This window comes from Stenotrophomonas sp. YJH_SMC_119 (assembly GCF_059368315.1).
This window is the reverse complement of the sequence record NZ_JCAFRP010000021.1, coordinates 1-41,767: the sequence shown is the minus strand read 5'-3', so window position 1 is coordinate 41,767 and position 41,767 is coordinate 1. Positions and strand designations below refer to the sequence as shown.

Annotated in this window: 29 protein-coding genes; 22 read left to right on the top strand and 7 right to left on the bottom strand. The window is 68.4% G+C overall.

Features of this window, described 5'->3' with window-relative positions:
• Window positions 1-230: 230 nt before the first annotated feature.
• Entirely contained in the window at window positions 231-605 is a 375-nt protein-coding gene (locus tag AC5P6S_RS20270; RefSeq protein WP_495204734.1) for a DUF4124 domain-containing protein, read from the bottom strand.
• Between the two features lie 80 nt (window positions 606-685).
• On the opposite strand from AC5P6S_RS20270, the gene pssA reads away from it, so the two are divergent.
• Genes pssA through rimI form a run of 3 tightly spaced genes read left to right on the top strand, consistent with a single transcriptional unit; the run spans window position 686 to window position 2,462 of the window.
• Complete coding sequence (gene pssA / locus AC5P6S_RS20265) at window positions 686-1,462, top strand: CDP-diacylglycerol--serine O-phosphatidyltransferase (protein ID WP_012479098.1); 777 nt, start codon at window positions 686-688, stop codon at window positions 1,460-1,462.
• A complete protein-coding gene (locus AC5P6S_RS20260; protein ID WP_012479099.1) occupies window positions 1,459-1,968 on the top strand; it encodes a hypothetical protein in 510 nt (169 codons plus the stop codon). Before pssA ends, AC5P6S_RS20260 begins: the two co-directional genes overlap by 4 nt.
• Complete coding sequence (rimI, locus tag AC5P6S_RS20255; RefSeq protein ID WP_032964690.1) at window positions 1,965-2,462, top strand: ribosomal protein S18-alanine N-acetyltransferase; 498 nt, start codon at window positions 1,965-1,967, stop codon at window positions 2,460-2,462. The genes AC5P6S_RS20260 and rimI overlap by 4 nt, the downstream gene beginning before the upstream one ends.
• 104 nt (window positions 2,463-2,566) lie before the next feature.
• Here rimI and AC5P6S_RS20250 read toward each other — a convergent pair whose 3' ends face one another.
• From AC5P6S_RS20250 to AC5P6S_RS20235, 4 genes are all read right to left on the bottom strand, one after another.
• Window positions 2,567-3,388 carry an EamA family transporter gene (locus tag AC5P6S_RS20250; protein WP_012479101.1) on the bottom strand — a complete coding sequence of 274 codons (822 nt, stop codon included), beginning with the start codon at window positions 3,386-3,388 and terminating at the stop codon, window positions 2,567-2,569.
• Window positions 3,389-3,538: 150 nt separating this feature from the next.
• Window positions 3,539-6,367, bottom strand: a complete 2,829-nt coding sequence (locus tag AC5P6S_RS20245; protein ID WP_495204733.1) for a valine--tRNA ligase — start codon at window positions 6,365-6,367, stop codon at window positions 3,539-3,541.
• 72 nt (window positions 6,368-6,439) lie between these two features.
• Entirely contained in the window at window positions 6,440-6,865 is a 426-nt protein-coding gene (locus AC5P6S_RS20240; protein WP_049418512.1) for a DNA polymerase III subunit chi, read from the bottom strand.
• A gap of 82 nt (window positions 6,866-6,947) precedes the next feature.
• Window positions 6,948-8,426, bottom strand: coding sequence for a leucyl aminopeptidase (locus tag AC5P6S_RS20235; RefSeq protein ID WP_049418513.1), 1,479 nt, complete (start codon window positions 8,424-8,426; stop codon window positions 6,948-6,950).
• Window positions 8,427-8,530: 104 nt separating this feature from the next.
• Between AC5P6S_RS20235 and lptF the strand changes: the two genes are divergently transcribed.
• From lptF to AC5P6S_RS20220, 3 genes are read left to right on the top strand one after another with little or no spacing between them, the layout of a single operon-like run.
• A complete protein-coding gene (gene lptF / locus AC5P6S_RS20230; protein ID WP_005408014.1) occupies window positions 8,531-9,613 on the top strand; it encodes an LPS export ABC transporter permease LptF in 1,083 nt (360 codons plus the stop codon).
• Window positions 9,610-10,716 carry an LPS export ABC transporter permease LptG gene (gene lptG / locus AC5P6S_RS20225; RefSeq protein ID WP_065183703.1) on the top strand — a complete coding sequence of 369 codons (1,107 nt, stop codon included), beginning with the start codon at window positions 9,610-9,612 and terminating at the stop codon, window positions 10,714-10,716. The genes lptF and lptG overlap by 4 nt, the downstream gene beginning before the upstream one ends.
• 54 nt (window positions 10,717-10,770) lie before the next feature.
• A complete protein-coding gene (locus tag AC5P6S_RS20220) occupies window positions 10,771-11,643 on the top strand; it encodes a hypothetical protein (RefSeq protein WP_049418519.1) in 873 nt (290 codons plus the stop codon).
• Window positions 11,644-11,735: 92 nt separating this feature from the next.
• Here the strand turns inward: AC5P6S_RS20220 and AC5P6S_RS20215 are convergent, their stop codons facing one another.
• Window positions 11,736-12,227 carry an RDD family protein gene (locus AC5P6S_RS20215; RefSeq protein WP_005408017.1) on the bottom strand — a complete coding sequence of 164 codons (492 nt, stop codon included), beginning with the start codon at window positions 12,225-12,227 and terminating at the stop codon, window positions 11,736-11,738.
• Window positions 12,228-12,283: 56 nt separating this feature from the next.
• Here AC5P6S_RS20215 and xerD point away from each other — a divergent pair, with 56 nt between their 5' ends.
• Complete coding sequence (gene xerD, locus AC5P6S_RS20210; protein ID WP_005408018.1) at window positions 12,284-13,261, top strand: site-specific tyrosine recombinase XerD; 978 nt, start codon at window positions 12,284-12,286, stop codon at window positions 13,259-13,261.
• 100 nt (window positions 13,262-13,361) lie between these two features.
• Window positions 13,362-14,144: a DsbC family protein gene (locus tag AC5P6S_RS20205; RefSeq protein WP_005408019.1), complete on the top strand. Its 783-nt coding sequence runs from the start codon at window positions 13,362-13,364 to the stop codon at window positions 14,142-14,144.
• A gap of 58 nt (window positions 14,145-14,202) precedes the next feature.
• Here AC5P6S_RS20205 and AC5P6S_RS20200 read toward each other — a convergent pair whose 3' ends face one another.
• A complete protein-coding gene (locus tag AC5P6S_RS20200; protein ID WP_115875597.1) occupies window positions 14,203-16,302 on the bottom strand; it encodes a glycosyl hydrolase family 18 protein in 2,100 nt (699 codons plus the stop codon).
• Window positions 16,303-17,124: 822 nt separating this feature from the next.
• On the opposite strand from AC5P6S_RS20200, the gene purL reads away from it, so the two are divergent.
• From purL to gspD, 14 genes are all read left to right on the top strand, one after another.
• Window positions 17,125-21,009, top strand: a complete 3,885-nt coding sequence (gene purL / locus AC5P6S_RS20195; RefSeq protein WP_495204732.1) for a phosphoribosylformylglycinamidine synthase — start codon at window positions 17,125-17,127, stop codon at window positions 21,007-21,009.
• A gap of 439 nt (window positions 21,010-21,448) precedes the next feature.
• Window positions 21,449-28,630 (top strand): ESPR-type extended signal peptide-containing protein, encoded by a 7,182-nt coding sequence (locus tag AC5P6S_RS20190; protein WP_165710194.1) that lies wholly within the window; start codon window positions 21,449-21,451, stop codon window positions 28,628-28,630.
• Between the two features lie 157 nt (window positions 28,631-28,787).
• Complete coding sequence (locus AC5P6S_RS20185; protein ID WP_012479111.1) at window positions 28,788-30,680, top strand: S8 family serine peptidase; 1,893 nt, start codon at window positions 28,788-28,790, stop codon at window positions 30,678-30,680.
• A 137-nt stretch (window positions 30,681-30,817) separates the two neighbouring features.
• Window positions 30,818-32,539 (top strand): type II secretion system ATPase GspE, encoded by a 1,722-nt coding sequence (gene gspE / locus AC5P6S_RS20180; RefSeq protein WP_165710195.1) that lies wholly within the window; start codon window positions 30,818-30,820, stop codon window positions 32,537-32,539.
• A 24-nt stretch (window positions 32,540-32,563) separates the two neighbouring features.
• A complete protein-coding gene (xpsF, locus tag AC5P6S_RS20175; RefSeq protein ID WP_495204731.1) occupies window positions 32,564-33,784 on the top strand; it encodes a type II secretion system protein XpsF in 1,221 nt (406 codons plus the stop codon).
• Between the two features lie 49 nt (window positions 33,785-33,833).
• The gene (gene gspG, locus AC5P6S_RS20170) at window positions 33,834-34,277 is read left to right on the top strand and encodes a type II secretion system major pseudopilin GspG (RefSeq protein ID WP_004142831.1); all 444 of its coding nucleotides are present in this window, start codon (window positions 33,834-33,836) and stop codon (window positions 34,275-34,277) included.
• A 6-nt stretch (window positions 34,278-34,283) separates the two neighbouring features.
• On the top strand, window positions 34,284-34,778 hold the full coding sequence (gene xpsH / locus AC5P6S_RS20165) for a type II secretion system protein XpsH (RefSeq protein WP_099498153.1): 495 nt from the start codon (window positions 34,284-34,286) through the stop codon (window positions 34,776-34,778).
• Window positions 34,775-35,200 (top strand): type II secretion system protein XpsI, encoded by a 426-nt coding sequence (xpsI, locus tag AC5P6S_RS20160; protein ID WP_005408027.1) that lies wholly within the window; start codon window positions 34,775-34,777, stop codon window positions 35,198-35,200. The genes xpsH and xpsI overlap by 4 nt, the downstream gene beginning before the upstream one ends.
• The gene (locus AC5P6S_RS20155; protein ID WP_005412204.1) at window positions 35,197-35,829 is read left to right on the top strand and encodes a type II secretion system protein J; all 633 of its coding nucleotides are present in this window, start codon (window positions 35,197-35,199) and stop codon (window positions 35,827-35,829) included. Before xpsI ends, AC5P6S_RS20155 begins: the two co-directional genes overlap by 4 nt.
• On the top strand, window positions 35,826-36,689 hold the full coding sequence (locus tag AC5P6S_RS20150) for a type II secretion system minor pseudopilin (RefSeq protein WP_165710196.1): 864 nt from the start codon (window positions 35,826-35,828) through the stop codon (window positions 36,687-36,689). The genes AC5P6S_RS20155 and AC5P6S_RS20150 overlap by 4 nt, the downstream gene beginning before the upstream one ends.
• Complete coding sequence (locus tag AC5P6S_RS20145) at window positions 36,686-37,831, top strand: PilN domain-containing protein (RefSeq protein WP_012479115.1); 1,146 nt, start codon at window positions 36,686-36,688, stop codon at window positions 37,829-37,831. Before AC5P6S_RS20150 ends, AC5P6S_RS20145 begins: the two co-directional genes overlap by 4 nt.
• Window positions 37,806-38,519: a type II secretion system protein GspM gene (gspM, locus tag AC5P6S_RS20140; RefSeq protein WP_005408031.1), complete on the top strand. Its 714-nt coding sequence runs from the start codon at window positions 37,806-37,808 to the stop codon at window positions 38,517-38,519. Before AC5P6S_RS20145 ends, gspM begins: the two co-directional genes overlap by 26 nt.
• Window positions 38,509-39,303, top strand: coding sequence for a type II secretion system protein, XpsN-like (locus AC5P6S_RS20135; RefSeq protein WP_005408032.1), 795 nt, complete (start codon window positions 38,509-38,511; stop codon window positions 39,301-39,303). Before gspM ends, AC5P6S_RS20135 begins: the two co-directional genes overlap by 11 nt.
• A 9-nt stretch (window positions 39,304-39,312) precedes the next feature.
• The gene (gene gspD, locus AC5P6S_RS20130; protein ID WP_197596768.1) at window positions 39,313-41,514 is read left to right on the top strand and encodes a type II secretion system secretin GspD; all 2,202 of its coding nucleotides are present in this window, start codon (window positions 39,313-39,315) and stop codon (window positions 41,512-41,514) included.
• The last annotated feature ends 253 nt before the right edge of the window (window positions 41,515-41,767 follow it).

Genomic DNA, 41,767 nt, shown 5'->3' with positions numbered 1-41,767 from the left:
TGGCGCCATCGAGCCCCCAGGGGTGAGGGCGCTTTGCTTGCGAAGCACTGCTTCGCAAGCGCCCGAACGCACAGCCGCCAGCGGCTGGGCCGGACCCCGGAAGGGGGGTTTACGGCGTGTCCTGCCAGCCCACACCGCCCCGCCAAACCAGTAGAAAACCAGAGCCGCTTTGGCATTTGACGTTGCCGTTGCTTGAAGCAGGTGCAGGGCTGCAAGCCCTGCCGATACCCTCACTCCGCCGGGCAGTACGCCTTGATGGCCGCTTCAGCGAATCCTTTCTGCGCGCTGCGCTGTTCCGCGGTCAACGCGGTATCGGCCTTCCCGTCGCCATTGGTGTCCTGCATCACCTGGCCGGAGCCTTCCAGCAGGGCCAGGTTGGCACGGGCGGTGCTGCACTGCTCCGGCACCGGCGCGGCCGGGGTCTCGGCGCTGGCCGCGGCCTGCGGGGTGCGGGCCTGTTCGCGGGTCTCGAACTTCTTGCCCGCCGGCGGGGTCTCCGAATACTGGGTCACGCCATGGGAGTCCTTCCATTTATAGACCGGGCCGGCCACGGCGTTGGCACTGGCCAACAGCAGCAGGCATCCAAGGCAGGACAGGGCACGCATGGCAAACTCCGCGGAATGGGCGTAGAACGCCGATTGCAGCATTGGCGCCGAGCACTGGCAAGTCGATTAAACTGGATTCCATGGACCCGATCACACCGCCGCCGCGTTCGCGCACGATTTACCTGCTGCCCAACCTGTTCACCACCGCCGGCCTGTTCGCCGGCTTCTACGCGATCATCGCCGCGGCCAACGGGGATTTCGTCAATGCCAGCATCGCCGTGTTCGTGGCGGCGGTGATGGATGGCCTGGACGGGCGCGTGGCGCGCCTGACCGGTACCAGCAGCGAGTTCGGCGTCCAGTACGACTCGCTGGCCGACCTGGTCAGCTTCGGCATGGCCCCGGCGCTGGTGATGTACCACTGGTCGCTGTCGTGGCTGAAGTTCGATGACCCGCTGCTCGGCCGCGTCGGCTGGGCCGTGGCCTTCCTGTATGCCGCCTGCGCGGCGCTGCGCCTGGCCCGCTTCAACACCCAGGTCGCGGTGGTCGACAAGCGCTGGTTCGTCGGCCTGGCCAGCCCGGCCGCGGCCGGGCTGATGATGTCCTTCGTCTGGGCCTTCGCCGATGGCAACCTGGGCTGGGACGGCAACCAGCTGCGCTACGTGGCGCTGGCGGTGACGATCGTCGCGGCGCTGTTGATGGTCAGCCGTATCCGCTTCTGGAGCTTCAAGGGTGGCGGCGCCAAGGGCACCCGTTCCGACCGCGTGCCGTTCCTGGTGCTGGCCCTGGTGCCGGTCGCCATCGCCATCGCGGTCATTGATCTGCCGCGCGTGCTGTTCACGGTCGGCATCCTGTACGCCTTGTCCGGCCCGGTGATGTGGGCCGTGCAGCGCCTGCGCAAGAAGCCCGAGGCCGCGTGAGCCAGGAACTGCCCGTGCTGTGGTCACCGGCCCAGCAGGCCTGGCTGCAGGCCATGGGCTACACCGTCTATCACGACGGCCAGTTGGCTGCGGAGCTGGATGCCGCGCTGCAGTTGAGCGTGGCCGAAGCCGATGCGGCTGCCGCGCCAGCGGTGGAGCAGGTGCGGGCACCAATCGCACCCGCGCGCGAGCCTCCGGTTGAAGCCAAACCGGGTTCCCGCCAGGAACGCCCGGTGCCGCCGCGTCGCGAGACCCCGGTCAGCGCACCGGACACCGCGCCCGCCGCTGGCCGCCCGCTGCCGGGTGGCAATGCGCGGCAGCCGGTGGTGCGGCTCCCGGATCGCCTGCAGATCGCACTGCTGCGTGCCTCCGGCTGTAATCCCAACGACCCCGCCACGCAGGCGCTGATGGACAGCTGGCCGCTGGACCAGCTGCGTCAGGACCCGGCCGCCAAGCGCGCGTTGTGGCCGCAGTTGCGCGCCCTGCGCAAGCGGGGCGCACCATGAGTGCGGTCAGCCAGCCCGGCCCGGTCAGCCTGCGCGCATTGCGCGAGAGCGACCTCAATGCGGTGATGGCGATTGAAGTGCGTGGGTATCCGTTCCCATGGACCCGCGGCATCTTCGTTGATTGCCTGCGTGCCGGTTATCCCGGCCTGGCGATGGAGCGCGATGGCCAGCTGATCGGCTACGGCGTGCTCAGTATTGCCGCCGATGAGGCACATGTATTGAACATCTGCATCGATCCGCTGGCGCAGTCGCGTGGGCTGGGTCGCCAACTGCTGCGCGCACTGGTGCAGCTGGCAGGCAACCGCGGTGCGCAGCGTGTGTTCCTGGAAGTGCGTCCGTCCAACACGCCGGCGCTGGCGCTGTACCACAGCGAAGGCTTCAACGAGATCGGCCGCCGCCCGCGCTACTATCCGGCCGCACAGGGCCGCGAGGATGCGGTGGTGATGGCGATCGAACTGGTCGACGGCGACCTGCAGACGATGCCGCCGTTGTAACGGAGAAGGGTTGCCGGCCAGCGGCCGGCACTACCGGTGGATCTCCGCTGTCATCGACACGTCACCTGCCGTGGTAGGTGCCAACCTTGGTTGGCACGCTTTTCTCACGCCAGCCGCAGTGCCAACACACCGCCGACGATCAGCGCCGCCGCCAGCCAGCGCGCGCGCGGAATCCGCTCGCGCAGCAGGAACACCGAGATCAGCAACGCGAACAGGATCGACGATTCGCGCAGCGCCGAGACCATCGCCACCGGCGCCTGGGTCATGGCCCACAATGCCATCGCGTAGGACGCCGTGGTGCCGACGCCACCGGCCAGTCCCAGCGGCCAGTGCTGGCGCGCATAGTCCAGCACTGCGCTGCCGCGGGTGTACAACGCCCACAGCGGTAATGGGATGCCTGACAGCAGGAACAGCCACAGCGTATAGCTGAGCGCACTACCGGACTGGCGCGCGCCCTGCGCATCGACCAGGGTGTAGGTAGCGATCATCGCCGCGGTCAGCAGCGGCAGCCGCAGCTGGCCGCCACGTGCGCCCAGTGCCATGCACAGGATGCCGGTGCTCACCAGCACCACGCCCAGCCACGCCGCCGGGGGCAGTTGCTCGCCCAGCAGGGTGCCGGCCAGCGCAACCAGGATCGGCGCGCTGCCACGCATCAGCGGATAGGCCAGGCTCATGTCGACCTGCTGGTAGCAGCGTGCCACCAGTCCGTAGTAGGTCACCTGCAGCAGCACGGACGCAGCCAGCCAGGGCCAGCTGTGCGCGGCCGGGAACGGCAGGAAGGGCAGGGCGGCCGCCGACAGCAGCGCGGCGCTGCCGGTGACCAGCACGGTGCCGAGGAACTTGTCCGGCCCGCGTTTGACGATCGCATTCCAGCTGGCATGCAGGGCCGCAGCCGCGAGGACCAGCAGGAAGATGGAAAGAGGCATCGGGCGATGATGCCATGCCGGGGAAATGTTCCGGGTTTGGTGGGTGCCAACCTTGGTTGGCACATCGCTCAGTGCGGACCAAGGTCCGCACCCACCAGAGCGGGGCAGGGCAGGTGCCAACCCTGGTTGGCACGCACCAGAGCGCGGCGCTTAGAGCTTCGCGCGCTGCTCGCGCAGGCCGGCCAGCTGGGTGTTCCAGTCGGCCAGTCGCACGCGCTCCTGCTCGACCACGGCCGGCGGCACCTTGTCGGTGAACTTGGCCAGCTTGGTCTCGCTCTTTTCCTTCTCCGCTTCGACGCGGGCGATTTCCTTGTCCAGGCGCACGCGCTCGGCATCGAGATCGACCAGGCCTTCCAGCGGCACCAGCAGCTTCAGCTCGCCCACGATCGCGGCGGCGGCCGGCGGTGCGCTTTCGCCTTCGGCCAGCCACTGGATGCTGTCCAGCTTCAGCAGGAACGACAGCGAGGCGCTGAAGCGTTCGATGCGCACGCGGTCCTGCTCCAGCCCGGCCTGCAGGCGCAGCGGCACCAGCTTGGACGGCGCGACGTTCAGCTCACTTCGCACGCGGCGCACGGCACTGATCACCGCCTTCAGCCATTCCACGTCGGCCTCGGCCTGGGCGAAATCGCCTTCGAACTCGGCGGCGGTCGGGTACGGGCGCAGCGACAGCGTGGTTTCGGCCAGGCCCAGGCGCGGGGCCAGCTGCTGCCACAGCTGTTCGGTGATGAACGGCGTGAGCGGGTGCAGCAGGCGCAGCAGCGCTTCCAGCACGTACAGCAGGGTGTGGCGGGTGCTTTCGGCGTCGGCGGCGTCTGCACCGTTCAGTGCCGGCTTGCTCAGTTCCAGGAACCAGTCGCAGAACGCGTTCCAGGCGAACTCGTACAGGCACTGCGCCAGCAGGTCGAAGCGGTAGGCGGCGAAATGGCCCTGCGCTTCGGCGGTGGTGGCGGCCAGGCGCGCGAGGATCCAGCGCTCGGCATCGGTACGCGGCCTGGGAACGCCGGTGAACGCCGCGCCCTCGGTGTTCATCAGCGCGAAGCGGCTGGCATTCCACAGCTTGTTGCAGAAGTTCTTGTAGCCCTCGGCGCGGTTCATGTCGAACTTGATGTCGCGGCCGTGGGTGGCCAGCGCGGCGATGGTGAAGCGCAGCGCATCGGCACCGTGGGCGGCGATGCCGTCCGGGAATTCCTTGCGGGTGGCCTTCTCGATCTTCTCCACCATCTTCGGCTGCATCAGGCCGCCGGTGCGCTTGGCGACCAGGTCGTCGATGGTGATGCCGTCGATGATGTCCAGCGGGTCGAGCACGTTGCCCTTGCTCTTGGACATCTTCTGGCCCTGGCCGTCGCGGATCAGGCCGGTGAAGTAGACGTCCTTGAACGGGATTTTCCCGACCAGGTTGTCGGTGGCCATGATCATGCGCGCCACCCAGAAGAAGATGATGTCGAAGCCGGTGATCAGCACCGACGACGGCAGGTAGCGATCAAAGCCGCGCTCGGCCATGGCCTGCTCGTTGGGCCAGCCCAGGGTGGAGAACGGCCACAGCTGCGAGGAGAACCAGGTCTCCAGCACGTCGCTTTCCTGGTTCAGCACCACGTCGCTGCCCAGGTTGTGCTTCGCCCGCACTTCCTCTTCGCTGCGACCGACGTAGCAGCTGCCAGTGGCTTCGTCGAACCACGCCGGAATGCGGTGGCCCCACCACAGCTGGCGGCTGATGCACCAGTCCTGGATGTTGTTCATCCAGTGGCGGTAGGTGTTGATCCAGTTCGGCGGCACGAAGGAAATGCTTCCGTCCTCGACCAGTTCCAGGCCGCGCTTGGCCAGGTCGTCCATCTTCACGAACCACTGGTCGGTCAGGTACGGCTCGATCACCTGGCCGGTGCGGTCACCGCGCGGCACCTGCAGCTTGTGCGCCTTGGTCTCGACCAGGATGCCCAGGTCTTCCAGTTCGGCCAGCACGGCCTTGCGCGCGGCGTAGCGGTCCAGACCCTGGAAACGCTCCGGCGCGTTTTCGTTCAGCGCTGCCACCGGGGTGAACAGGTTGATCATCGGCAGGCTGTGGCGCACGCCCACTTCGTAGTCGTTGAAATCATGCGCTGGGGTGACCTTGACCACGCCGGTGCCGAACGCGCGGTCCACGTAGTCGTCGGCGATCAACGGCACGCGGCGGCCGGTCAGCGGCAGCACCACGCTCTTGCCGATCAGGTGCGCGTAGCGCTCGTCTTCCGGGTGCACCATCACCGCGGTATCGCCCAGCAGGGTTTCCGGGCGGGTGGTGGCCACCACCAGGTAGTCGCGGGTTTCGCGCAGGGTTTCCACGCCGTCGGCATCGCGCTCGACGTGTTCGTAGCTCAGGCCCTCATCCAGCGTGTAGGCGATCGACCACAGGAAGCCGTCTTCCTCGGCGCTCTCCACTTCCAGGTCGGAAATGGCGGTCTTCAGCACCGGGTCCCAGTTGACCAGGCGCTGGCCGCGGTAGATCAGGCCCTGTTCGTACCAGCGCACGAAGGCTTCGTTGACCGCCGCCGACGGTTGCGGGTCCATGGTGAAGGTGCTGCGCGACCAGTCGGCGGAGGTGCCGAGGCGGCGCATCTGGCGCTCGATGGTGTCGCCGGACTGCTGCTTCCACTCCCAGACTTTGCCGATGAAGCCTTCGCGGCCCAGCGAATCGCGGGTCTCGCCCTTGCCTTCCAGCGCCAGGTTGCGGCTGACCACCATTTCGGTGGCGATGCCGGCGTGGTCGGTACCGACCTGCCACAGCGTGTCGTAGCCGCGCATGCGGTGGTAGCGCACCAGTGCGTCCATCAGCGTCTGCTGGAACGCGTGGCCCATGTGCAGGGTGCCGGTCACGTTCGGCGGCGGCAGCAGGATGGTGTACGGCTCGCCCGTGCCGGACGGCTTGAAGTGGCCGGCCTTCTCCCAGGCCTCGTAGAGGTCGGTCTCGAAGGACGTCGGGTCGTAGCTGGAGGCGAGTTGGGTCATGCGGGGGAACCAGGAGGCAATCGTTGAAGGATCAGGGCGCGGCGGCGGCCCATCAAGGGGGCCGGGCCGCGCTTACATGTCGTGCTTGTTCAGGTCGTAACCGGCGGCCTTGTACTGGCGCCAGCGTTCGCGCAGCGGTTCGCGCGCTTCCGGATCAGCCGGCACCACTTCCAGCACGCGTTCGCACTGGCCCAGCCAGGGCGCGTCGCGCAGGTTGATCACCAGCGGGCGTGCCGGTGCCTCGGTGCCGGGCACGGCGATCAGCACCAGGGCTTCTTCCTCGTCCATGTCTTCGCCGGCGATCTGGTGCGGGATGTAGGCATCGTTGTCGAACGCCCACAGCAGCTCGTCCAGTTCCTCGGCCTGGGCCTGGTCGCGGGCCAGCACCAGGGTGAACAACCCGGCGTCGTTGGCCTTGCGCGCCAGCTCGCAGACCAGGCGCAACGGCTCGGTCAGGAAGCGGGGCTTGGCGATCAGGTAGAAGTCGGCGCGGGGCATGGCAGGGTCCGGGTCAGGCAGGGGCCCGGCATTGCCGGGCGAGGCCCCGGCCGGCGGGGGCCGGCCAGGGTCGGGTACGGCATCAGGCGCGGGCGGCCTGGTCCAGCAGCCACTGGCTCAGCAGGCCGACCGGGCGGCCGGTGGCCATGCCACGCTTGCCTTCATCGCTGGCCACGCCGGCGATGTCGAGGTGGGCCCAGCGCTGGCCTTCGGTGAAGCGCGACAGGAAGCAGCCGGCGGTGATCGCGCCGGCCCAGCGGCCGCCGATGTTGTAGACGTCGGCGAAGGTCGAATCGAGCATCGGCTGGTACTCGTCCCACAGCGGCAGGCGCCAGGCGCGGTCGAACACCTGCTCGCCGGCGGCCAGCAGCTCGCTGGCCAGATCGTCGTGCTTGCTCATCAGGCCGGCGGTCTGGTGGCCGAGGGCGACCATGCAGGCACCGGTGAGGGTGGCGACGTCGACCAGCGCGGCCGGCTCGAAGCGCTGTGCGTAGGTCAGCGCGTCGCACAGGATCAGGCGGCCTTCGGCGTCGGTGTTGCCCACTTCGATGGTCTTGCCCGACATCGAGGTGATCACGTCGGACGGACGGTAGGCATTGCCATCGATGGCGTTTTCCACCGCCGGGACCACCACCACCAGGTTCAGCGGCAGCCTGGCCTTGACCGCCGCGACGAAGGTGCCGATGACGTTGGCGCCACCGCACATGTCGTACTTCATCTCCTCGATGCCGCCCTGGGTCTTCAGGTTGACGCCACCGGTATCGAAGGTGATGCCCTTGCCGACCAGCACGTAGGGCCTGGCGTCGCCGGCACCGGTCCACTTCAGCACGACCAGGCGCGGGCGGTTGGCCGAACCGCGGGCCACGGCCAGCAGCGAACCCATGCCCAGCGCTTCCATCTGGTGCTCGTCGAGAATCTCGGCGTCGGCACCGTCGTGCTCGGCGGCGAACTTCACGCCCACCTCGGCCAGGTAGGCCGGGGTGCAATAGTTCGGCGGCAGGTTGCCCAGCTCGCGGGCGAACTCGACACCGGCGGCGATGGCCTGGCCCTGGGCCAGCGCCTGGGCGTCGTCACCGGCGATGGCCAACTGGGCCAGGCCGGCGTCATCGGCCTTCTTCTTGCCCAGGGTGGCGGTGTAGCGGTAGGCGGCGTGATCGGCGGCGATCACCGCCTGGCGGATCGCCCAGGCCGCATCGCGGTCCTTGATGGCCACCTCGGACAGGGTGAACAGCGCGCTGCGGGTGGCGCCGGCCTTCAGCGCACGCACGGCGTCGCCGACGGCCTTCAGGTACTGCGGCACGCCAAAGCGGGCCGCATCGCCCAGGCCGACCACCAGCACGCGCGGGGCGCTCACGCCCGGCAGGTCGTGCAGCAGGGTGGTGGCGCCGGTCTTGCCGGACAGGTCGCCGCGCTGGGCCAGGGCGGCCAGGCGGCCACCGCTGGCGGCGTCCAGGGCCTGCGCGGCCGGGGTCAGGGTATGGTCGGCGTACGCGCCGACCACCAGGCAGTCAACGCTGGCGGCCGCCGGAGCGAGGTGGTTCAGGGTGAATTCGAGGGCCATTGAGCAGATTCCATTGGCGAGTCCGTACAATCGCAGGCCGTTTACGCCCAGACAGTAGACTGGGCGGCACCGCGAACGAACCCCAGAGTTTAAACCACCGCCCCATGCTGAAGCTCGACCGATACCTGCTGGGCGATTTCGTCCAGAGTTTCCTGGCTACCCTGATCGTCCTGCTGGTCGTCAGCGTGGGCGGCGTGCTGGTGGACATCCTCGGCAACATCGCCGACGGGCGCCTGCCGGCCAAGCTGCTGTTCTCCCAGCTGGGCCTGCAGTTCATCGCCTACCTGCCACTGATCCTGCCGCTGGCGTTGATGCTGGGCCTGCTGCTGGCGGTGGCCCGTCTCTACCGCGACTCGGAAATGGCCGTCATCACTGCCATTGGCGTGGGCCCCAAACGCCTGCTGCGGCCGCTGCTGATGCTGGTGGTGCCGGTGGTGGCGCTGGTCGGCGCCTGCTCCTTGTGGCTGGGCCCGTGGGCCGGCCGGGTGGCCGAGCAGATGATCATCGAGGCCAATCGAAGCGTGCTGATGGCGGGCCTGGAGCCGGGCCGCTTCACCCAGCTGCCCAATGGTGGCGTGGTCTACCTGTCCTCGATCTCGCCCGATGGTACCCAGCTGGGCCGGGTCTTCCTGCAGCGGCAGAAGGACGATCGTCTGGAAGTGGTGTCCGCCGCAGGGGGGCGCATGTTCTTCGAAGGCGCCCGCCAGCGCTTCCTGGAGCTGGATGATGGCCACCAGGTGGAAGGACCGGTGGCCGGGGGGCTGGATTACCGTCTGGCCACCTTCGCCCGCAACGATGTGGCCCTGCCCGACGGTGCGCAGACCCGTACCGGCGATGATCCGGAACTGATGCCGACCACGCAGCTGTTCGGCGATGACCGGCCCGAGGCGCAGGCACAGCTGCATCGCCGCCTTGCCCCGCCGTTGATCGCGCTGGCGTTTGCGCTGCTGACCGTGCCGCTGGGCCGCAGCTCGCCGCGCCAGCAGCGCTACGGGCGGATGATGCTGGCGCTGATGGCCTACATGGTGGGCACCAACCTGATGTTCATCGGCAGTGGCTGGATCGCCAACGGCAAGATTCCGCCTGCGCTTGGCCTGTGGTGGCTGACCCTGCCGCTGCTGGCGCTGGCGATCTGGATGTATGCACGTGATGGCCGCCTGGGCCGCCCGAAGGGAGCCCGCGCATGAGACTGCGCCCGATGCGTTTCGACCTGTATCTCGGCCAGTCGGTGTTCACCACCGTACTGCTGACCTGGGCGGTGCTGGTGGGCCTGGACGTGGTGATGGCCTTCTCCGGCGAGTTCAAGGACATCGGCAAGAACGGCTACACGCTGGGCCACGCTGCTGCCTGGGTGCTGTACACCGTGCCGCGCCGTGCCTACACCTTCTTCCCGACCGCTGCGGTGATCGGCTCACTGATGGGCCTGGGCCAGCTGGCGGCGACCTCGGAGCTGACCGCGCTGCGCGCGCTGGGCCTGTCGCGCAAGCGCCTGAGCGTATCGGTGGCAATCGCCCTGTCGCTGCTGACCGCAGTGATGGTGCTCAGCGCCGAGACGCTGGGCCCCTGGGGCCAGGACCGTGCCGATGCGCTGAAGTCCAGTGCCAAATGGGGGCGGGACATCTCCACCACCCGCTATTCCGGCCTGTGGGCGCGCGAGGGCGATACCTTCCTCAGCGCCGCCGGTGGCGAAGAGCAGCTGGTGGGCGACAAGGGCACGCGGCTGATCCTGCGTGACGTGCGCCTGTATCGCATCGCCGAGGATGGTCGGATCGCCTCGCTGACCCATGCGGACACGGCCGAGCATGACCGTGACGGCTGGGTGCTGACCGGCGTGCGCCGCGATACCTTCGGTGAACGTTCGGCCACGCGCGAGGAAGTGGCGCGCGAGCCGTGGAACTCCAAGCTGGACGCCGGCGCGCTGGCCACCGGCATCGCCAAGCCGCGCAACCTCAGCGTGGCCGAACTGCGCACCAGCATCGAATACCGCGAGCGCAACGGTCTGGATGCGCGCGACTACGAGGATGTGTACTGGAGCCGCTGGTTCTACCCGGTGAACGTGCTGGCGCTGTGCCTGGCGGCGGTGCCGTTCGCGTTCGGCTCGCTGCGCAGTGGTGGCATGGGCAAGCGCCTGTTCCTCGGCATCCTGTTCGCGCTGGGCTTCTGGCTGCTGCAGCTGTTCTTCGGCCGCATGGCCGGCGCGTTGAAGTTCGATTACCGCATTGCCTATGCGTTGCCGCCGATCGTGATGCTGGCGATATCGGGACTGCTGTTCCGGCGCAAGTCGGGTTGATTCCCAGGGAGCCGGGCAAGGCCCGGCTGTTTCCGTTTCACTTCAAGGACGAACATGAGCTTCCAACGCTTTCTGCCGTACATCGCGGCCGTGCTGCTTTCTGCCGGCTGCAGCCGGTCCACCGTCGACTTCGAGATCGACAACCCGACGGATGCACCGCTGACCTTGTCGGTCGACCAGCAGGTGCATACCCTGCCGCCGCACACCTCCATGCCCCTGGTCCTGGAGCCGGGCCAGTACCGACTGCAGAGCGAGAAGATCGGCAGCGTACGCATGGTTGTCTACGCCGATGGGATCGGTGGGTTGATCAACCCGGCCATGGCCGAGTACGTGATCGTCACCGAGCAGTACGTCACCAGCAAGACCAACTCCGGTGGCCTGGCGTCGAAGATCGAACTGAACGACGTGGAGATCGAGGGCCCCTACGTGAAGGCGACCGGTTTGTTCATTCCGCGCCGTTGGGACGTTGGGCTGATGGGGGAGCTGCCCGATACGGTGGTGTCCAACAGCCCGGAAACCTCGTCCGACTACCGGACCAAGCTCTACAACGTGCCCGGCTTCTTCAAGTACCTGGACGCCGGGGAAGACCTGAAGGCGGCCTTCGGGCCGGGCGGCTACCAGGTGCCGGCGGCAACGGTGGCATTCACCCCGGCCCAACTGCCGGCGCTCCCGGCGGCCTATGAGGCTCAGGGCAAACCGATGCGCGACCTGTATGCGCGCTATCTGGCGGCCACCGACGCGGGGGAGCAGAGGCGCCTGAAGAAGGCCAGCCTGAAGCTGTGGCAGGACTTCGTAAAGACCCGTGCGCAGTTGAGCGGACAGTCGGCGGTGGCCGATGATGTGCAGGCCAATGCGTTTGCGTCCGCCTTCTTCGACCTCTGGACGCAGCCGGCGGTGATCCTGCCGGACCCGGCGCCAGCCGGCTGATCGCTGCGTTGATCGTGTAGAGCCGAGCCCATGCTCGGCTATCGAGTGCATCGCGAAACTGCCGAGGATGGCTCGACGCTACTGGATGCGCATCAGCGCTTGGGCATGCGCACCACGCGGGTGCCGCTGGCGCGGTCGTGCCAGGTCAGGCGGTCGCGGTCGACCCAGGCCCACCAGAATCCCAGTCCACCCAGCAGCAGGGACAGCGTGCCCACGGTGAAACGCATCCACAGCTGGCTGCGCCGCAGCGGCGCGCCATCGCTGGCGCGCAGTTTCAGCCGCCACGGCCGCATGCCCAGCGTCTGCCCACCGCGGCGCCAGCTGGCCGTGGCATACCACCCCGTGACCAGCCAGCACACCGCCCACAGCAGCCACTGCCAGGCGCTGAACGGTGCGATGTTCTCGCGCTGGGCGTGGCCGCTGAAGGTGTAGGCAAGGGTGAACAGGGTGCCGGCCAACATCCACAGCGCCAGCACCGGCAGCGCGTCGTAGACCATCGCCAGCACGCGCCACAGCAGCAATGCACGCGGGCGGGGCAGCTCGGTAGTGGCCGCAGGGGCCGTATCAATGGCGGGGCGGGACATGCGCCGAGCATACGCAATGCTGGCCGCATCGGCAGTGGCCCTCGTATCCTGCACGCATGGCCCTTGTTTCCACCCCCGCCGAACGCCGCCAGCTGGTCCAGCAACTGCCCGAGCTGCGCGCCGACGACAGCGTGCGCATCCAGCGTTTCCTCGATGCGATCTGGGCCGAGAACGGTCTGGCCCGCGCCACCCTCGACAGCTACCGGCGCGACCTGGAAGGGCTGGCGCGCTGGATGGATGGGCGCGATGGTGGCCTGGCCGGCATCGAGCGCCCGGGGTTGTTCGACTACCTGGCCTGGCGCACCCGTCATGGCTGGTCGCCGCGCAGCAATGCGCGGTTGCTGTCGGCGCTGCGGGCGTTCTTCGCCGATGGCGTGCGCCGTGGCGAACGCGGCGAGGACCCCAGCGCGCTGCTGGATCCGCCCAAGCTGCCACGATTGCTGCCCAGGGCGCTGGCCGAAAGCCAGATCGACGCGCTGTTGGCAGCGCCGGATATCGACAGCCCGCTGGGCCTGCGCGACCGCGCCATGCTGGAGTTGATGTACGCCGCCGGCCTGCGCGTGAGCGAGCTGGTGCTGCTGCCGGCCACCGCGGTCAACCTGCGCCAGGGCGTGCTGCGGGTCACCGGCAAGGGCAGCAAGGAACGGCTGGTGCCGCTGGGTGAGGAATCGCAGCACTGGCTGGAGCGCTATCTACAGGCATCGCGCCCGCTGCTGGTCGGCAAGGGCAAGGTGCAGGCGCTGGCCGATGGGCAGACCCCATTGTTTGTCGAGCCGACGCTGCATGCGCTGACCCGGCAGGCGTTCTGGCACCTGGTCAAGCGCCACGCGCAGGTGGCCGGCATCGACCCGGCGCGGATCAGCCCGCACGGCCTGCGCCACAGCTTCGCCACCCATCTGCTCAACCGCGGTGCCGACCTGCGCGCGCTGCAGATGCTGCTTGGCCACAGCTCGTTGTCGACCACCCAGATCTACACCCTGGTGGCGCGCGAGCACCTGCAGAAACTGCACGCCCGGCATCATCCGCGCGGCTGAGCCGTGTCCTGAACCCCGGCCCCGGGCGGTGCGCGGCGTCGCGGCCCGGTGCCGGTGGCTGTGTCAGAATCCGGGGTCTTCTTCTGTCGCGGACTGCTCCATGCTCCGATTTGCCATCGCCGCCGTGTTCGGTGCGCTCAGCCTGACTGCCTGCGCCCAGCCGGCCCCGCCAGCCGCCAAGGCGCCTGCCGCTGCTGCCAAGCCCGGCCCGGCCGCCAACGCGCCAGCCGACCAGGCCGTGCGCGCCGCGTTGACTGCCCTGAACCCCGGTTTCAAGGTGGACTACATCGGTGCCGCGCCGTTCCCCGGCTTCCGCGAGGTGGTCGTTTCCGGCCAGCTGCTGTACGTGTCCGACGACGGTCGCTACCTGTTCCAGTCGCAGCCTTACGACACCCGTGCCAAGGGCCCGGCCAACAGCGAAGGCCTGCTCGGCTACCGCCGCGATCTGCTGGCCAAGGCCAACCATGGCGACCGCATCGTGTTCGCCGCGCCGAATGCCAAGTACACCATCAGCGTGTTCACCGACATCGAGTGCGGCTATTGCCGCAAGCTGCACCAGGACATCGCCGAGCTCAACCGCAACGGTATCTCCGTCGAGTATCTGGCATTCCCGCGCATGGGCCTCGGCAGCAAGGACTACACCGACATGATCTCGGTCTGGTGTGCGGCCGATCGCCGCCAGGCACTGACCAACGCCAAGCGCGGTGGCAACGTGCCGGCAAAGAACTGCACCAACCCGGTGGCGATGCAGTACGCACTGGGCCAGCAGCTGGGCGTGAACGGCACGCCGGCGATCTTCGCGCCGGACGGCACCCAGCTGGGGGGCTACCTGCCGCCGGCGCAGCTGCGCGCGGCGCTGGAAAAACTGTCGGCCAAGCGCTGATCGGCGCCGACCTTTTCCTGTAGAGCCGGGGATGCGTGTCGCATCCCCGGCTTTTTTCTTACTTCAGGCCATCACTGACCGCCTTGGTCAGCGTGCCCTGCGCATCATCACCACTGAACTCCCAGACGAACGCGCCGCCCAGGCCCTGGGTCTTCACGTAACCCATCTTGCGGGTGATGTTGGCCGGGGTGTCGAAGCTCCACAGCGTGCTGCCGTTGTAGATCCAGGTGGCACCGGCGGTGTTGTCGGTGTAGCCCGGCCACGCCAGGTTCTTCAGCACCTTCCAGTCCTCGATGCCGGCTTCATACGTGCCCGGGGCAGCGCCGGTCGCGGTCTGGTACAGGCCGTTGTTGGCGTTGGCCACACCGGTCCAGCCACGCCCGTAGTAGCCGATGCCCAGGTTGAGCTTGGCGGCAGGCACGCCACGGCTGATGAAGGCCTCGATGGCGTCGTTGCTGTTGTACAGCTTCTGGTCGCCGGTGGACGGATCATTCGGCGAATCAAACAGCGCCGACTGGTGATTGGTCTTCGCATCCCACGCGCCGTGGAAGTCGTAGGTCATCACGTTGATGTAGTCCAGGTACGGGTGGTACGCGGCCGGGTCGGTGACGCGGATCTTGTCGATGCCGGCACCCACCGCCACCGTCAGCAGCAGGCCCGGACGCACTGCATCGAGCTGGCGGCGGAACTCGGCCATCAGCGCGGTGAAGTTGGCGTTGTCTTCCGGCTTGCCGCATTCGATGCCGCACGCCACCGGGTATTCCCAGTCGATGTCGATGCCGTCGAACACGCCCAGCGCGGCACCGGCACCACCGGCACCGTCGGTTACCGGCAGGTTGCCCTTGATGTAGGCATCGATGCACGAGGCGACGAAGGCCTGGCGGTTTTCCGGGCGCGCCGCGCTGGAGAAGCCACGCGACCAGGTCCAGCCACCCAGCGAGATCAGCACCTTCATGCCGGGGTACTTGGCCTTGAGCTGCTTGAGCTGGTTCCAGTTGCCGCGCAGCGGCTGGTCCCAGGTATCGGCGCTGCCGCTGACACTCTCGGCGGCACTGAAGGCCTTGGTGTAGTCGGCGAAGGCATCACCACCGGCACCGCTGTTCGGATCCGACGGCTGGGTGACGCCCACTTCGCAGCGGTTGTTGCGCACGTTGCCGAAGGCGTAGTTGATGTGGGTCAGGCGCGCGGCCGAACCGCTGCTGTCGATGTTCTTGACCCGGTAGTTGCGGCCGTAGATGCCCCACTGGGTGAAGTAGCCGATGACCCGCTTGCCGGTGGTGCCGCCGTCGCCGGCCAGCGTGGTGGCGCTGATCTCTGTGCCCTGCGCGGACGCGTTGCCGGCGTTGTCGCGGGCACGCACACGGTAGCGGTAGGTGGTCGATGCAGTCAGGCCGCCATCGACGTAGCTGGCACTGGATGGTGAACCGACCAGGCTGCCGTTGCGGTACACGTCATAGCCGGCCACGCCGCTGCCACCGGTGTTGTCGGTGGACGGGCTCCAGCTGAGCGCGATGCTGTTGGCGGTACGCGTGCCGACCGCCAGTCCGCCCGGCACGCTCGGTGCGGTGGTATCGCCACCGGCGGCGTTGACGGTGATGGTGATGGTCGCGGTGCTGCTGGTGGCGTTGTTGTTGTCGGTGGCTACCGCGCGCAGGGTGTGGCTGCCGGCGCTGGCATTGGTCCAGCTGGCCGCATACGGTGCACTGGTGGCCACGCCCAGCGTGCTGCCATCGCGGAAGAACTCGACCTTGGCGACGCTGCCGTCCGGATCACTGGCGGTGGCGGTCACGTTGACCGTGCTGCCGGCGCTGAAGGTGGCGCCGTTGGCCGGCGAGGTCAGGCTGACCACCGGCGGCTGGTTGGCGCCGCCGCCATCACAGGCGCCGAGGTTGGTGTAGTAGGGCGCACCGGCCGGATGGTCCGGCGGTGCGTTCCAGATGTCCTGGTTCGCCCGATAGAGGACGCCTCCTTTCTGCAGGGTATCGCCGGCCCGGTAGATCTTGGCCTGGTCCCACTGGGCCACGCCGGCACAGCTGGCGGCCTGCGCCAGGCCGGGCAGGGCAGCGGCACCGGCGGCCACGGCAAGCAGCCAGGCCAGGCGGCGGGGACGACAGCTTCGGGTCGCACGTTCGGCACTGCGCACAATCGGGTCGTACATGGGTAAGTCTCCGATCAAAGGGCGCGCGGGCCCCGATGGCGCCGCGCGTGACGCAGGTCCGGGCGTCGCCCGGGAAGGCGACGGGTGGGGCCGGACGGAGGTACCTGGGAGGCCGGGGAGAGAGTCCGGCGCCAGGTGGGGACAACGTTGTCATCAATCGCGTGGTCAATCCGTGAGCAAGCGCATGGTTCCGGGATTCGGATGGAGAGCGGCGCTGCGCGCGGTCGGCGGCCATCGGCGGAGCCCCCTCGTGGCTGGGGTGGGTCGCTGACAGCGGATTTCTGGTGGTTGGCCGGGCGGGTGGGCTGCGCAGGGGGCGCTGCAAGTACGTCCATGTAAGCTCGGTCGCCGCATCCATGCGGCTCACGCCCCTGCGCAGCCCACCCGCCCGGCCACGGACAGGTTCCTGCGCGGCCAGCCACGAAAGACAGAACAAAAAATCAAAAGCAGAAGCCGGTCGCTGCGCTCTCCAATGCCTGATTTCTGATGTTCCCTGGTTGCCGGCCAGCGGCCGGCACTACCGGGGAGCGTCCACGCATGGCGTGGATCTACCGCAGATCGCGGAAATCTGTCGGAGGCGGGGTGGGTCCGGTGACGGGGGTGTCCGCGGCATGGATGCCGCGGCCAAGCCCCCAAGGACGGGTTTACGGCGTCCCCCGCCACCGGACCCACCCCGCCATCCCACGGGAACCCCGCTTTTGCTTTGGCCGTTGCTGTTGCTGTTGCCCTGGCCTCGGCGGGTGCCGGGCGCCGCCCGGCCAGAGCCTTTCCCCCGCTTCCGGTACAATGTCGGGCCCGTTTCCCAACTACGGTTCCCCGGACATGATGGTCCTCGAGGGCGCGCCCGCCCTGTCGCCGTTCCGCCGCGAACGTCTTGAATCCCGCCTGCAGTCCATCGCTCCCTCCCTGCGCATCAGCGGTGCCTGGCACGTCTACTTCGTGCAGCCCGAAGGCAGCGCCGCTCCCGACCTCGCCACCCTGTGCCGCATCCTCGAAGCGGCGCCGCAGGCAGAAGCCGTGGCCGACGGCGCGGTCAGCCGCATCGTGGTGCCGCGCCTGGGTACGCTGTCGCCGTGGTCGAGCAAGGCCACCGAACTGGTGCGCGGTGCCGGCCAGCCGGTAAGCCGGGTCGAGCGGGGCCTGCGTATCGACGTGCAGGGCTGGCCGGCCGATGCCGACGTGCAACAGGCGCTGGTCAAGGCGCTGCACGACCCGATGACGCAGTCAGTGCTGGAGACCGTGCAGCAGGGCCAGGCGCTGTTCTCGGCGCCCGCCCGCGGCGAACTGGAACGCGTGCCGGTGGACCAGCTGGAGGCCGCCAACGAGCGCCTCGGCCTGGCCATGGCCCAGGACGAGATCGATTACCTGCGCGAACGCTTCACCGCGCTGGGCCGCTCGCCGTCGGACGTCGAACTGATGATGTTCGCGCAGGCCAATTCCGAGCACTGCCGCCACAAGATCTTCAACGCCAGCTGGACCATCGACGGCCAGGAGCAGGACCGCTCGCTGTTCCGGATGATCAAGAACACCCACCAGCAGACCCCGCAGCACACGCTCAGCGCGTACAGCGACAACGCCGCGGTGATCGAAGGCCATCCGGCGTCGCGCTACCGCCCGGATCCGGCCAGCGGCGAGTACCGTCGTGAACCGCAGGTGCCCAGCGCGTTCCAGATCAAGGTGGAGACCCACAACCACCCGACCGCCATCGCACCGTTCCCGGGCGCCTCGACCGGCGCCGGTGGTGAAATCCGCGACGAAGGCGCGACCGGCCGCGGCGGCAAGCCGAAGGCCGGCCTGACCGGTTTCTCGGTCTCGCACCTGCGCATTCCCGAGCTGCCGCAGCCGTGGGAAGCGCCGCGCGCGCTGAACCCGCGCATGGCGCCCGCGCTGGAAATCATGACCGATGGTCCGCTCGGCGGCGCGGCGTTCAACAACGAGTTCGGCCGCCCGAACCTGCTTGGCTACTTCCGCAGCTTCGAGCTGCCTGAAGGCACCGACCTGGTGCGTGCCTACGACAAGCCGATCATGCTGGCCGGCGGCCTCGGCGCCATCGACCGTATCCAGGTCGACAAGATCCAGCTGCAGCCCGGTGATGCGGTCATCGTGCTCGGTGGCCCGGCGATGCTGATCGGCCTGGGTGGCGGTGCCGCCAGCTCGGTGGCCTCCGGCGAAAGCGCCGAGGACCTGGACTTCGCCAGCGTGCAGCGCGACAACCCGGAAATGGAACGCCGCTGCCAGGAGGTCATCGACCGCTGCGTGGCGATGGGCAGCAACAACCCGATCAAGTTCTTCCACGACGTCGGTGCCGGTGGCCTGTCCAATGCCATCCCCGAGCTGCTGCACGACTCCAAGGTCGGTGGCGTGATCGATCTGGGCAAGGTGCCCACCGATGATCCGTCGCTGTCGCCGATGCAGTTGTGGTGCAACGAATCGCAGGAACGCTACGTACTCGGCGTCGCCCAGGAGCGCCTGGCCGAGTTCGCCGCGCTGTGCGCCCGCGAGCGCTGCCCGTTCGCTGCGGTCGGCGTGGCCACCGCCGAGGAACACCTGGTGGTGGCCTATGGCGCCGTGCCGGGCCACACCCCGGCCGATGCGCCGATCGACCTGCCGATGGACGTGCTGTTCGGCAAGCCGCCGAAGATGCACCGCGATACCGCACACCCGCCGGCACCGCGCTGGCCGGCGCTGAAGACCGCGGGCCTGGACCTGCAGGAAGCGGGCCTGCGCGTGCTTGCGCACCCGACGGTGGCCTCGAAGAACTTCCTGGTCACCATCGGTGACCGCAGCGTCGGTGGTCTGACCGCACGCGAACAGATGGTTGGCCCGTGGCAGCTGCCGGTGGCCGATGTGGCCATCACCGTGGCCGACTTCGACGGCGTGGCCGGCGAGGCGATGTCGATCGGCGAGCGCACCCCGCTGGCCCTGCTCGATGCGGCGGCTTCGGCACGCATGGCCGTGGGCGAAGCGTTGACCAACCTGTGCGCGGCCCCGGTCGATGCGCTGGATGAGATCAAACTGTCGGCGAACTGGATGGCCGCGGCCGGCCACCCGGGCGAAGACGCGCTGCTGTACGACGCGGTGAAGGCCGTGGGCATGGAACTGTGCCCGCAGCTGGACATCAGCATTCCGGTGGGCAAGGACTCGCTGTCGATGCAGGCGCAGTGGCACGACCAGGGCCAAGCGCACAAGAGCGTGTCGCCGGTGTCGCTGGTGATCTCTGCGTTCGCACCGGTCGCCGATGTGCGCCAGCAGCTGACCCCGCTGCTCGACCGCGACGTGGAAAGCGAGCTGTGGCTGATCGGCCTTGGCGCCGGCAAGCAGCGCCTGGGCGGTTCCATCCTGGCCCAGGTGCATGCCGACCATGGTGACCTGCCGGCGTTCGCCGGCGCTGCCCCGGATCTGGACGACCCGCAGCGCCTGCGTGGCTTCTTCGAGCTGATCCGCGATGCGCGCCAGGCCGGCCTGCTGCTGGCCTACCACGACCGCAGCGACGGCGGTGCCTTCGCCGCGCTGTGCGAAATGGCCTTCACGTCGCGCCTGGGGCTGGACATCACCCTCGATGCCTGGGGCGACGATCCATTCCGCAGCCTGTTCAACGAAGAGCTGGGCGCGGTGGTGCAGATCGCACGCGAAGACCGCGCAGCGTTCGCCGACCTGGTCGAGCGCCATGCACTGACCGAGTGCGCGCAGCGCATCGCCAAGCCGACCACCGCACCGGTGGTGCGCGTGTCGCTGGCTGGCGAGAACCTGGCTGAATGGCGCTGGGAGTCGCTGTTCGACGCATGGTGGTCGGTCACCCACGCGATGCAGAAGCGCCGCGACAACCCGGCCAACGCCGACGCCGAGCGTGAGATCGCCCGTGCCTTCAACGCACCGGGCCTGAAGCCCAAGCTCAGCTTCGACATCAATGAAGACGTGGCCGCCCCGTTCATCAGCACCGGTGCGCGTCCGCGCGTGGCCGTGCTGCGCGAGCAGGGCGTCAACGGCCAGATCGAAATGGCGAACATCTTCGAACGTGCCGGCTTCCGGCCCTTCGATGTGCACATGAGCGACCTGATCGAAGGCCGCGTCGCCCTGCAGGACTTCACCGGCCTGGTCGCCTGCGGCGGCTTCAGTTACGGCGACGTGCTTGGCGCTGGTCGTGGCTGGGCCACCTCGATCCTGGAGCGCAGCGCGCTGCGTGATGCCTTCGCCGCGTTCTTCGCGCGCGAGGACAGCTTCGCCCTGGGCGTGTGCAACGGCTGCCAGATGATGAGCCAGCTGAAGGACATCATTCCCGGTGCCGAACACTGGCCGCAGTTCCGCCGCAATGCCAGCGAGCAGTTCGAAGCCCGTACCGCGCTGCTGGAAGTGGTGGAATCTCCGTCGATCCTGCTGCGTGGCATGGCCGGTTCGCGCCTGCAGGTGGCAGTGGCGCATGGCGAAGGCCAGGCGGTGTTCGACAACGCGGTCGACCAGGCCGCGGCCCGTGTTTCGCTGCGCTATATCGATGGCCACGGCAGCGTGGCCAGCCAGTACCCGCTGAATCCGAACGGTTCGCCGGACGGCATCACCGGCCTGACCAGCAGCGACGGCCGCGTGACCATCATGATGCCGCACCCGGAACGCACCCCGCGCGCGCTCAACATGAGCTGGGCCCCGGCGGAGTGGCAGGGTGATTCGCCGTGGATGCGCATGTTCCGCAACGCGCGGGTGTGGTGCGGCTGATCGCACCACACCGCGCAGGCATCAATGCCGTTGCGTATGGAAAAACCCGCCGTTGATCGGCGGGTTTTTTCTTTGCGCGTGTGAAAATCCTGATGCACCCGCGAGTTACATGGATTTTCAGGCGACAGGGTTGCGTCACGCGTCGCTAACAAAATCCTTTCATAAACAGGGAAAAGAGTGAACTGCTTCACGGCACTAGGATTTGTCGTGTCAAAGTCTTGACGATCTGCAAAGTTGCCGTTAACACTTGAACCCCGTTTCAGAATCATTCATTTCGCAGTAACCGGTTGGCGCACGCGCTCGGTTTTCTGTCGCTGCGCGCCGTTCGGCAATACCCCGCAGTAAATCACGCGAATAAACGCCCCCAGGGGACGTTGGGCCGGAAAGCCCAGCGGTGGCGTTGCTTTGCCCAAAACCAGTCCAATCAGGAGCCGTACCGATGAATCGGATTTATCGCAAGGTCTGGAACAAAGCATTGGGTCAGTTGGTGGTGGCCTCGGAACTGGCTTCCTCCGACAGCAGCAGCGGTGGGGTCGTCGACCAGCGCCGCGGTGCGACACAGGCCACGCCCGCACTGCTGGCGGTGGCACTGGGCCTGGTATTGGGATTGGGCATGAGTGGCTCTGCCACCGCACAGTCGGTGCAGATCGGCGGTAGCGCCACCTGCGTGGCATTCAGCGGCAAGCTGCTCGAAAAGTGCCTGATCGAAGGCTCGGCCACGGCCAAGGGCAGCAATGCGGTGGCGATCGGCAGCAACAGCAGTGCCAGTGCGGCCAACAGCGTGGCGCTGGGCGCCGGCTCCAAAGCCACGCGTGCCAACACCGTCTCCGTCGGCGATGCAGGCAAGGAACGGCAGGTCACCAATGTCGCCGCAGGCACGCAGGCGACCGACGCCGTGAACAAGGCGCAGCTGGACGCGCAGGCGCGCGCCACGCAGGCCGCGCTGGCCGACGTGGCCGCCGACGGCAACCGGTACTTCAAGGCCGACGGCGCAGGCGATGACAGCGACGCGGCGAAGATCGAGGGCGAGGGCGCACTGGCCGCCGGTGCCGGTGCGCAGTCGCTGGCCAACGCCACCACTGCCATCGGTACCCAGGCCATTGCTGCAGGCATCGGCGCCAGCGCATTCGGGCAGGGCGCGCTGGCGATCGGCGATGCCAGCGTGGTGGTCGGGCAAAGCGCAGCAGCGTTCGGCCTTGGCGATACCGCCGTCGGTGCCAGCGCGTACGCCGCCAGCGAAAACGGTGCAGCAACGGCACTGGGTGCACTGTCCGAAGCCACCGCCGATGGCGCGACCGCCGTCGGTGGCGGTGCCGTAGCGATGGGCCCCGGCAGTACCGCATTGGGCCGCGGCGCCACGGCTGCCAGCGAAGCCTCGATTGCAGTCGGTGCGTTCAGCACGGCCGTCGGTGAATACAGCACCGCGCTGGGCTCCAATTCGGCCGCGGTCGCTACCGGCAGCGTGGCGTTGGGCGCCGGTTCGCTGGCTGACCGTGTCGATACCGTGTCCGTCGGTGCCGCCGGATATGGCCTGACCCGCCAGATCACCAGCGTTGCCGCCGGCACCGAAGATACCGATGCGGTCAACGTTGGCCAGTTGAAGGATGTTGCCGCAGTGGCCGATGCCACCGCCAAGCGCTTCCAGGCCACCGGCAGCAGCAACAGCGATGCCGGTGCGCTGGCTGAAGGTGACGACGCGCTGGCCGCAGGCGAGGCCGCCAATGCCATCGGCACTGGCACCACGGCGGTCGGTGCCGGTGCCACTGCCGTTGCGCAGAACGCGACTGCGGTGGGCAACAACGCACTGGCCTCGGGCCAGAACAGCGCAGCATTCGGCAACAACGCGCAGGCCAACGGACCGGGCAGCGTGGCCGTCGGTGGCGCTGCGGTGGATGCCAACGGCAACCCGCTGATCACCAGTGGTGGCGTGCCGGTGGTCACCGGCGCCACCAGTGCCGGCGTGGGTGGCACGGCCGTCGGCGCCAGTGCCGATGCCAGCGGTTTTGCCGCGTCGTCCTATGGCGTGGGGGCCTATGCGTCCGGCGCGCAGGCGTCGGCGTTCGGTGCGGTCTCCAATGCCATCGGTGATTACTCCACGGCATTGGGTACGCAGAGCAATGCCACGGGCACCAGCAGCGTCGCCATTGGTGGCCCGGCCGACCTGATTCCCGGCCTGGGCTTCTTCGTACAGACACAGGCCAGTGGTGAGGCCGCGACCGCGGTGGGTGCCGGCGCCATCGCCAGCGGCGACCGTGCCGTGGCCAACGGCAGCCTCAGCGAAGCCTCCGCCGCCGAAGCCACCGCGGTGGGCTACTTCGCCTATGCGCCGGGCGAGAACGCCAGCGCGCTTGGCGCGCAGACCTGGGCCAGTGGTGCGCAGAGCACCGCAGTGGGCTACTACGCTACGGCACGCGGCGCCAACAGCGTCGCGCTGGGCGCGAACTCCGAAGCGGTGCGTGCCAACAGCGTGGCCGTCGGCAGTGCCGGCAACGAGCGGCAGATCACCAGCGTTGCAGCCGGCAGTGAAGCCACCGATGCGGTGAACAAGGCGCAGCTGGATGCGGTGGCCAGCACCGCCGACAGCACCGCGCGCTTCTTCCAGGCCCAGCCTGAAGCTGGCAGTGATGCCGGTGCGCTGGCGGAAGGCGAGGGTGCCATCGCGGCCGGTTCGTCGAGCAATGCGATCGGTGCCGGCGCGGTTGCACATGGCGCGGCCGCGTCGGCCATCGGCGATGACAGCGTGGCGGTGGGCCGCAACAGCACGGCCACCGGCAATGGCGGTGTCGCCATCGGTGGCCTGGGCCAGGCCTACGACGAGTTCAACCAACCCATCATCGGTGCAGATGGCAAGGCGCAGCAGGTGGGTACCACGGCCGTGGCCGATGCCACGGCGGTCGGCAGCGCTGCGCAGGCCAGCGGTGCAGCCAGCAGCGCCTTCGGCAATGCGGCCAAGGCCAGTGGTGACAACAGCTTCGCCGCCGGCGGCAAGTCGCGCGCCACCGGCGCGTATGCGGTGGCGGTGGGTGACAGTGCGTTTGCCAGCAGCGATGACAGTACCGCGGTGGGCGGCTACAGCTGGGCCACCGCCAGCGGCGCCAGCGCCTTTGGTTCCGGTGCGTGGGCGACCGCCACCAATGCCTCGGCGTTCGGCAACGCGGCGTGGGCCAGCGGCGCTGGCGCCACGTCGATCGGTTACAACAGTTGGGCCAACGGAACCAGCGCCACCGCAGTCGGCCGTGGTGCCTTCGGCTATGGCGACAACAGCGTGGCGCTGGGCTTCCAGGCGCTGGGCAACAGCATCAACAGCATCGCCATCGGCACCAACACGGTGGCCGGCGGCGAAAGTGCGATCGCGCTGGGTGCGGGCAGCAATGCCAGTGCCAGCAACGCCGTCGCACTCGGCGCGGGCTCGGTCGCCAACCGCGCACGCACGGTGTCGGTGGGCAGCAGCGGCAACGAGCGCCAGGTCACCAACGTCGCCGCCGGTACCCAGGCCACCGATGCGGTGAACAAGGCACAGCTGGATGCGGTGGCAAGTACCGCAGCAACCACCAGCCGCTTCTTCCAGGCCAGCGGCAACGGCGACGATGTGGCGGGTGCGCTGGTGGAGGGCGACAACGCACTGGCCGCAGGTGATGCAGCCAACGCCATCGGCAATGGTGCCACCGCGCTTGGCAGCGGTGCCAATGCGCTGGCCGGCAACGCGCAGGCGATCGGCTTCAACGCGCTGGCGACCGCCGCCAATGCCAGTGCCGTAGGCGCCAATGCACAGGCCACCGGCGAATACGCCACCGCGCAGGGTGCGGAAAGCGAAGCCAGCGGTGAGCAGAGTGCAGCGTTCGGCGCGGCCAGCATCGCCAGCGGCGCAGGCAGCACCGCCAGCGGTGCCTTGTCCGAAGCCTCCGGCGAAGAAGCCGTAGCCGTGGGCTACTTCAGCAACGCCAGTGGCAGTGGTGCCACCGCGGTCGGCAGCGAGAGCGTGGCCAGCGGCACGGCTGCGGCAGCGTTCGGTATCGGTGCCGAAGCCACCGGTGGTTACAGCACCGCCATCGGCGGCTACGCACAGGCCTCGGCCTTCAATGCCACCGCCTTCGGCAACTTCGCCAACGCCTCGGGTTCCAACAGCGTGGCCCTGGGCGGTGATTCGCAAGCGTCCGGCGCCTACAGCACCGCCACCGGCCAGGGCAGCCTGGCCACCGGCACCAACAGCGTCGCCGTCGGCGGCTCGCTGTTCGGCGTGCTGGCGACCGAAGCCTCGGGCAACTACTCCACGGCGGTGGGCGGTGGCGCCTGGTCGGGGGGCATCAACAGCACCGCGCTGGGCAATGCGGCGGAATCGCGCGCGGCCAACAGCGTGGCGCTCGGTGCGGATTCGATTGCGGACCGCGACAACACCGTATCGGTGGGCGGCGGCGGCAACACCCGCCAGGTCACCAACGTGGCCGATGGCACACAGGGCAACGATGCGGTCAACAAGAACCAGCTCGATGCCGTAGCCGCCGCTGCGGAGAAGACCAGCAGGCAGTTCCAGGCCAGTGGCAATGCCGATGGTGAAACCGGCGCGCTGGTGGAGGGTGACAATGCGCTGGCAGCAGGTGATGCGGCCAACGCGATCGGCAACGGTGCCACTGCGCTCGGCAGTGGTGCCAATGCGCTGGCCGCCAACGCCACCGCCGTCGGCATCGATGCGCTGGCGACCGGCACCAACGCGGCGGCACTGGGCAACACCGCACAGGCCACCGGCGAGGACAGCCTGGCCCTGGGCAGCGGTGCCAGCGCCAGCGAAGTGGGAACAAGCGCGGCGGGCGCGCGTGCACAGGCAAGCGGTGTCTACAGCACCGCCAACGGTACTGAATCCAACGCCAGTGGCGCACAGTCCCTTGCCAGCGGCTTCCGCAGCGCGGCCTCCGCCGATGGCACCACAGCGGTGGGTGGCTATGCCGAAGCAACCGGTCGCCTTGGCACCGCACTCGGCTACGGCTCGGCTGCCAGCGGTGCCAACACCACGGCGGTGGGCTTCGGGGCCGCGGCGGCGGGCACCGGCGCGGTTGCGGTGGGTCAGTCGAGTGAAGCCAGCGGTGCGGAAAGCGTGGCGATCGGCGGCAGCACCTTCTTCGGCCTGATTCCGTCGCGCGCCAGTGGCACCGGTGCGGCAGCATTCGGTGCCGGTGCATGGGCCACCGAGGATTACGCTACCGCCATCGGCTGGAATGCCTGGTCGGCAGGCACCAACGCCACGGCGCTCGGTGCCAATGCCACCGCCAATGGCAGCAACAGCGTTGCGCTCGGTGCCGGTTCCAAGGCTGACCGCGACAACACGGTGGCCGTTGGCAAGGCCGGCAGCGAACGCCAGGTCACCCACGTTGCAGCCGGTACCGAAGCCACCGATGCGGTGAACAAGGGCCAGCTCGACACCGTTGCCAGTGTCGCCGACAAGACCAGCCGGCAGTTCCAGGCCAGCGGCAATGCCGATGGCGAGGCCGGTGCACTGGTCGATGGCGAAAATGCGCTGGCGGCCGGCAATGCGGCCAATGCGATCGGCAACGGCGCGACCGCGCTGGGCAGCGGCGCCAACGCCATGGCCACCAACGCCACGGCGGTTGGCTTCGATGCACTGGCCACCGGCAACAACGCTGCCGCACTGGGCAATGCTGCGCAGGCCAGTGGTGTCGACAGCGTTGCGCTAGGCAGCGGCGCCAGCGCCAGTGAAACCGGCGCCAGCGCCACTGGCGCCGGGGCCCAGGCCAAGGGCCCCTACAGCACGGCCAACGGTGCGCAGGCCACGGCTACCGGCACGCAGTCGCAGGCCAGTGGTTTCCGCGCCAGTGCCTCGGCCGATGGCGCTTCGGCGCTGGGCAGCTATGCCGAAGCCAGCGGCCGCCTGGGTACCGCGGTCGGTTACGGCAGCAAGGCCACCGGTTTGAATGCCACGGCGGTGGGTGTCAGTGCCAACGCTTCGGCTGCCGGCAGTGTCGCACTGGGTGGAGGCTCGGTGGCCGATCGTGCCAATACCGTGTCCGTCGGCAGTGCCGTCAACAACCGGCAGGTCACCAATGTCGCCAACGGTACCGAAATCAATGACGCAGTGAATCGCGGGCAGCTGGACGCCGTTGCGTTCACCGCCAACACCACCAACCGATATTTCCGCGCCAATGGCACGGGAACCGCGAACGCCATCGGTACCGATTCGGTAGCGATGGGCTCGGTGGCCAATGCGGCGGGCGCACGCAGCATCGCGCTGGGTGCCAATGCCACGGTGTCTGCCTCCGGCGCACTGGCCGTTGGCGCCGGTGCGGGTGCGGTCGGCGTCAACTCGGTTGCAATCGGTGCTGGAGCGCGTGCGCTGGATGCCAATGTTGTGTCGGTGGGCAGTGGCAACCCCACCGATGGCCCGGCCACCCGCCGCATCGTCAACGTGGCTGATGGCCGCATCGCTGCCGGCAGCAGTGACGCGGTGACCGGTTCCCAGCTCAATGTCACCAATCAGCGCGTGGGCGCAGTGGAAACCCGCGTCGGCGATTTCGATTCACGCATCGCCACGGTGGAGACCACGGCGGCCAGTGCGGTCGGCTACGACGACGCCAGTCGTGACCGCCTGACCCTGTCCGGCTTCCAGGGCACCACCATCGACAATGTCGGTGCCGGCAGCATCGCCGCCGGCAGCCGCCAGGCGATCAATGGCGGCCAGCTGTTCCAATCGCTCAGCGATGCCGCCAGCTTCCTCGGCGGCGGTGCCAGCGTCGGCATGCAGGGCGTATTCGTGGCACCGAACTATGTGATCCAGGGCGCCACCTACAGCAACGTCGGCGATGCATTGGGTGCGCTGGACCGCAAGGTCAGTGAGATTGACCGCCGTACTGCAGGTGGCACGCGTGCAGGTGCTGCCAGCCTGCGCGCAATGAGTGCCTCCCTGGATGAAAGCGCACTGGCCAGCGTTGCCGAAGCACCGGCGGCGGCCGATGCAGCACCGGCCAGCAGCGCACGCGTGCAGGGCACGCCGACCGCTGCGGCGGCGGGCGCGGGCATCCCGGTGGGCACCCCGGCATCGGGCCTCAACGCGGTCGCCATGGGCGACGGCGCAGTGGCCAGCGGCGCCTCGTCCACCGCAATCGGCCAAGGTGCCAATGCCACCGCTGCGAACGCGGTAGCGCTGGGCCAGGGCTCGGTTGCTGATCGTGCCAACACGGTGTCGGTGGGCAGCGAAGGCAACGAACGCCAAGTCACCAACGTGGCGGCCGGTACCGCCGCCACCGATGCGGTCAACAAGGGCCAGCTCGATCGTGGCATGGCTACCGCCAACAGCTATACCGACAGCCGCGTCCAGGCCGTCGCCGACAGCTTCGATGTGTTCAAGGGCGAGATCGGCGGACGCCTGCGCCACATGGATCGCCGCATCGACCGCCAGGGCGCGATGAGCGCGGCGATGCTCAACATGGCCACCAGTGCTGCCGGCATCCGTACCCAGAACCGGGTCGGCGTCGGCATCGGCTTCCAGGGCGGTGAATCGGCACTGTCGCTGGGTTACCAGCGTGCGATCAGCGATCGCGCCACGGTGACGTTCGGCGGCGCCTTCAGCAGCGACGACAGCTCGGTCGGCGTCGGTGCCGGCTTCGGCTGGTAAGCCACTCCATCGCGCCGGCGGCCACCCACGCCGGCGCAGCACCTGCAACGAGGGCCTGGGGGGAGGTCACGGCAATCCCGGCTGGGCCGGCCGGGAGTCGTCAAGGAATGATGGCCGCAGTGTTGGTTCGATCCATGACCCAGAAGAGGAATTCGACGTGATCAAGAAGCAGAACCTTCGCATCAATGTATTGGCAGCCGCCGTGCTGTCGCTGACCGGTGTTGGCCTGGCACAGGCCGCCGACCTGAAAGCAAATGCGCCGTTGTCCGGCCCGAAGACGCAGCAGGTGGATGGCATCATCGTGAAGTACCGCGCTGGCAGCGCCGCAGCTGCCGATGCGAACGCCAAGCTGGCCGTGGTCAACTCGGCCATCGCCCGCGCCGTGCCGGCAGGTACCAACGCGGCTGCGCGCAGTGCCGCGCTGCGCCCGCAGGTGGCCCGCAAGCTGGGCATCGGTGCCGATCTGATCCGCCTGCAGGGAGGGATCGCGCGCGCCGAACTGGACAAGGTGCTGGGCGAACTGAAGGCTGACCCGACCGTCGAATATGCGGTGGCCGACGCCATCATGTATCCGATCGATGCTGCGTCGTCGCCGCGTGCGGACGCCGTCGCGAAGTCCGATGCGTCGCCCAGCTTCGTGCCCAACGATCCGTACTACCAGAGCCACAACTGGCACTTCCACAACCCGGTCGGTGGCGTGAACGCACCGGCCGCATGGGACGTCTCGCAGGGCGAGGGCGTCGTGGTGGCCGTGCTCGATACCGGCATCCTGCCCGAGCACCCGGATTTCGCCGCCGGCACCCTGCTGGAGGGCTACGACTTCATCAGCCAGGCCAGCCGCTCGCGTCGTGCCGCCGATGGCCGCGTGCCGGGTGCACTCGACTACGGTGACTGGATGCCCACCGCCAATGCCTGCTACGACGGTTCGCCGGTACGCGACAGCAGCTGGCACGGTACCCATGTGACCGGCACCATCGCCGAGGCCACCAACAACGGCCTGCATACCGCCGGCCTGGCCTACAAGGCCAAGGTGTTGCCGGTGCGCGTGCTCGGCTACTGCGGTGGCACCCTGTCGGACATCACCGACGCCATCACCTGGGCCTCGGGCGGTACCGTGGCCGGCATCCCTGCCAACCAGAATCCGGCCGAGATCATCAACATGAGCCTGGGCGGCTCCGGCAGCTGCGATCCGGCCTACCAGGCGGCCATCACCGGTGCCACCAACCGCGGTACCCTGGTGGTGGTGGCAGCCGGCAACGACTCGATGAATGTCGCCAACGCCCGCCCGGCCAACTGCGATGGCGTGGTCTCGGTCGGCGCTACCGGCATCACAGGCGCCATGGCCTACTACTCCAACTTCGGTACCCGCATCGATCTGTCCGGCCCGGGCGGTGGCGTCACCGACGGCAATCCGAACGGCTATGTCTGGCAGGCGGTGTCCAGCAGCAAGACGTCGCCGCCGGCAGCCGGTTCCACCGAGGGTTACACCCTTGGCGGCAAGGCCGGCACGTCGATGGCGGCGCCACATGTGGCTGCCGTCGCCGCGCTGGTGCAGAGCGCGCTGATCGCCGCCAACCGCGACCCGCTCGCGCCGGCGGGCATGCGTACCCTGCTGAAGGAAACGGCACGTCCGTTCCCGGTCAGCATTCCGTCCGCCACCCCGATCGGTACCGGCATCGTCGATGCCAAGGCCGCGCTGGACAAGGCCCTGGAAGAGCCGTGCACCGAGAACTGCGGGCCGGTGGCGAAGCCGCTGACCAACAAGGTGGCCATCGGCGGGTTGAGTGGTGCCGCCGGCAGCAGCGTGCTTTACAGCTTCGAAGCCGCGGCAGGCAAGCAGCTCAGCGTCATCACCTATGGTGGCACCGGCAACGTGTCGGTCTACCTGGCCAAGGGCCGCGAGCCGAGTGCCACCGACAACGATGCGCGCTCGACCCGCCCGGGCACCTCGGAAACGGTGCGGGTGACGGCACCGACTGCCGGCACCTACTACATCAAGGTGGTGGGCGAGGCGGCTTACAGCGGTGTGAGCATTCTCGCCACGCAGTAAGCGCGCAGTGCGGTAGTTGAATGGCCGAAGCCCGTCACCCGCATGTGACGGGCTTCGTCTTTTTACGAAAGCGGGCGGCGGGGCGACGGAAATCACGACGTAACTGCTAAAGTCGAGCCGATTGACAGGAGAGTCACGTGAACGCCCTTGCTGCAACCGCTGCCGACGACGCCGAAGGCCGCATCCTGGATGCGTTGTTGGCGCGTGGCCGCCTCAAGGAGAGCGATCTTGCACGGGCACGGCCGCTGCACGCGGAGGCCGGCGGCAGCCTGCTTGGCCTGCTGGTGCGGCTGGGGCTGGTGTCCGAACGTGACCAGGCGCAGGCCAGCGCCGAGGTGCTGGGCCTGCCGCTGCTGGATGGCAAGCAGCTGCCGGATTCACCGCCCCAGGGTCTGGCCGAGGGCCTGCCGCTGTCCCTGCGTTTCCTCAAACAGTTCCATGTATGCCCGCTGGCGCTGGATGAACAGGGTGTACGGCTGTGGCTGGCCGATGCCCACGATCCCTATCCGCAGCAGGCTGTGCAGCTGGCACTTGGCGTACCGGTGACCCCGGTGCTGGGCATGCGTGCGGAGATCGATGATCTGGTCGAGCGCTGGTTCGGCCAGGGCCGCAGCGCGATGGGCGCGATTGTTGAAACCGCAGACGGCGAGGGCGGCGCGGTCGACGATATCGAGCACCTGCGCGACCTGGCCTCGGAAGCGCCGGTGATCCGCCTGGTCAACCTGGTGATCCAGCGTGCGGTGGAACTGCGCGCTTCGGACATCCACGTCGAGCCGTTCGAAAGCCGGCTGAAGGTGCGTTACCGCGTCGACGGCGTGCTGGTGGAAGGCGAAAGCCCGCCGGCCAACCTCACCGCAGCGGTGATCAGCCGCATCAAGATCATGGCCCGCCTCAACATCGCCGAGCGCCGCCTGCCGCAGGACGGCCGCATCATGCTGCGCGTGCAGGGCAAGGAGCTGGACCTGCGCGTGAGCACGGTGCCGACCGCGCACGGCGAAAGCGTGGTGATGCGCCTGCTCGACCGCGAAACGGTGGTGTTCGATTTCCATCGTCTCGGCTTCACCGATGCGTTCCTGCCGCAGTTCCGCAAAGTGCTGGAACAACCGCACGGCATCCTGCTGGTCACAGGCCCGACCGGTTCGGGCAAGACCACCACGCTGTACACCGCGCTGAGCCAGCTCAACACCGCCGACGTCAAGATCATCACGGTGGAAGATCCGGTCGAGTACCAGATCGAGGGCATCAACCAGATCCAGGCCAAGCCGCAGATCGGCCTGGACTTCGCCAACGCACTGCGCAGCATCGTGCGCCAGGACCCGGACATCATCATGATCGGCGAAATGCGCGACCTGGAAACCGCGCGCATCGCGATCCAGTCGGCGCTGACCGGCCACCTGGTGCTGTCCACCCTGCACACCAACAATGCGGCCGGCGGCATCACCCGCCTGCTCGACATGGGCGTGGAGGACTATCTCCTCACGTCCACCATCAACGGCATCCTGGCCCAGCGCCTGGTGCGTCGGCTGGAGCCGACCCACGCCGAGCGCTATGAAGCCTCGCCGGAGGAGATCGAGCGTTTCGAGCTGCGCCGCCTGCAGCCGGAAGGGCCGATCCATCTATACCGCCCGAAGCCTTCGGCACTGGCGCCGACTGGTTACCTGGGCCGCACCACCATCATGGAATTCCTGGTGATGAACGACGCGCTGCGGCGTGCGGTGATGCGCCGCGATGCCATGGGCGAGATCGAACGCATCGCCCGTGAAGCCGGCATGCGCACCATGTACGAGGATGGCCTGGCCAAAGCACTCAGCGGCCAGACCACCATCGAGGAAGTGCTGCGCGTGACCGAGGAAAGCTGATGCGCGCAGGACGCCGGGGCTGACATGCCGAACTACCGCTACAAAGCGCTCAATTCGCACGGCGAGATCTTCGACGGGCAGATGGAAGCCGCCAGCGAGGCCGAACTGGTCGCGCGCCTGCAGGATCAGGGCCATCTGCCGATGGAGACCCAGCTGGCCGATGGCGGCGTGGTCGGCGGCAGCAGCTGGCGCACGCTGCTGCGCCAGCGCCCGTTGCAGGGCGCGGCGCTGCTGCAGTTCACCCAGCAGCTGGCGACCCTGCTTGGTGCCGGCCAGCCGCTGGACCGTGCACTGTCGATCCTGCTCGGGCTTCCGGAAGACGAACGCTCGCGGCGTGCGATCACCGACATCCGCGACGTGGTGCGCGGCGGTGCGCCGCTGTCGACCGCGCTGGAGCGCCAGCACGGCCTGTTCTCGCGCCTGTACGTGAACATGGTGCGTGCCGGCGAGGCGGGTGGCAGCCTGCACGAGACCCTGCAGCGGCTGGCCGACTACCTCGAACGCAGCCGCGCGCTGCAGGGCAAGGTGATCAACGCACTGGTCTATCCGGCCATCCTGCTGGTGGTGGTGGGCGGTGCGCTGCTGTTCCTGCTCGGTTACGTGGTGCCACAGTTCGCGCAGATGTACGAAAGCCTGGACGTGGCGCTGCCGTGGTTCACCAATGCGGTACTGCAGCTGGGCCTGTTCGTGCGCGACTGGTGGGTGCTGCTGCTGGTGGTGCCCGCACTGCTGGCATTGTTCTTCGAACGCAAGGTACGGCAACCGGCGTTCCGGCTGGCGCTGGATGGATGGCTGCTGCAGCGTCGCGGCATCGGCCGCCTGCTGGGCGAACTGGAAACCGCGCGGCTGGCGCGCACGCTGGGCACCCTGCTGCGCAATGGCGTGCCGCTGCTCGGGGCGCTGGGCATCGCACGCAACGTGCTGGGCAACCGCGCGCTGGCCGCTGATATGGAAGCGGCCGCCGACGAAGTGAAGAACGGTGCCGGCCTGTCGCTGGCACTGTCACGCGGCAAGCGTTTCCCACGCCTGGCCCTGCAGATGATCCAGGTCGGCGAGGAATCCGGTGCCCTCGATACCATGCTGCTGAAAGCTGCCGACACGTTTGAACAGGACAGCGCCCGTCGCATCGACCGCCTGTTGGCCGCGATGGTGCCGGCGATCACCCTGGTGCTGGCCTCGGTGGTCGGTGCGGTGATCGTGGCCGTGCTGGTGCCGTTGTACGACCTGACCAATGCCATCGGCTGACGATGGCTCCCTACGCAACCCCGACACTCCGCAACTGAAAGGACCGACCATGATTGCTTCCCGTCGACCGATCCGCCTTTCCTTCACTGCCGCGCGCAACCAGTCGGGCATGAGCCTGCTGGAAATCATCATCGTCATCGTGCTGATCGGCGCGGTGCTGACCCTGGTCGCCAGCCGCGTGCTGGGCGGTGCCGATCGTGGCAAGGCGAACATCGCCAAGGCCCAGGTGCAGACCGTTGCCTCCAAGGTCGACAACTACCAGATCGATACCGGCAAGCTGCCTGGCTCGCTCAACGATCTGGTGACCGCACCGGCAGGTGTCGGCGGCTGGCTGGGCCCGTACGCCAAGCCGGCCGACCTGAATGACCCGTGGGGCCACGCGTTGGAGTACCGCGCGCCGGGCGAAGGCCAGCCGTATGAACTGATCAGCCTGGGCAAGGACGGCAAGGCCGGCGGCAGCAGCGTCGACGCTGACATCCGCTACCAGCCGTAACCGGGCATGACGCATTTCCTGCCGCGCCGGCTGCCTCGCCCGCGCCTGCACGGCAGGCGCGCAGCGGGCCTGTCGCTCCTGGAAATGCTGCTGGTGATCGCGCTGATCGCCGCGATCGGCCTGATCACCGCCGCGGGTCTGTCGCGCGGCTTTGCCGGCATGCAGCTGCGCAGCGCCGGCAAGGACATCGCCAACCAGCTGCGCATGGTGCGCGCCCAGGCCATCGCGCGCGGTGAGCCGCAGCGCTTCGTGATCGAGCCGGCGCGTCACCGTTGGCAGGGGGCCAACCAGCGGCAGGGCGATGTGCCGACGCAGCTGCAGGTGCAGTTCGAAGGTGCCGCGCAGCTGGCCACCGCGCCGGGGCAGGGCGTGATCGAGTTCCATCCCGATGGTGGCTCCAGTGGTGGCCGCATCCGCCTGCAACGTGAGGGCGCCGAATGGCGCATCGATGTCGGCTGGCTGACCGGCGAGGTCCGCTCCGGCCCGTGGCAGGCGCCATGAAGCGGCAGGCGCGTGGTTTTACGTTGCTGGAAGTGATCATCGCCTTCGCCTTGCTGGGCCTGGCGCTGACGCTGCTTCTGGGCAGCCTGTCAGGTGGCGCGAAACAGGTCCGAGAGGCCGAGCTGCGCACGCGTGCGGTGCTGCATGCGCAATCGCTGCTGGCCGAAGCCGGTGTCGCCGCGCCATTGCAGGTGGGCAGCCAGCAGGGCGACTGGGAACAGGGCCGATACCATTGGGAGCTGCAGGTACAGCCATGGGTCGAGCCGCGTGCCGCCAACGCGGTACAGGCACAGGCGCAATCGCCGGGGGCTCCCTGGCTGGCCGAGCTGCAGCTTCAGGTGCGCTGGGGCGAAGGCGAACGCGAACAACTGCGCTGGCGCAGCCTGCGCCTGCTGCCGCCGGACCTGGAGAGCGCGCGATGAAGCGACGCGCCGCAGGCTTTACCCTGGTGGAAGTGATGTTGGCCACGGTGCTGTTGGCCGGTGGCCTGGCGTTGGCCTTTGCCAGCGTGCGCTCGGCGATGGCGGTGAGCCAGCGTGGCGAGCAGATTGCCGCCGAGAGCGAACGCATGCGTGCGGTCGAGGCTCTGCTGCGGCGGCAGCTGGCCGGTGCGCTGCGCACGCCGCTGGAAGTGCCCGATCCCACCCGCGAACCGATCTTCTTCCAGGGCGAAGAGCAACGCATGCTGTTCGCGGCCGATCTACCGGGCTATCTGGGCCGTGGTGGTGCCTACCTGCATGCACTGCAGGTGGATGGCCGCAGCGGCCAGCAACGCCTCCTGCTCGACCTGGTGCTGCTGCAGGAGGGCGAGCGCATCGCCGAAACTCCGCCGCGCCCACCGGAGGTGCTGGTGGAGAACCTCAAGTCGGTGCAACTACGCTATCGCGGCATCGATGCCAGCACCGGGCAGGTGACTGATTGGACGCCGCGCTGGGATGACACCCGGCGCCTGCCGATGCTGGTGGAGATCCAGATCGTGCCCGCCAAGGGCGCTCCCTGGCCTGCACTGGTGGTCGCTCCGCGCGCGGGCGGCAGTGGAGGAGCGCGATGAGCCGGGCGCACGGCGCGGCGCTGGTACTGGTCCTGTGGCTGATCGCCCTGATGACGGCGCTGGTGGGCGCGTTCGCGTTGAGCGCGCGGGTCGAGCACCTGCAGCAGCGGGTGCTGGATGATGATGCGCGTGGCCAGGAGCGTGCACGGGCGGGACTTGAGTACGCGCTGACGCGCCTGTCCGCCGATCCGCAGCGGGCGCCCTGGCGCGCCGATGGCCGTGTCTATCGTTGGCAGTTCGATGACGCCAGCATCGAGATCAAGGTGCTGGACGAGAACGGCAAGATCAACCTGAACCTGGCAGACGTGGCCCTGCTGAGCGCCTTCCTCAAAGCGCTGGGTGAAGACGAAGCGCAGGCCCGCCAGCTGGCCGGCGCGATCGTCGACTGGCGCGACGAAGACAGCCTGCTGCAGCCCGGCGGCGGTGCCGAAGCGCCCGACTATGCCGCCGCAGGCCTGCCCTATGGCCCCCGCAACAAGCGTTTCGAGACGCTGGGCGAGCTGCAGCGGGTACTCGGCATGCGCGGCCCGCTGTACCAGGCCATGCTGCCGCACCTGACCCTGTACAGCCGCCAGGCGCGCCCGGATCCCCAGTTTGCCAGCGCGCCGGTGCTGACCGCACTGGGCCTGGATGCGGATACCGTGCTGGCGCAGCGCGCACAGCAGGAGCGTGACGCAGATACCGCTGGCGGTGCGACAACGCTTGCCAGCAGCAGCGGCACCTATAGTATCGAGTCTCGTGCAACCGACGACAGTGGACGCCGGTCGGTGTTGCAGGCAGTGGTACGCAATGGCTCGGGCGGGGTTCCCGGGCGGTCCTACACAGTGCTTCGCTGGGAGCAGGGAATGACAGCAAGATGACGGCATGGCAGGACAGTGTGCGGCAGGTACAGGGCCGGATCGGCCCTGGCGCCGGCCGTTTCCTGCGCTGGTGGCGGCAATCGCTGCTGGCCTGGGTGCCGGCACGTTGGCAGTGGGCACTGGGCTGGGCACAGGCGCGCCTGCTGCTGCAGCGCGAAGGCGACCACCTTCAGGTCTGGCGTGAGGCGGGGGAGCGCCGCGAACCGGTCGTACGGCTGCCGTGGCCGCTGTCCCCGGCCGAACTGGATCGCGTGCTGGAAGCCCGCCTGCGCAGCTTGCCGCGGGTGTGGCTGCTGCCGGCAAGCGATGTGCTGCGCCGGCAGCTGCGCCTGCCGGCGGCGGCGGCTGACCGTCTGCGTGCGGTGGTCGGTTTCGAGATCGACCGGCAGACGCCTTTTGAATCCAGCCAGGTCAGCTATGACGTGCGTGAACGTGGCGCGGCGGGCGAGGGCCAGCTGCAGGTCGAACTGGTGGCCTGGCCGTTGCGGCAGCTCGAGGCCTGGCGCAGCAACGTGGGCCAATGGGCCGATGCACTGTCCGGTGTCGATGCCATTGATGCGCAGGGCAACATCCTGCAGGTGAACCTGCTGCCGCCCGCGCAGCGTCAGCTGCAGGCCGACCCGATGCGGCGCTGGAACCTTCTGCTGGCCGTGGCCGCGGTGGTGATGCTGGTGCTGTCTGGCCTGCAGGTGCTGGACAATCGCCGCGCGGCAGCCGACGAACTGCGTGCCCAGGTGGAGCGCAGCGCGCGCAGTGCGCGTGGCGTGGCCAGCGAACGTGCCCAGCTGCAGGCGCTGATCGACGGTGCCGCGTTCCTTGAAAAGCAGCGCGGCCAGCGCGCGGGTACGGTGGAGATCTGGAACGAACTGACCCGGCGCCTGCCGGAGGGAACGTACCTGGAAAAACTGGCCATCGAGAACAACAACCTGCAGCTGATCGGCCTGAGCCGCGAGGCCTCGCAGCTGGTGCAGCTGCTGCAGGATGCGCCGCAGTGGCGCAAGGTCAACCTGACCGGCGTACTGCAGGCCGATGGCGCCGCCAGTGGCCGCGACCGCTTCACCATGACCGCTGAACTGCAGCCGTTGCCGGCGGCAGCCCCGAACCGGGAGGCGGCCGATGCCGATGCCAAGCGCACGCCGTGACCGCTGGCTGGCACTGGCACTGTTGCTGGCAGTGCTGGGCCTGGCCTACCTGCTGCTGGTGCACCCCTGGTTCACCCAGCCGCTGCGCGAAATCGATGCTGATGTCGCCGCCCTGCGCGAGCGCGAGCAGCGCGTGCAGGCGCAGCTGCAGCAGCAGCCGCAGATCGAACAGCGCCTGCGTGCCACCCGCGAGGCACTGCAGCAGCGGCCGGGCTTCCTGCGCGAGGCCACCGCCGAGGCTGCAGCCGCTGCGCTCGGCGCGAAGCTGCAGGATGCGGTGGCGATGGCCAGCCCGGGCAACCGCAGCTGCACCATCAGCAACCGCACGCCGCTCACCGACAACCGCCGCGACGCCGAGTTCGTGCGCGTCGCCATGCAGGTGCGCCTGCGCTGTGGCGTGGCCGAACTGGCCACGGTGCTGCACAGCCTGGAGACCGGCAGCCCGCGCCTGTTCGTCGACAACCTCAACCTGATCGCGCAGCGCTTCCAGCAGTCGCCGAATGAATCCGGGCTTGGTCTGGATGTGTCATTCGAACTGGCCGGTTACCTGCTGCCGGGGGCTGCTGCCGATGGCAGTGCGCCGACGCCTGCCGCCGAACCGGTGTCCGCGCCGCAGCCGCCTTCAGCGCCACCCGCCCCCGCACCGGCGGCGCCGGTCGAGGGACAGGAGGTCGCTGATGAAACTTGAGCAGATCAGCCTGCGCACCGGCTTCCTGCTGGCCCTGGCCGGTTGGGCTGCGGCGGTCTGGCTGGCCACTGGCTTCGGTCTGGGCAGCCAGCTGCCAGGTGCGGATGGCGATGCCGATGCGGTGCCTTCGCTGCCGGTGCTGCCGCCGTTGGCCGCAGAACGCATGCCCAGCGCCGACAGCTACAGCGCGATCGGTGAGCGACCGCTGTTCGCCGAGGACCGCAGGCCGAAGCCCTACCTGCTCGGTGGCAGCGAGCCGGCCGCCAGCGCCGCGCTGCGCCTGACCGGCGTGCTGCTGACCGGCGACTTCGGCATGGCCACCTTCACCACCGAACAGAACCGTTCGCTGCGGCTGCGCCTCAACGGCGAAGCGGTGGACGGCTGGCAACTTGTGGGGCTTGCGCCGCGCCAGGCCACGGTGATCGGCCCAAGCGGCAGCCAGGTGCTGGAACTGGCCGTGTTCAATGGCCAGGGCGGCGAGCCGCCCACCGTACTGCGGGGTGCCAATGGCGCGCCGCCGGCGGGTGCGGTCGTTGTGCCACCGCCGGCGGGCGCACCGCCGATGCCATCCCCACCTCCGGCTGCTGCAACCGCAACCGCGCAGCCGCAGCCCGCCAGCAGCGTGCCATCAGCCGCCGCCGCGGCACCTCCTGCCAACACCAATGGCCCCAGCGAAGCGCAGATGCAGGCCATCCGCGAACGCATCCAGGCCCGTCGCCGCCAGCTGCAGCAACAACAGCAGCAACAACCGTCGCCGCCCCCGGGCGATGGCACCAACCGATAGAGTGAATGCATGAGCCTGCGTTTTCTTCCCTGGTCCTTTGCCCTCGCGCTGCTGGTCGGCTGCAGCACCGTGTCCGCGCCGCATGTGCAGCGCAAGGGCAATCTGTCGCCGACTGCCGAGGCCGGCCAGGCAGCTGATGTCGCAGCAGATGCTGCCCGTGACGCCCAGGGCGCTCCGCAGGCGGTGATCCGCCGTGGCACCGGCACCATGATCAACCGCGAAGCAGCACGTGCACCGGCACCGGCGCTGCATGGCGCCAGCACCGGTGAAGCAACCTTCAATTTCGAAGGCGAGTCGGTGCACGCGGTGGTCAAGGCCATCCTCGGTGACATGCTGGGCCAGAACTACGTGATCGCACCGGGCGTGCAGGGCACGGTGACCCTGGCCACGCCCAAGCCGGTGTCGCCGGCGCAGGCGTTGAACCTGCTGGAGATGGTGCTGGGCTGGAACAACGCCCGCATGGTCTACAGCGGTGGCCGCTACAACATCGTCGCTGCCGACCAGGCGCTGGCCGGTACGGTTGCGCCGAGCACGGCGCCTGCAGCCAGTGCGCGTGGCTTCGAGGTACGGGTGATCCCGTTGCAGTTCATCTCCGCCACCGAGATGAAGAAGGTGCTGGAGCCCTATGCGCGGCCCAATGCCATCGTCAACGTCGACAGCGGCCGCAACGTGATCACCCTGGGCGGTACCCGCGCCGAGCTGGAAAACTACATGCGCACCGTCGAGATCTTCGACGTCGACTGGCTGTCGGGCATGTCGGTGGGCGTGTTCCCGATCCAGTCGGGCAAGGCCGAGCAGGTCGCTGCCGATCTGGAGAAGGTGTTCGGCGAGGAGAGCAAGACCCCTAGCGCCGGCATGTTCCGTTTCCTGCCGCTGGAAAACGCCAACGCCGTGCTGGTGATCACCCCGCAGGTGCGTTACCTGGACCAGATCCAGCAGTGGCTGGACCGTATCGATACCGCCGGTGGCAGCGCCCGCCTGTTCTCCTACGAGCTGCGCTACATCAAGGCGCGCGACCTGGCCGAGCGCCTCAGTGAAGCCTTCGCCAGCAGCGGCAATCGTGGCGGCTCCAGCCCGGCATCGCTGGCACCCGGCGCGATTCCATCGCAGCTGGGCAGCGATGGCGAGCGCGGCATGGACAGCAACAACAGCAGCAGTTTCGGTTCGACCCCGGGCAGTGGTTCCAGCGGTGCCGGCAACGGCAGCATGAACCTGCCGCAGCGCCAGTCCGGCAACGTCAGCGTCAGCCTGGAAGTGGAAGGCGATCGCGTGGGCGTGTCGGCGGTGGAGGAGACCAATACCCTGCTGGTGCGTTCGACCCCGCAGGCCTGGCGCTCGATTCGCGAGGTGATCGAGAAGCTGGACGTGATGCCGCTGCAGGTGCACATCGAAGCCCAGGTGGCCGAGGTGTCGCTGGATGGTGACCTGAAGTACGGCGTGAACTGGTTCTTCGACAATGCCGTGGCCGGGCGTGCACTGACGGGAGCATTGGGCGGCGTGACCCTGCCGGCAGCAGCGGGTGGCTCCTGGAGCAGCTTCGCCGGTGCCGCGACCGGTGGCGAAGGCCTGGGCTGGGCATTCACCGGCCACAATGGTGCGGCGGTGGTGAGCGCGCTGGACAAGGTCACCGATGTACGCCTGCTGCAGACCCCCTCGGTGTTCGTGCGCAACAACGCCGAGGCCACGCTCAACGTGGGCGACAAGGTGCCGATCAACACCACCACGGTCAACACCGGTATCGGCACCGGCACCTACAGTTCGGTGCAGTACATCGACACCGGCGTGATCCTGAAGGTGCGCCCGCGCGTAACCCGCGATGGCACGGTGTTCCTCGATATCGTGCAGGAAGTGAGCAGCGCCTCGAACGTGCCCGACAACTGCAATCCGACCGAGCGCAACTGCAACCCGCGGATTTCCACCAAGAAGCTGTCGACCGAAGCGGCGGTGCAGAGCGGCGACACCATCATGCTGGCCGGCCTGATCACCGATTCGGCCACCGATGGCAGCAGCGGCATTCCCGGCCTGAGCCGGATTCCGGTGGTCGGCGCGCTGTTCGGGCAGAAGAGCCGTACCAGCCGTCGTTCCGAAGTGATCGTGCTGCTGACCCCGAGCATCGTGCGCAACAGCCAGGAAGCGCGGAATCTGACCGACGAGTACAGCCAACGCTTCCGAGCGATGGAACCGCTGAACCAGCCGCGCGCAAAGAAGTAAGGGGTTTACGGCCGGGCTGCGCCCGGCACCCGCAGAGGCCGAAGCTGGAGCAACAGCAACAGCAACAGCAACAGCGGGTTTACTGAGGGATGGCGGGGCACTGTGGGTTTGCGGGGACGCCGTAAATACGTCCATGTAGCAACTGTGTTGATGGAGGGACTTGGCCCCTCCATGAGACGGGCACGGTAGTGCCGGCCGCTGGCCGGCAGCCTTTGGTCTTGCGCCCTGGCTGGCCTTAGGCAGGGACCAGCCC

What these genes read in the sequence shown, in the direction of transcription:
- AC5P6S_RS20270 (WP_495204734.1), bottom strand. Translation starts at nt 605, where the DNA reads ATGCGTGCCCTGTCCTGCCTTGGATGCCTGCTGCTGTTGGCCAGTGCC.
- pssA (WP_012479098.1), top strand. Translation starts at nt 686, where the DNA reads ATGGACCCGATCACACCGCCGCCGCGTTCGCGCACGATTTACCTGCTG.
- rimI (WP_032964690.1), top strand. Translation starts at nt 1,965, where the DNA reads ATGAGTGCGGTCAGCCAGCCCGGCCCGGTCAGCCTGCGCGCATTGCGC.
- AC5P6S_RS20250 (WP_012479101.1), bottom strand. Translation starts at nt 3,388, where the DNA reads ATGCCTCTTTCCATCTTCCTGCTGGTCCTCGCGGCTGCGGCCCTGCAT.
- AC5P6S_RS20245 (WP_495204733.1), bottom strand. Translation starts at nt 6,367, where the DNA reads ATGACCCAACTCGCCTCCAGCTACGACCCGACGTCCTTCGAGACCGAC.
- AC5P6S_RS20240 (WP_049418512.1), bottom strand. Translation starts at nt 6,865, where the DNA reads ATGCCCCGCGCCGACTTCTACCTGATCGCCAAGCCCCGCTTCCTGACC.
- AC5P6S_RS20235 (WP_049418513.1), bottom strand. Translation starts at nt 8,426, where the DNA reads ATGGCCCTCGAATTCACCCTGAACCACCTCGCTCCGGCGGCCGCCAGC.
- lptF (WP_005408014.1), top strand. Translation starts at nt 8,531, where the DNA reads ATGCTGAAGCTCGACCGATACCTGCTGGGCGATTTCGTCCAGAGTTTC.
- lptG (WP_065183703.1), top strand. Translation starts at nt 9,610, where the DNA reads ATGAGACTGCGCCCGATGCGTTTCGACCTGTATCTCGGCCAGTCGGTG.
- AC5P6S_RS20220 (WP_049418519.1), top strand. Translation starts at nt 10,771, where the DNA reads ATGAGCTTCCAACGCTTTCTGCCGTACATCGCGGCCGTGCTGCTTTCT.
- AC5P6S_RS20215 (WP_005408017.1), bottom strand. Translation starts at nt 12,227, where the DNA reads ATGTCCCGCCCCGCCATTGATACGGCCCCTGCGGCCACTACCGAGCTG.
- xerD (WP_005408018.1), top strand. Translation starts at nt 12,284, where the DNA reads ATGGCCCTTGTTTCCACCCCCGCCGAACGCCGCCAGCTGGTCCAGCAA.
- AC5P6S_RS20205 (WP_005408019.1), top strand. Translation starts at nt 13,362, where the DNA reads ATGCTCCGATTTGCCATCGCCGCCGTGTTCGGTGCGCTCAGCCTGACT.
- AC5P6S_RS20200 (WP_115875597.1), bottom strand. Translation starts at nt 16,302, where the DNA reads ATGTACGACCCGATTGTGCGCAGTGCCGAACGTGCGACCCGAAGCTGT.
- purL (WP_495204732.1), top strand. Translation starts at nt 17,125, where the DNA reads ATGATGGTCCTCGAGGGCGCGCCCGCCCTGTCGCCGTTCCGCCGCGAA.
- AC5P6S_RS20190 (WP_165710194.1), top strand. Translation starts at nt 21,449, where the DNA reads ATGAATCGGATTTATCGCAAGGTCTGGAACAAAGCATTGGGTCAGTTG.
- xpsF (WP_495204731.1), top strand. Translation starts at nt 32,564, where the DNA reads ATGCCGAACTACCGCTACAAAGCGCTCAATTCGCACGGCGAGATCTTC.
- gspG (WP_004142831.1), top strand. Translation starts at nt 33,834, where the DNA reads ATGATTGCTTCCCGTCGACCGATCCGCCTTTCCTTCACTGCCGCGCGC.
- xpsH (WP_099498153.1), top strand. Translation starts at nt 34,284, where the DNA reads ATGACGCATTTCCTGCCGCGCCGGCTGCCTCGCCCGCGCCTGCACGGC.
- xpsI (WP_005408027.1), top strand. Translation starts at nt 34,775, where the DNA reads ATGAAGCGGCAGGCGCGTGGTTTTACGTTGCTGGAAGTGATCATCGCC.
- AC5P6S_RS20155 (WP_005412204.1), top strand. Translation starts at nt 35,197, where the DNA reads ATGAAGCGACGCGCCGCAGGCTTTACCCTGGTGGAAGTGATGTTGGCC.
- AC5P6S_RS20150 (WP_165710196.1), top strand. Translation starts at nt 35,826, where the DNA reads ATGAGCCGGGCGCACGGCGCGGCGCTGGTACTGGTCCTGTGGCTGATC.
- AC5P6S_RS20145 (WP_012479115.1), top strand. Translation starts at nt 36,686, where the DNA reads ATGACGGCATGGCAGGACAGTGTGCGGCAGGTACAGGGCCGGATCGGC.
- gspM (WP_005408031.1), top strand. Translation starts at nt 37,806, where the DNA reads ATGCCGATGCCAAGCGCACGCCGTGACCGCTGGCTGGCACTGGCACTG.
- AC5P6S_RS20135 (WP_005408032.1), top strand. Translation starts at nt 38,509, where the DNA reads ATGAAACTTGAGCAGATCAGCCTGCGCACCGGCTTCCTGCTGGCCCTG.
- gspD (WP_197596768.1), top strand. Translation starts at nt 39,313, where the DNA reads ATGAGCCTGCGTTTTCTTCCCTGGTCCTTTGCCCTCGCGCTGCTGGTC.